At 65.8% G+C, this 54,446-nt stretch carries 54 protein-coding genes and 1 tRNA gene (1 of these 55 running past the window's edge); 24 read left to right on the top strand and 31 right to left on the bottom strand.

The genetic code is table 11. The features are described 5' to 3' along the window. A partial coding sequence (locus DY467_RS12860) for a pirin family protein (protein WP_164636481.1) occupies positions 1 to 633 on the bottom strand: 633 nt, incomplete at its 3' end. A 133-nt stretch (positions 634 to 766) separates the two neighbouring features. Between DY467_RS12860 and DY467_RS12865 the strand changes: the two genes are divergently transcribed. Beyond that, the gene (locus DY467_RS12865; protein WP_164636482.1) at positions 767 to 1,699 is read left to right on the top strand and encodes a LysR family transcriptional regulator; all 933 of its coding nucleotides are present in this window, start codon (positions 767 to 769) and stop codon (positions 1,697 to 1,699) included. Positions 1,700 to 1,713: 14 nt separating this feature from the next. On the opposite strand, the gene DY467_RS12870 is transcribed toward DY467_RS12865, so the two are convergent. Further along, positions 1,714 to 2,547 (bottom strand): protein-disulfide reductase DsbD domain-containing protein, encoded by an 834-nt coding sequence (locus DY467_RS12870; protein WP_164636484.1) that lies wholly within the window; start codon positions 2,545 to 2,547, stop codon positions 1,714 to 1,716. A gap of 134 nt (positions 2,548 to 2,681) precedes the next feature. Here DY467_RS12870 and DY467_RS12875 point away from each other — a divergent pair, with 134 nt between their 5' ends. Beyond that, positions 2,682 to 3,335, top strand: coding sequence for a YqgE/AlgH family protein (locus tag DY467_RS12875; RefSeq protein WP_164636486.1), 654 nt, complete (start codon positions 2,682 to 2,684; stop codon positions 3,333 to 3,335). A 202-nt stretch (positions 3,336 to 3,537) separates the two neighbouring features. Here the strand turns inward: DY467_RS12875 and DY467_RS12880 are convergent, their stop codons facing one another. Together DY467_RS12880 and DY467_RS12885 are read right to left on the bottom strand one after the other, a co-directional pair. Further along, positions 3,538 to 6,417 (bottom strand): EAL domain-containing protein, encoded by a 2,880-nt coding sequence (locus DY467_RS12880; RefSeq protein ID WP_107354345.1) that lies wholly within the window; start codon positions 6,415 to 6,417, stop codon positions 3,538 to 3,540. Positions 6,418 to 6,539: 122 nt separating this feature from the next. Beyond that, positions 6,540 to 7,538, bottom strand: coding sequence for an NAD(P)H-quinone oxidoreductase (locus DY467_RS12885; protein WP_164636488.1), 999 nt, complete (start codon positions 7,536 to 7,538; stop codon positions 6,540 to 6,542). Positions 7,539 to 7,650: 112 nt separating this feature from the next. Between DY467_RS12885 and DY467_RS12890 the strand changes: the two genes are divergently transcribed. Both DY467_RS12890 and rcdA read left to right on the top strand, forming a co-directional pair. Beyond that, entirely contained in the window at positions 7,651 to 7,842 is a 192-nt protein-coding gene (locus DY467_RS12890) for a DUF1192 domain-containing protein (RefSeq protein WP_107343074.1), read from the top strand. A gap of 420 nt (positions 7,843 to 8,262) precedes the next feature. Continuing rightward, positions 8,263 to 8,772 (top strand): protease adaptor protein RcdA, encoded by a 510-nt coding sequence (gene rcdA / locus DY467_RS12895; RefSeq protein WP_107343075.1) that lies wholly within the window; start codon positions 8,263 to 8,265, stop codon positions 8,770 to 8,772. Between the two features lie 205 nt (positions 8,773 to 8,977). Here rcdA and rpmE read toward each other — a convergent pair whose 3' ends face one another. After that, a complete protein-coding gene (gene rpmE / locus DY467_RS12900) occupies positions 8,978 to 9,205 on the bottom strand; it encodes a 50S ribosomal protein L31 (RefSeq protein ID WP_011156453.1) in 228 nt (75 codons plus the stop codon). 197 nt (positions 9,206 to 9,402) lie between these two features. Between rpmE and DY467_RS12905 the strand changes: the two genes are divergently transcribed. Further along, the gene (locus DY467_RS12905) at positions 9,403 to 11,307 is read left to right on the top strand and encodes an ABC transporter transmembrane domain-containing protein (protein ID WP_107343076.1); all 1,905 of its coding nucleotides are present in this window, start codon (positions 9,403 to 9,405) and stop codon (positions 11,305 to 11,307) included. Positions 11,308 to 11,314: 7 nt separating this feature from the next. On the opposite strand, the gene DY467_RS12910 is transcribed toward DY467_RS12905, so the two are convergent. From DY467_RS12910 to DY467_RS12930, 5 genes are all read right to left on the bottom strand, one after another. After that, a complete protein-coding gene (locus DY467_RS12910) occupies positions 11,315 to 11,626 on the bottom strand; it encodes a type II toxin-antitoxin system RelE/ParE family toxin (RefSeq protein WP_349627635.1) in 312 nt (103 codons plus the stop codon). Beyond that, a complete protein-coding gene (locus DY467_RS12915) occupies positions 11,605 to 11,832 on the bottom strand; it encodes a hypothetical protein (protein ID WP_164636492.1) in 228 nt (75 codons plus the stop codon). The genes DY467_RS12910 and DY467_RS12915 overlap by 22 nt, the downstream gene beginning before the upstream one ends. 37 nt (positions 11,833 to 11,869) lie before the next feature. After that, the gene (locus tag DY467_RS12920) at positions 11,870 to 12,319 is read right to left on the bottom strand and encodes a GNAT family N-acetyltransferase (RefSeq protein ID WP_164636494.1); all 450 of its coding nucleotides are present in this window, start codon (positions 12,317 to 12,319) and stop codon (positions 11,870 to 11,872) included. A 148-nt stretch (positions 12,320 to 12,467) separates the two neighbouring features. Beyond that, positions 12,468 to 13,493, bottom strand: a complete 1,026-nt coding sequence (locus tag DY467_RS12925) for a peptidoglycan -binding protein (RefSeq protein WP_164636496.1) — start codon at positions 13,491 to 13,493, stop codon at positions 12,468 to 12,470. Continuing rightward, positions 13,493 to 14,512 carry a flagellar motor protein MotA gene (locus DY467_RS12930; RefSeq protein ID WP_164636498.1) on the bottom strand — a complete coding sequence of 340 codons (1,020 nt, stop codon included), beginning with the start codon at positions 14,510 to 14,512 and terminating at the stop codon, positions 13,493 to 13,495. Before DY467_RS12930 ends, DY467_RS12925 begins: the two co-directional genes overlap by 1 nt. A gap of 181 nt (positions 14,513 to 14,693) precedes the next feature. Between DY467_RS12930 and DY467_RS12935 the strand changes: the two genes are divergently transcribed. The 4 genes from DY467_RS12935 (at position 14,694) to DY467_RS12950 (ending at position 17,303) form a co-directional block, all read left to right on the top strand. Continuing rightward, positions 14,694 to 15,521: a DUF1295 domain-containing protein gene (locus tag DY467_RS12935; protein WP_502706445.1), complete on the top strand. Its 828-nt coding sequence runs from the start codon at positions 14,694 to 14,696 to the stop codon at positions 15,519 to 15,521. Next, positions 15,518 to 16,543 carry an SAM-dependent methyltransferase gene (locus DY467_RS12940; protein WP_164636500.1) on the top strand — a complete coding sequence of 342 codons (1,026 nt, stop codon included), beginning with the start codon at positions 15,518 to 15,520 and terminating at the stop codon, positions 16,541 to 16,543. The genes DY467_RS12935 and DY467_RS12940 overlap by 4 nt, the downstream gene beginning before the upstream one ends. A 310-nt stretch (positions 16,544 to 16,853) precedes the next feature. Continuing rightward, positions 16,854 to 17,021, top strand: a complete 168-nt coding sequence (locus DY467_RS12945) for a hypothetical protein (protein ID WP_205502341.1) — start codon at positions 16,854 to 16,856, stop codon at positions 17,019 to 17,021. 87 nt (positions 17,022 to 17,108) lie between these two features. Beyond that, a complete protein-coding gene (locus DY467_RS12950; RefSeq protein ID WP_107343081.1) occupies positions 17,109 to 17,303 on the top strand; it encodes a hypothetical protein in 195 nt (64 codons plus the stop codon). Positions 17,304 to 17,400: 97 nt separating this feature from the next. On the opposite strand, the gene DY467_RS12955 is transcribed toward DY467_RS12950, so the two are convergent. Further along, the gene (locus DY467_RS12955; RefSeq protein ID WP_164572682.1) at positions 17,401 to 17,610 is read right to left on the bottom strand and encodes a helix-turn-helix domain-containing protein; all 210 of its coding nucleotides are present in this window, start codon (positions 17,608 to 17,610) and stop codon (positions 17,401 to 17,403) included. A gap of 3 nt (positions 17,611 to 17,613) precedes the next feature. Next, positions 17,614 to 18,189: a DUF2975 domain-containing protein gene (locus DY467_RS12960; RefSeq protein ID WP_164636502.1), complete on the bottom strand. Its 576-nt coding sequence runs from the start codon at positions 18,187 to 18,189 to the stop codon at positions 17,614 to 17,616. A 78-nt stretch (positions 18,190 to 18,267) separates the two neighbouring features. Here DY467_RS12960 and DY467_RS12965 point away from each other — a divergent pair, with 78 nt between their 5' ends. Next, entirely contained in the window at positions 18,268 to 18,846 is a 579-nt protein-coding gene (locus tag DY467_RS12965; RefSeq protein WP_164636505.1) for a hypothetical protein, read from the top strand. A gap of 66 nt (positions 18,847 to 18,912) precedes the next feature. On the opposite strand, the gene DY467_RS12970 is transcribed toward DY467_RS12965, so the two are convergent. Together DY467_RS12970 and DY467_RS12975 are read right to left on the bottom strand one after the other, a co-directional pair. Then, complete coding sequence (locus DY467_RS12970; protein ID WP_107343084.1) at positions 18,913 to 19,515, bottom strand: UbiX family flavin prenyltransferase; 603 nt, start codon at positions 19,513 to 19,515, stop codon at positions 18,913 to 18,915. Further along, the gene (locus DY467_RS12975) at positions 19,512 to 21,050 is read right to left on the bottom strand and encodes a UbiD family decarboxylase (protein WP_164636507.1); all 1,539 of its coding nucleotides are present in this window, start codon (positions 21,048 to 21,050) and stop codon (positions 19,512 to 19,514) included. Before DY467_RS12975 ends, DY467_RS12970 begins: the two co-directional genes overlap by 4 nt. Positions 21,051 to 21,165: 115 nt before the next feature. Here DY467_RS12975 and ubiT point away from each other — a divergent pair, with 115 nt between their 5' ends. The 3 genes from ubiT (at position 21,166) to DY467_RS12990 (ending at position 23,681) form a co-directional block, all read left to right on the top strand. Continuing rightward, positions 21,166 to 21,711, top strand: coding sequence for a ubiquinone anaerobic biosynthesis accessory factor UbiT (ubiT, locus tag DY467_RS12980; RefSeq protein WP_107343086.1), 546 nt, complete (start codon positions 21,166 to 21,168; stop codon positions 21,709 to 21,711). A 3-nt stretch (positions 21,712 to 21,714) separates the two neighbouring features. Then, positions 21,715 to 22,692 (top strand): ubiquinone anaerobic biosynthesis protein UbiU, encoded by a 978-nt coding sequence (ubiU, locus tag DY467_RS12985; protein WP_011156468.1) that lies wholly within the window; start codon positions 21,715 to 21,717, stop codon positions 22,690 to 22,692. Between the two features lie 68 nt (positions 22,693 to 22,760). Continuing rightward, positions 22,761 to 23,681 (top strand): U32 family peptidase, encoded by a 921-nt coding sequence (locus DY467_RS12990; protein WP_164636509.1) that lies wholly within the window; start codon positions 22,761 to 22,763, stop codon positions 23,679 to 23,681. Between the two features lie 369 nt (positions 23,682 to 24,050). Here DY467_RS12990 and DY467_RS12995 read toward each other — a convergent pair whose 3' ends face one another. The 7 genes from DY467_RS12995 to tkt form a co-directional block, all read right to left on the bottom strand. Continuing rightward, the gene (locus DY467_RS12995) at positions 24,051 to 24,839 is read right to left on the bottom strand and encodes an inositol monophosphatase family protein (RefSeq protein WP_164636511.1); all 789 of its coding nucleotides are present in this window, start codon (positions 24,837 to 24,839) and stop codon (positions 24,051 to 24,053) included. Between the two features lie 103 nt (positions 24,840 to 24,942). Beyond that, positions 24,943 to 26,037 carry a tetratricopeptide repeat protein gene (locus tag DY467_RS13000; protein ID WP_164636513.1) on the bottom strand — a complete coding sequence of 365 codons (1,095 nt, stop codon included), beginning with the start codon at positions 26,035 to 26,037 and terminating at the stop codon, positions 24,943 to 24,945. A 16-nt stretch (positions 26,038 to 26,053) separates the two neighbouring features. Continuing rightward, positions 26,054 to 26,713 (bottom strand): thiamine phosphate synthase, encoded by a 660-nt coding sequence (locus DY467_RS13005; protein ID WP_107354362.1) that lies wholly within the window; start codon positions 26,711 to 26,713, stop codon positions 26,054 to 26,056. Between the two features lie 5 nt (positions 26,714 to 26,718). Beyond that, complete coding sequence (locus DY467_RS13010) at positions 26,719 to 27,753, bottom strand: class I fructose-bisphosphate aldolase (protein ID WP_107343091.1); 1,035 nt, start codon at positions 27,751 to 27,753, stop codon at positions 26,719 to 26,721. A gap of 532 nt (positions 27,754 to 28,285) precedes the next feature. Beyond that, the gene (locus DY467_RS13015; protein WP_164636515.1) at positions 28,286 to 29,482 is read right to left on the bottom strand and encodes a phosphoglycerate kinase; all 1,197 of its coding nucleotides are present in this window, start codon (positions 29,480 to 29,482) and stop codon (positions 28,286 to 28,288) included. 221 nt (positions 29,483 to 29,703) lie between these two features. Further along, positions 29,704 to 30,711 (bottom strand): type I glyceraldehyde-3-phosphate dehydrogenase, encoded by a 1,008-nt coding sequence (gap, locus tag DY467_RS13020; RefSeq protein WP_107343094.1) that lies wholly within the window; start codon positions 30,709 to 30,711, stop codon positions 29,704 to 29,706. A gap of 215 nt (positions 30,712 to 30,926) precedes the next feature. Beyond that, positions 30,927 to 32,912, bottom strand: coding sequence for a transketolase (tkt, locus tag DY467_RS13025; protein WP_164636517.1), 1,986 nt, complete (start codon positions 32,910 to 32,912; stop codon positions 30,927 to 30,929). A gap of 328 nt (positions 32,913 to 33,240) precedes the next feature. On the opposite strand from tkt, the gene DY467_RS13030 reads away from it, so the two are divergent. Both DY467_RS13030 and DY467_RS13035 read left to right on the top strand, forming a co-directional pair. Beyond that, the gene (locus DY467_RS13030; protein ID WP_107343096.1) at positions 33,241 to 33,585 is read left to right on the top strand and encodes a DUF4164 domain-containing protein; all 345 of its coding nucleotides are present in this window, start codon (positions 33,241 to 33,243) and stop codon (positions 33,583 to 33,585) included. Then, positions 33,582 to 33,992 carry a cell division protein ZapA gene (locus DY467_RS13035; RefSeq protein WP_107343097.1) on the top strand — a complete coding sequence of 137 codons (411 nt, stop codon included), beginning with the start codon at positions 33,582 to 33,584 and terminating at the stop codon, positions 33,990 to 33,992. The genes DY467_RS13030 and DY467_RS13035 overlap by 4 nt, the downstream gene beginning before the upstream one ends. Positions 33,993 to 34,221: 229 nt before the next feature. On the opposite strand, the gene DY467_RS13040 is transcribed toward DY467_RS13035, so the two are convergent. The 8 genes from DY467_RS13040 to DY467_RS13075 all read right to left on the bottom strand — a co-directional run bounded on the left by DY467_RS13040 (position 34,222) and on the right by DY467_RS13075 (position 43,820). Further along, positions 34,222 to 35,460 carry a class I SAM-dependent RNA methyltransferase gene (locus tag DY467_RS13040; RefSeq protein ID WP_164636519.1) on the bottom strand — a complete coding sequence of 413 codons (1,239 nt, stop codon included), beginning with the start codon at positions 35,458 to 35,460 and terminating at the stop codon, positions 34,222 to 34,224. 46 nt (positions 35,461 to 35,506) lie between these two features. Next, positions 35,507 to 36,931 (bottom strand): MATE family efflux transporter, encoded by a 1,425-nt coding sequence (locus tag DY467_RS13045; protein ID WP_164636521.1) that lies wholly within the window; start codon positions 36,929 to 36,931, stop codon positions 35,507 to 35,509. A 62-nt stretch (positions 36,932 to 36,993) separates the two neighbouring features. After that, a complete protein-coding gene (locus DY467_RS13050) occupies positions 36,994 to 37,734 on the bottom strand; it encodes a TlyA family RNA methyltransferase (RefSeq protein ID WP_164636523.1) in 741 nt (246 codons plus the stop codon). A 2-nt stretch (positions 37,735 to 37,736) separates the two neighbouring features. After that, a complete protein-coding gene (locus tag DY467_RS13055) occupies positions 37,737 to 38,300 on the bottom strand; it encodes a nucleoside 2-deoxyribosyltransferase (protein ID WP_164636525.1) in 564 nt (187 codons plus the stop codon). A gap of 71 nt (positions 38,301 to 38,371) precedes the next feature. Then, positions 38,372 to 40,297 carry a 1-deoxy-D-xylulose-5-phosphate synthase gene (gene dxs / locus DY467_RS13060; RefSeq protein ID WP_107354374.1) on the bottom strand — a complete coding sequence of 642 codons (1,926 nt, stop codon included), beginning with the start codon at positions 40,295 to 40,297 and terminating at the stop codon, positions 38,372 to 38,374. Between the two features lie 413 nt (positions 40,298 to 40,710). Continuing rightward, positions 40,711 to 40,962 carry an exodeoxyribonuclease VII small subunit gene (locus DY467_RS13065; protein WP_164636527.1) on the bottom strand — a complete coding sequence of 84 codons (252 nt, stop codon included), beginning with the start codon at positions 40,960 to 40,962 and terminating at the stop codon, positions 40,711 to 40,713. An 82-nt stretch (positions 40,963 to 41,044) separates the two neighbouring features. Further along, the gene (locus tag DY467_RS13070) at positions 41,045 to 41,974 is read right to left on the bottom strand and encodes a histone deacetylase family protein (RefSeq protein ID WP_107354375.1); all 930 of its coding nucleotides are present in this window, start codon (positions 41,972 to 41,974) and stop codon (positions 41,045 to 41,047) included. A 163-nt stretch (positions 41,975 to 42,137) separates the two neighbouring features. Next, positions 42,138 to 43,820, bottom strand: coding sequence for a bifunctional metallophosphatase/5'-nucleotidase (locus tag DY467_RS13075; protein ID WP_164636529.1), 1,683 nt, complete (start codon positions 43,818 to 43,820; stop codon positions 42,138 to 42,140). Here DY467_RS13075 and DY467_RS13080 point away from each other — a divergent pair. Next, positions 43,813 to 44,040 (top strand): hypothetical protein, encoded by a 228-nt coding sequence (locus tag DY467_RS13080; protein WP_164636531.1) that lies wholly within the window; start codon positions 43,813 to 43,815, stop codon positions 44,038 to 44,040. The genes DY467_RS13075 and DY467_RS13080 overlap by 8 nt on opposite strands. Beyond that, a complete protein-coding gene (locus DY467_RS13085) occupies positions 44,037 to 44,513 on the top strand; it encodes a hypothetical protein (protein ID WP_107343105.1) in 477 nt (158 codons plus the stop codon). The genes DY467_RS13080 and DY467_RS13085 overlap by 4 nt, the downstream gene beginning before the upstream one ends. A 42-nt stretch (positions 44,514 to 44,555) precedes the next feature. Here the strand turns inward: DY467_RS13085 and DY467_RS13090 are convergent, their stop codons facing one another. Then, entirely contained in the window at positions 44,556 to 45,317 is a 762-nt protein-coding gene (locus DY467_RS13090) for an enoyl-CoA hydratase-related protein (RefSeq protein ID WP_164636533.1), read from the bottom strand. A 206-nt stretch (positions 45,318 to 45,523) separates the two neighbouring features. Further along, on the bottom strand, positions 45,524 to 47,305 hold the full coding sequence (locus DY467_RS13095) for an acyl-CoA dehydrogenase family protein (RefSeq protein WP_164636535.1): 1,782 nt from the start codon (positions 47,303 to 47,305) through the stop codon (positions 45,524 to 45,526). 216 nt (positions 47,306 to 47,521) lie between these two features. On the opposite strand from DY467_RS13095, the gene DY467_RS13100 reads away from it, so the two are divergent. The 7 genes from DY467_RS13100 to DY467_RS13130 all read left to right on the top strand — a co-directional run. Further along, positions 47,522 to 47,596, top strand: a tRNA-Gln gene (locus DY467_RS13100). A 130-nt stretch (positions 47,597 to 47,726) separates the two neighbouring features. Continuing rightward, positions 47,727 to 48,728 carry an NADH-quinone oxidoreductase subunit B family protein gene (locus tag DY467_RS13105; RefSeq protein ID WP_164636536.1) on the top strand — a complete coding sequence of 334 codons (1,002 nt, stop codon included), beginning with the start codon at positions 47,727 to 47,729 and terminating at the stop codon, positions 48,726 to 48,728. Continuing rightward, complete coding sequence (locus tag DY467_RS13110) at positions 48,725 to 50,170, top strand: nickel-dependent hydrogenase large subunit (protein WP_164636538.1); 1,446 nt, start codon at positions 48,725 to 48,727, stop codon at positions 50,168 to 50,170. Before DY467_RS13105 ends, DY467_RS13110 begins: the two co-directional genes overlap by 4 nt. A gap of 235 nt (positions 50,171 to 50,405) precedes the next feature. Next, positions 50,406 to 51,518 carry a hydrogenase small subunit gene (locus tag DY467_RS13115; RefSeq protein ID WP_164636540.1) on the top strand — a complete coding sequence of 371 codons (1,113 nt, stop codon included), beginning with the start codon at positions 50,406 to 50,408 and terminating at the stop codon, positions 51,516 to 51,518. Positions 51,519 to 51,536: 18 nt separating this feature from the next. After that, the gene (locus tag DY467_RS13120) at positions 51,537 to 53,330 is read left to right on the top strand and encodes a nickel-dependent hydrogenase large subunit (protein WP_011156496.1); all 1,794 of its coding nucleotides are present in this window, start codon (positions 51,537 to 51,539) and stop codon (positions 53,328 to 53,330) included. Positions 53,331 to 53,346: 16 nt separating this feature from the next. Next, on the top strand, positions 53,347 to 54,075 hold the full coding sequence (gene cybH / locus DY467_RS13125) for a Ni/Fe-hydrogenase, b-type cytochrome subunit (RefSeq protein ID WP_107343138.1): 729 nt from the start codon (positions 53,347 to 53,349) through the stop codon (positions 54,073 to 54,075). Positions 54,076 to 54,202: 127 nt separating this feature from the next. After that, positions 54,203 to 54,446, top strand: the beginning of a protein-coding gene (locus tag DY467_RS13130) for a HyaD/HybD family hydrogenase maturation endopeptidase (RefSeq protein ID WP_164636542.1). The gene runs 344 nt beyond the window's last position; the window shows 244 of its 588 coding nt (coding positions 1-244); the start codon lies at positions 54,203 to 54,205; its stop codon lies off the right edge, out of view.

Below are 54,446 nucleotides of genomic sequence, written 5' to 3' on the forward strand. Positions count from 1 at the left end.
GTGGATCGCGGCGCCGTCGCGGGCGTTGACGCGGACGCCGTTGACTTCGACGCTGCCGGCGGCCGGCACCAGGTAGAGATGCCGCGCTTTCTCGGCGTCGTAGGTCGCGGTCTCGCCGGCCTTCAGCGTCGTCGCCAGCACTCGGGCGTCGGCGCGGATCGGCAGCGCGTCGGTGTCGGTCGCAAAGCCCGACGCGATGGTGACGAGCTTGCCGGAGCGGTCGGCCTTCGGGAACGGCTTGGAGCCCCAGGTCGGTTGGCCGCCGCCTTGCGTCGGCTCGATCCATATCTGGAAGATCCGGGTTGTCTCCGGCTCGAGGTTGTACTCGGAGTGCCGGACGCCCGAACCCGCGCTCATCACCTGAACGTCGCCGGCTTGGGTGCGGCCCTTGTTGCCGAGCGAGTCCTGGTGGGTGATTGCGCCGTCGCGCACATAGGTGATGATCTCCATGTCGCGATGCGGATGCGGCGGAAAGCCGGTATCCGGGGCGATCTCGTCGTCGTTCCAGACCCGCAAGGCGCCGTGGCCCATGTTGTTGGGGTCGTAGTAGCTGGCGAACGAGAAGTGGTGCTTGGCCTTGAGCCAGCCATGGTCGGCGCCGCCGAGACGGTCGAAGGGACGGAGTTCAATCATTGAAGCCTCCTCATGTCGGGCGCCGGGGTTGGCGCCAGTGACTTGCGTTGGCTCTTGAATAAGGATGCCCAATCGTTTCATAAATAGAAATGATCGAAACTCATTGTTTCTGAAAATGAACCGTGGCGGTACCATGAGCAAGCTTCCGGACTTCGAAGCACTGGCAATCTTCGCCAAGGTGGTCGAGCTGCGCTCGTTCGCGGCGGTGGCGGCCGAGTTCGGGCTGTCGAAGGCGACGGTCTCCAAGGCGGTGACCCGGCTGGAGGCTCGGCTCGGCGCGCGGCTGTTCAACCGCACCTCACGGCGGCTGGCGTTGACCGATGCCGGCCACCGGCTCGCCGAGCGTGCCGCCCAGCTGCTTGCCGACGGGGAGGCCGCCGAGGCCGAAGCGCTGGCGCAATCCGCGGCACCGCGTGGCCTGGTGCGGCTGGCGGTGCCGATGACGTTCGGCGTCAAGGTGATCGCTCCGCTGCTGCCCGAGTTCTTCGCCGCCTATCCGGACGTCTCGATCGATCTGCATCTGTCCGACGCGATGGTCGATCTGATCGGCGACGGTTTCGATGCCGGGGTCCGCATCGCCACGCTGCCGGATTCCTCGCTGGTGGCGCGGCGGCTGTGCGCGATGCCGCGCTACACGGTGGCGTCGAAATCCTATCTGCAGGCGCACGGCCGGCCGACGCATCCGATGCATCTCGCCCAGCACCGCTGCCTCGGCTACGCCTATCTGTCGACGCCCAACACCTGGCACTACACCAACGACGCCGGCGATCAGGTCGCGGTGCGGCCGGGCGGGCCGCTGCGGGTCAACAACGGCGAGGCGCTGCTGCCGTCGGTGATCGCCGGGCTCGGCATCGCCGATCTGCCGGAGTTCATCGTCGGTGATGCGATCGCGGCCGGCGAAGTCGAAGTGATCTTGGATGGCTGGCATCAGCGCGAGAGCGCGGTGCATCTGGTGACGCCGCCCGGCGGGCCGCGGCCGGCGCGGGTCGAGGTGCTGTCGGAATTCCTCGCCGATCAGCTCGGCCGTCTCGGCCGTCTCGGCCGCAAGCGGCGGAGCGCGCGCTGATCCGCGCGTCCGCGTTATTCGAGCGTGACGTTGAACTCGTAGGCCTTGTCGGGGCCGACCAGGGTGAACTTCAGCGCGGCGCCGGCGGCCTGGGCGCCCGACGGCAATCCATCGAGCGCGAAGCTGAAGCGCCGCAGGCCGGCCGGCGCGCCCTTGATTTCCTTCGGCACCGGCAGCGCCCATTCGGCCGTCGGGCCTTCGACGAACAGGCTGACCTTGGCGCCGGTGGGCGCGACGACATCGACTTCGACGTCCTTGTCGCCCTTGCGGACGACGTCGCGGATCGTCACCGGATTGCTGTCGCCGACGCTGGCCGGCACCGGCACGGTGTCGAGTGCCGCGGCGAGCGCACCGTCCTGGGTCGAGGCGACACTGGCAAATTCCAGCTCAGGGCTCGCCACCACCGGAATGCACAGCTTCTCACACACCGCGTAGTCAACAGTGAGACGCAGTGTCACCGGCTTGTCGGCATGTTTGGTCACGATGCGCAGCGGCAGTACGACCTGCTCCTTGTAGCCGAGCGAGGTGCCACCGGCGCCATCGGGAAACGCTTGCGGTGCCGGCCACAGGATCGTCACCGCCTCGACGTTCTCCGATTTGGAGAAGTCGAACCGCGGCGGCACGCCGGAATCGCCCGGCGTGCGCCAGTAGGTTTTCCAGCCAGGCTGCAACTGGAAGGCAATCCCACCCAGCAGCACGCCGCCGCTGCGCGAGCCGGCCAGTAGCCGGACGGCGGAATGTTGCTCGGTAACCCATGGCGACACGTCGTCGGCGCGGGCGCCGCAGGCGGAGGCCGCGAGCACGGCGGCGGCGAACAGAACGGCACGAGACGGAACGATTGCGGTCATCTGGCGTATCTAGAGTTTGCGCGAGGCTGGGGCCACTGAAATGGCGGTGAAACCGCGACTATTCGGCGTCCCGAGATTGATTGACAGGATCGGCACCCGATATCAGGATGATGGTGCAACGCGAGGATCCCCTGATGGAGACTGCATCCAAAAGGCCGAAGTCCGGCGCAGCCAAGAAGCCCGCCGCCACCAAGGCGCGCGGCGATGGGCCGAGCTATCTCGACGGCCAGCTCCTGATCGCGATGCCGGTGATGGAAGACGAGCGCTTTGCGCGCTCGGTGATCTACATTTGCGCGCATTCATCGGAAGGCGCCATGGGGATCATCGTCAATCGCCCCGCGGGCAGCATCGATTTCCCCGAATTGCTGGTGCAGCTCGACATCGTCGAGAAGCCCGAGCAGATCAAGCTTCCTGATCACGCCGAGTCCATGAAGGTGCTGAGGGGCGGACCGGTCGAGACCGGCCGCGGATTCGTGCTGCATTCGAGCGACTTCTTTATCAAGGACGCCACATTGCCGATCGATGACGGCATTTGTCTGACCGCCACCGTGGACATCCTCAAGGCGATCGCCGGCGGCACCGGGCCGAAGCACGCCATCCTGGCGCTCGGCTATGCCGGCTGGGCGCCCGGCCAGCTCGAGAACGAAATCCAGGAAAACGGCTGGCTGCATTGCGACGCCGATGCCGACCTGATCTTCGGCGACGACATCGAAGACAAATACGACCGCGCCCTGCACAAGCTCGGCATCGAGCCGGGGATGCTGTCCGCCGAGGCAGGGCACGCTTAGGCCCCAGCCGTCGGCACGTCGGGTCGTGCGCAAGGCCGCCCCACGCACAAACGTCATCGCCCGCGAAGGCGGGCGACCCAGTATTCAAGGGCATCTGTTGTAAATTACGAACGCACAGCAGTACTGGATCCCCCGCATGCGCGGGGGATGACGGATTATTGGGGAGTGGCGCTGCTGCACAAGCGGCTGCAGGCTTGATCTCTCAGCTCGCCGCTTCCAGGCGCTGCTCTTCGGTCAGCAGCTTCATCGCCGCGTCGGCATCCATCGGTTCGCCGAAGGCGAAGCCCTGGGCGTATTCGCAGCCGAGCTGATACAGCTCGACCGCATCCGAATCCGTTTCGGCGCCTTCCGCCACCACGTCCATGCCGAGGTCGTGCGCCAGCGCAATGATCGACTTCAGGATCACCGGGCGGGTGCCGCGGCTGGTGGTGCGGACGAACGACTGATCGATCTTGATGGTGTCGAACGGGAAGCGCTGCAGGTAGCTCAGCGACGAATGTCCGGTGCCGAAATCGTCGAGCGACAGCCCGATGCCGAGCTCGCGGATCCGCTGCAGCATTTGGGCTGCGTGCTCCGGATTCTCCATCACCAGAGATTCGGTGAGTTCGAGCTTCAGCGTGCCGCGTGCCACCGACGAGCGCGACGTCACGGTGCGGATGTCGTGCAGCAGATCGTGGCGCAGCAGCTGCCGCGACGACACATTGACCGAGGCGAAGATCGGCTCGCGGGCGCGCATCGCGCGCTGCCAGATCGAGAGCTGCTTGGCGGTCTGGTCGAGCACGAAGGTGCCGAGCTCGACGATCAGCCCGATCTCTTCGGCGATCGAGATGAACTCGCTCGGCGACATCCGGCCGAGCTTGGGATGATCCCAGCGCGCCAGCGCCTCGAAACCGGCGATCGATCGATCCTCGAGCCGCACGATCGGCTGGTACAGGATGGTGATTTCCTTGCGCTCGATCGCCCGGCGCAGTTCGGATTCCAGCGTCAGCCGGTCCGACTTCCGCGCCCGCATCGCCGGCTTGTAGACGTCGATGCGATCGCCGCCGATCCGCTTGGAGTGATACATCGCCAGCTCGGCGTCCTTGATGATTTCGTCGGAGAGCTGGGTCTGCGGGTCGGAGAGCGCGAGGCCAATCGAGGCAGTGAGGAAGATCTCGCGATCGTTGAACGCGATCGGCGCCTTGATGGTCTTGCGGATGGTCTCGGCGAAGGCGGTGATCTTGGCCGGGTCCTGCTCGGACAGCAGGATCAGCCCGAACTGATCGCCAGCGATCCGTGCCAGCGTATCCTGCGGCTTGAGGATGCGGCTCAGCCGCCGCGCCAGCGTCAGCAGGATAGAGTCGCCGACCGCGATGCCGACCGAGTCGTTGACCTGCTTGAAGCGGTCGAGGTCGATCACCATCAGGGTCGGCCGCAACGCCGGCATGGTCTTGGCGAAGTTCGCCACCGCACCGAGGCGGTCGATGAACAGCTTGCGGTTGGGCAGGCCGGTGAGATTGTCGTGCACGCTGTCGTGCAGCATCCGCTCTTCGGCGATCTTGATCTCGGTGACGTCGGTCAGGGTGCCGACCACGCGGGTGACTTCACCGTCGGTGCCGACCACCGGGCGCGCCTTCAGCGAGAACCACATGAAGTGGCCGTCCGGAGTGCGCAGCCGGAAGTCCTGGGTCAGTCGGCCACGGCGCTGGTCGAGCACGCTGTCGAGCGCGGCGCGGAAACGGTCCTGGTCGAGCGGATGCAGCACTTCGAGCCAGCTTGCGGCGGAGCCTTCCAGCGCGCCGCGCTTCAGGCCGAGCAGCGCTTCGGTTTCGGGGCTGGTGAACACCTTGTCGGCCGAGACGTCCCAGTCCCAGATCAGGTCGCCGGAGCCGATCAGCGCCAGTGCGCGGCGCTCGACGTCGGAGATCACCCCGCCGGTGGCGCCACCGCCCGAGAACGCGTGCTGCATCACGGTGAAGCCAATCAGCATCACGATCAGCACCAGGCCGCCGAGCAGCGCCGGGCCGACGATATCGTTGGTGACGGTGCCGGCCACCGCCATGCCGGAAGCCACCACCCACACCACCAGCAGAAACCAGGTCGGGATCAGCAGCACCGCGCGGTCGAAGCCGTGGGTCGACAGATAAACGATCAGCGCGAAGCCCGCGAAGGCGATCAGCACCAGCGAGATGCGTGCGATGCCGGACGCGACCGCTGGATCAAACAGCGCCAGCGCCACCAGCGAGCCGAGGAAGGCGAGCCATCCCAGCGTGATGTGCGAATAGCGGACGTGCCAGCGACTGAGATTGAGATAGGCGAACAGGAAGACGAGCAGCGTTGCCGCGAGGATCGCTTCGCCCGAAGCGCGCCACACCCGCTCGGCGCCCGACGACATGTCGAGCACCTTGCCCCAGAAGCCGAAATCAATGCCGATATAGACCAGCACCGCCCAGGCCAGCGCCGCCGCGGCCGGAAACATGATGCTGCCTTTGACGACGAACAGGATGGTCAGCACCAGCGCCAGCAGGCCGGAGATGCCGATCACGATGCCTTGGTACAGCGTGAACGAGTTGACCTTGTCTTTGTAGGCTTCCGGCTCCCACAGATAGAGCTGCGGCAGCTTGTCGGTGCGCAGCTCGGCCACGAAGGTGATCACCGAGCCGGGATCGAGCGTGACGCGGAAGATATCGGCGGTCGCGCTGTCCTGCCGCTCGGGGCGGTCGCCGGTCGACGGCGTGATGGTGGCGATGCGCGACATGCCGAGGTCGGGCCACAGCAGCCCCGAGCCGACCATCCGATAGTGCGGCGCGACGATCAAACGATCGAGCTGGTCGTCGGAGTTGTTGGCGAGCGCGAACACCACCCAGTTCTGGCCGCCCTCGCGGGCGCGCACCTCGACGCGGCGGACGATGCCGTCATTGCCGGGCGCGGTGGAAATCTGAACGCGATCATTATCGCTGTGCAGATGCTCCAGCACACCGGTGAGGTCGATCGCCGGCGCGTCGCTGCGGACGCTGACGGCATCGAGGGCGTGTGCCTGCGGGACAGCCGCAACCATCATCACGCCCAGCGCCAGCAGCGCGAGGCATCTGATCAGACGCAAGTCGGTTCTCCGCGTTCACACCAGTCCAAATGGCGCGGCCCCGCGCGCCACGAGCCCCGGATAGATGCCATGAAAGCGAGTGAAAACATAGAGTCTCTCGCCGGCCCCCGGGGTAGCCCCACTCACACAGTCAACACAATTTTGCCAATATGTTGGCTGGTTTCCATCCGCCGGTGAGCATCGGCGGCGTCCCGCAGCGCGAAGGTGCCGTCGATCAACGGCTTGATCCGGCCCTGCTCGAGCAGAGGCAGCACCTTGGCTTCGATCGCCGCGACCATCGCGGCCTTGTCGGCGTTGGAGCGCGGCCGCAGCGTCGAGCCGGTGTGGTGCAGCCGCTTGGTCATCAGCTTGACGAAGTTGACGTTGGCCTTGGCACCGCCGAGGAACGCGATCTGCACGATGCGGCCGTCCATCGCGGCGGCGTCGTAGTTGCGCTCGATGTAATCGCCGCCGACCATGTCGAGGATCACTTCGACGCCCTTGCCGCCGGTGGCTTCCTTCACCGCCGCGACGAAGTCCTCGGTCTTGTAGTTGATGGCGCGGCTGGCACCGAGCTTGAGGCAGGCGTCGGCTTTGTCCTGCGAGCCGACGGTGGTGATCACTTTCGATCCGAGCGCGACCGCGAGCTGGATCGCCATCGTACCAATGCCGGACGAGCCGCCGTGCACCAGCAACGTTTCGCCGGGCTGCAGGCCGCCGCGCTCGAACACGTTGTGCCAAACCGTCATCAACGTCTCCGGCGTGGCGCCGGCTTCGATCATCGAATAGGCGGCCGGCACCTTCATCGCCTGCGCGTCCTGGGCGATGCAATATTCCGCGTAGCCGCCACCAGCTACCAGGGACATCACTTTGTCGCCGAGCTTGTGCCGGGAGGCGCCATCGCCGAGCCCCACCACTTCGCCGGCGATTTCCAGGCCCGGCAGGTCGCTGGCGCCGGGCGGCGGCGGGTAGCTGCCGGAGCGCTGTGCCACATCGGGACGGTTGACGCCGGCGGCCGCAACTTTGACCAGGATTTCCCCGGGGCCGGGCTTCGGCACGTCGCGCGTCTCGGGCAGCAGAACTTCGGGGCCGCCCGGTTTGCTGATCCCAACCACGGTCATTTGCGAAGGGATCGGTTCCATGATTTTTCCTTGGCTGGCGAGGCGGGTGGGTGTCATCTGGCGGAGTAGGTTGTGATTAGACAGCCGGAGGGCGGCTGGCAACCGCAGTGGATCACGAACGGGCGAGGACGACATGGCGCTTGAAGAAGATGACAAGCCGAGGACCAAGATCAGCCACGACATCGGTCAGGATTTGTCGCTGCTGTCGGTCGAAGAACTCAGCGGGCGGATCGCTCTGCTGCAAGCCGAGATCGCCCGGCTCGAAACTGCGCTGACGATGAAGCGCGCCACCCGCGAAGCAGCGGATCGCATCTTCAAATCTTGAACGAAAAGTTGATAGCAGGGCGCGCCGCTGTCTCATGCTGGGACATTTGCTAGCGGCCGCGGTATGGCAAATCGACCGTAAACAAATTCGCTCATTTACGCGCGATTAAGCTTTCCCGCCTATTACTGTGGATGTCCATCTTTGGACCGAGTGGCTCCTGTCCACTCTGTTTTGACGCCTCCCTGTTATCAACTTAAAAGCCGCCGGAAACGGCGGCTCTTTTTTGGCCTCGGTATCGTCCGCAGTGCCGGCGTCACGCTTTGGTCATTGACCGCCACAATGCTGTCTCTGAAGCTGCGTTAACCTTTGCGCGCGGGTCCGCTGGACTCCACGCATGGGCGGCGTAATGATTTGTTCATCATAAGCCGGTGCGCAGCTTCGCGAGCCGGTACAAGTATTCGGTAGTGTGAGGCGTTGACCATGTCTGATGTCGCGCAGGGCGAATCCGCCTTGGTGGTGCTCAGCGAACGGCTGACCAGTTCGGCAGCGTTCACGGCTCTATTTCGGGAGGGCATGGATTTGGTCGAAGAGACCGCCGCCTATCTCGACGGCTCCGGCCGCGCGGAGGCCAAGCTGCTCGACCGCGCCGTGAGCCTGACTTACGCCACCGAGAGCATGCGCCTGACCACCCGGCTGATGCAGCTCGCCTCCTGGCTGCTGCTGCACCGCGCCGTGAAGGAAGGCGAGATGACGCTGATCCAGGCCAACCGCGAAAAGACCAAGGTCAAGCTGTCGGCCGCCGATCCGGGCGCGCCCGATGTGCTGGAGCGCTTGCCGGAACAGCTGCAGTCGCTGATCGCGCGGTCGATGAGCCTGCAAAGCCGTATCCGCCGGCTCGACTCCACCATGCACACGCCGCCGGAGCCGCCGGCGCTCGGCAACCCGCTGGTGCCGCAGCTCAATATGCTCAAGGCCGCATTCGAGAATTGACGTCTCTCGCCGTCGATCAGATCTAAAGTCGCTGTGGCCGGGCTCGTCCCGGCCATTGGCATTTTTGGGGGACCGGCAGGTTATCCCCAGCGACCCAAGGCCCGCAGCGATTTGATCCGCCAACGCAAAACGCCCCGCGCGAGCGGGGCGTTTGTCGTTGGGTCTCAAAGAAGCGGCGAGCAGCCGGCGAAAAGCCGGCGCCGGCTCAATCCTTCTTGAGGAAGCCCGAGAACTTCTTCTGGAAGCGCGACACGCGGCCGCCGCGGTCCAGCACCTGCTGGGTGCCGCCGGTCCACGCCGGATGCGACTTCGGGTCGATGTCGAGGTTCAGCTTGTCGCCCTCTTTGCCCCAGGTCGACCGCGTCTGGTACTCGGTCCCGTCGGTCATGACGACGGTAATGGTATGATAGTCCGGGTGAATTTCGGTCTTCATGGGTGATCCCTTGCGCTCGCCGGCGCCTGCATCGCGATGATTTCGGGCGAATTTGCCGGGCTCTATATCCCAGGCGCGCCGCATGCACAAGGCACAGCACACGATCCGGTGACCGGGTTGTCCCGGATTTGCCAGCCGCGGGCATTGCGGCCTATGTGGTGCCGGCTAAAGCGTTTTCATCGATTTGGCAGTTCCGAATGACGGCACCGAATAAACCGCAGAGCTCCAACTCCGACGCGTCGGCGATCAGTTTGTCGCTGGACGCGATCGCGGCGACCGAGAATGTCGGGCCGCGCACCGGCACCCTGCGGGCCGATGCCGATCCGAGCCAGGTCGAGGAGGTCGCGGCCGTCGTCAAGCGCAGCCGGCTGAAGCCGCTGCTCTCGCTGATGCCGTATGTGGCCCGCTACCGCGGCCGCGCCACGCTGGCGCTGATCGCCCTGATCGTTGCGGCTGCCACGACCCTGGTGGTTCCCGTTGCGGTGCGTCGGCTGATCGATTTCGGCTTCAGCGCCGAAGGTGTCGAGCTGATCAACGGCTATTTCAGCGTCATGCTCGGTGTCGTGGTGGTGCTCGCGGCCGCCAGTGCGGCCCGGTATTACCTGGTGATGACGATCGGCGAGCGGATCGTCGCCGACGTCCGGCGCGACGTGTTCCGGCATCTCACCGCGCTGTCGCCGGCGTTCTTCGATTCCGCCCGCAGCGGCGAGCTGATCTCGCGGCTGACCGCCGACACCACCCAGATCAAATCCGCCGTCGGCGCCTCGGTGTCGATTGCGCTGCGTAACATGCTGCTGTTCGTCGGCGCGATCTCGATGATGGTGATCTCGAGCCCGCGGCTGTCCGGCTTCGTGCTGGCGGCGATTCCGCTGATCGTGATTCCGCTGGTGGCGTTCGGGCGCTGGGTGCGGCGGCTGTCGCGCAACGCGCAGGACACGCTGGCCGACGCTTCGGCCTATGCGGCCGAACTGGTCGGCGCGATCCGCACCGTGCAGGCCTACACCAACGAACGCGTCGCCAATGCCCGGTTCGGCGGCGCGGTCGAAGAGTCCTACGAGGCGGCGCGCAGCTCGACAGGGGCGCGGGCGCTGCTCACCGCGATCATCATTTTCATCGTGTTCGCCAGCGTGGTGGCGATCCTGTGGGTCGGCTCCCACGACGTTGCCATCGGCGCCATGTCGCCGGGCCGGCTCGGTCAGTTCATCCTGTACGCGGTGTTCGCAGCTTCCAGCCTCGGCCAGCTCAGCGAAGTCTGGGGCGAAGTTTCGGCGGCCTCCGGTGCAGCCGAACGGCTGTTCGAAATCCTGCGGGTGAAGCCGGAGATCGCGGCCCCGGCGCAGCCGAAGGCGCTGCCGATGCCGGTGCGCGGCGACGTGGTGTTCGACAATGTCAGCTTCTCCTATCCGACCCGGCCGGACTTCCTGGCGCTCGACGGCCTGTCGCTGAGCATTCGTGCGGGCGAGAAGGTTGCGATCGTCGGCCCCTCCGGCGCCGGCAAGAGCACGCTGTTTCACCTGTTGCTGCGGTTCTACGATCCGACCTCCGGCACGGTCTCGCTCGACGGCGTCGCTATCAACGCCGCCGATCCGCAGGCGGTGCGCGAGCGGATTGCGCTGGTGCCGCAGGACTCGGTGGTGTTCGCCGCGACCGCGCGCGACAACATCCGGTTCGGCCGCGACGACGCCAGCGAGCTCGACGTCGAGCGCGCCGCGCAGCAGGCCCATGCCACCGAATTCATCTCGCGCCTGCCGGAGGGCTTCGACACCCGGCTCGGCGAACGCGGCGTGACGCTGTCCGGCGGCCAGCGCCAGCGCATCGCCATCGCCCGCGCGATCCTGCGCGACGCACCGCTGCTGTTGCTCGACGAGGCGACCTCGTCACTCGACGCCGAAAGCGAAGTGCTGGTGCAGACCGCGCTGCAGCAGCTGATGCGCGACCGCACCACGCTGGTGATCGCCCATCGCCTCGCCACCGTGCTGTCGTGCGACCGCATCGTGGTGATGGAGCACGGCCGCATCGTCGAGCAGGGCACCCACGCCCAGCTCGTCGCCCGCGGCGGCCTCTACGCCCGTCTCGCCAAGCTGCAGTTCGAGGCGGCGTAGGTCGCCTCTACTTCGATCGGTCCGGTAGATTCGGATCTCGCGCCGCATGGCGGACGGCATGGATGACGATCTCCTCGGTGCCGACCTCGTAGAAGATCAGATACGGATAGGGCGTCGTGACCAAACGTCGGACCGTGGCATCGCTTGTTCGCGTCCCGACTCTCGGATGCGTTCGAAGGAGTTCGATTGCGGTTCGAATCCGCGCTTGGACACGCTTTGCGCCTTGCGGCGAGTATTCGGCAATATAAGCAAGGACGGCACTGAGATCGGCGAGGGCCGGCTCAGTGAAGCGGACCTTCACAGGTCGTACTTGGCCCACAGCGCGCGGACATCCTCGTCGGATGCGAAGGCTCCGCGCTTGGCCGCGTCTTTCGAGCGTTCGATGGCCGCCCGCTCATCGTCCGACAAACCGATGACGACGTCGTCATCGCCGGTGAGCTGCAGTACCACCCGCGCAATATCGTCCTGCAGTTCGGCAGGAAGACTGCGGGCCACTTCCAGCGCTTGATCGAGCAGCTTGGTCATCGCATGAGACTAGCAATTTCCGGCGGCTTGCGGAAGCTCAGGGTCGCCACAGCATGTTCAGCACCGGCCGGCCGGAGCTGTTGAGCTCCTCGCTGGTCACCGCGAAGCCGTTGCGGCGATAGAACTTGATGGCGCGGTAGTTGTCGGCATTGACCTTGAGGGTGACCCCGGTCGGCGAGCGGCGCTTGGCCTCGTCGACCAGTGCTTCGGCGACACCCCAGCCCCAGTGTTCGGGTTCGACCACCAGCTGGTCGAGATAACCGGCCGCGTCGATCGTGACGAAGCCGATCAGCGCGGTGCCCTGTTCGGCAACGATGATGGCGGCTTGCGGCACCAGCTCGGTGCGCCAGCGCTCGCGCCACCAGTCGACCCGCTTGGTGAAGTCGATCGCCGGGTAAGCGAGTTGCCAGGTCCGCAGCCATAGCGCGATCGCGGGGGCTTCGTCGGCTTCGGTATAGGGGCGGAGGGTGAAGGTCGGTGATGTCATCGCACGTACCATGAGCCGTCATCCCGGGGCGGGCGCAGCGCAGCTGCGCGCGAACCCGGAATCTGACACGCGCACCGATCGAGATTCCGGGTTCGCCGCTTCGCGGCGCCCCGGAATGACCAACGAGGGACCCACGACAACAACAACCTCACCGCTCCGTCAGCTTCAGTTCGATTCGGCGGTTGCGCTTATAGGCATCGTCGGTGTCAGCGGTGTCGAGCGGTTGGAATTCGGCGAAGCCGGCGGCGACCAGGCGCTGCGCCGGGACGCCGAGCGACATCAGGTATTGCACCACCGAGATGGCGCGGGCGCTCGACAGCTCCCAGTTCGACTTGAAGGCGCCAGTGATCGGCCGCTTGTCGGTGTGGCCGTCGACCCGCACCACCCAGGGCAGCTCGGCCGGGATCTTCTTGTCGAGCTCCTTCAGCGCCTCGGCGACCTTGTCGAGCTCGGCGCGGCCTTCCGGCAGCAGCAGCGCCTGGCCGGTATCGAAGAATACTTCGGACTGAAAGACGAAACGGTCGCCGACGATGCGGATGTCGGGCCGCTCGCCCAGGATGGCGCGCAGGCGGCCGAAGAACTCCGAGCGGTAGCGCGACAGCTCCTGCACCCGCTGCGCCAGCGCGACGTTCAGCCGCTGGCCGAGATCGGCGATCTTGTTCTGGGATTCCTTGCCGCGCTTTTCGGATGCGTCGAGCGCTTCTTCGAGCGCGGCGAGCTGGCGGCGCAGCGCCGCGATCTGCTGGTTCAGCACCTCGACCTGCGCCAGCGCGCGGGCCGAGATCTGCTTTTCCGAATCCAGCGCCTTGTTGAGTTCGGTGGCGCGGCCGGCAGCGTCGTTGCCGGCGCCGGCGAGGCCGTCATACAGGCCCTTGACCCGGTCGCGCTCGCTCTCGGCCGCCGACAGCCCGGCGCGCATCTGCGCGAGCTGCTCCTCCAGATTGAGCTTGCCGAGCTTTTCCAGCGACAGGATGTCGTTGAGTTGGGCGATCTTGGCGTTCAGCTCGGCCAGTGCCTTGTCCTTGCCGGTGACCTCCTGCGACAGGAAGAACTGCACCACCAGGAATACGGTGAGCAGGAACACGATGCCGAGGATCAGCGTCGACAGCGCATCGACGAAGCCGGGCCAGTAATTGAAACCGGATTCCTGCCGGCGGCCGCGGGCCAGCGCCATCAGCTCTTCTCCGGCTCGCGCAGGCTCTTCTCCGGCCGCTGCACCAGGGCAGACAACAGCTCCTTGATCTCGCGGTTCTGCTCGCCCTGGGCGTCGGCCCATTCGCGGATCATCTGCTGCTCGTTGCGCATGTGCGCGACCAGGCTTTGGATTGCGTTGGCGAGGTTGGCCATCGCGGCGGTGGTAGCGCGGTTGGCGCCGCCGTCCTCCAGCGTTAGCCGCAGCCGCTCCAGCGCGGCCTGCAGATCGGCGCTGCCGGCAAGCGCGCCGTCGCCGGCCGAGCTGCGCACCGTCGAGGCCAGCCAGTCTTCGAGGTCGGTGTAGAACCGGTTCTGTGCCTGGCTGGACTGCAGATCGAGGAAGCCGAGGATCAGCGAGCCGGCGAGACCGAACAGCGACGACGAGAAAGAAATCCCCATGCCGCCGAGCGGGGCGGCGAGGCCTTCCTTCAGGGTGTCGAACAGCGAGCCGGCGTCGCCGGTCACCTTCAGGCTGCCGATCACCGCGCCGATCGATCCGACGGTCTCGATCAGGCCCCAGAACGTGCCGAGCAGGCCGAGGAAGACCAAGAGGCCGGTCATGTAGCGCGAGATGTCGCGTGCTTCGTCGAGCCTTGTGGCGATCGAGTCGAGCAGGTGCCGCATTGTCTGCGGCGAGATCGCGATCCGCCCGGAGCGCTCGCCGCCGAGGATCGCCGCCATCGGCGCCAGCAGGCTCGGCCGCCGGTCGAGCGCCAGCCCCGGATCGTTGATGCGGAAGTTATTGACCCAGGCGACCTCGGGATACAGCCGGATCACCTGGCGGAAGGCCAGCACGATGCCGATCGCCAGCACCGCGCCGATCAGGCCGTTGAGGCCCGGATTGGCCATGAACGCGGCCAGCACCTGCTTGTACAGCACCACCACGATCAGCGCGCACAGCACCAGGAACACCAGCATCCGCACCAGGAAGATTCGCGGCGACGACAGCTTGTCGAGTTCGATCTCCATCGCGTGGCGCGGGGAAGGGCCTGAAGCCATCGTCGGTTTGGTCTCCGGTTTGCCGGAAGCGGCTGTTTCACCCAATATGGCACAGCACGGCGCGGAAGAAAGCCGTTGCGGCGGTTATCCGCCACCGCGTCGCGGGGGGAACTCGAATCGAAACTCCGACGTGGCGCAGAACGTATCTGCCGTCTCAGCATGGCAGTCGAACGACGGGTGGATGATGACGGGTGTGTATCTCGGAGCGCTGGCGGGAATCGCGGTGGCGCTTGCAGCGCTGATGGCAGGCGCCTGGGTGGTGCAGCAGCGGACCGGCAACTCGGGCTGGGTCGATACTATCTGGACGTTTTCGCTCGGGCTGACCGGCGCGGTGTCGTCGCTGTGGCCTATCGATGGCGCGGCGCCGGATGCGCGGCAATGGCTGGTGGCGGTGCTGGTCGCGGCGTGGTCGCTGCGGCTCGGCTCGCATATCGCCGCCCGCACCCAGCACATTTCCGACGATCCGCGCTACGCCGCCTACGCGGCGGAGTGGGGCGCCGATGCGCCGAAGAAGATGTTCTTCTTTCTGCAGAACCAGGCCTACGCCACCGTTCCGCTGGTGTTTGCGATCTTTGTCGCGGCGCATGCGCCGGCCGGAAGTTTGCGGCTGCAGGACTATCTCGGCGTACTGATCCTGATCGTCGGCATCGCCGGCGAAGGGCTGGCCGACTCCCAACTCAAGGCGTTCCGTGAAGATCCCGCCAACAAGGGCAAGGTGTGCGACGCCGGGCTGTGGCGGTGGTCGCGGCATCCGAACTACTTCTTCCAGTGGTTCGGCTGGCTGGCCTATCCGGTGATCGCGATCCCGTTCGCCGAGCCACTGTCTTACCTCTGGGGCTATGCGGCGGTGGCAGCGCCGCTGTTCATGTACTGGATCCTGGTGTACGTCACCGGCATTCCGCCGCTCGAGGAGCAGATGCTGAAATCGCGCGGTGACCGCTATCGCGATTACCAGGCCAGGACCTCGATGTTCTTCCCGCTGCCACCCCGGCGCTCCGCCACGCCATGAGCGGGCTCGCCTCGCTGATCGACATTGCCGAGCGGGTGCCGCTGCCGGATGCGGTGATCCGCGCCGGCATCCGTATGCTATGCGCCCGCACCGCCGCCAAGATGGCGCTCGGCAATGAGACCAGCGATGCGGCATTCGCCCACGCGATGGCGGCTCGCGAGGTCGCCGAGCATCCCGACGCGGCGAACGCACAGCACTACGAGGTCCCGGCGGCGTTCTTCGGCAAGGTGCTCGGGCCGCACCGCAAATACTCGTCCTGCTTCTATCGCGATGCCGAGACTACGCTCGCGCAGGCGGAAGCGGAGGCGCTGCGGCTGACGATAGAGCACGCCGACCTGCGCGACGGCCAGGCGATCCTCGAACTCGGCTGCGGCTGGGGCTCGCTGTCGCTGGCGATGGCCGAGCGGTTTCCCTATGCGCGGATCCTGTCGGTGTCGAACTCGGCGTCGCAGCGGCAGTACATCGAGGCTCAGGCCGCCGCGCGGCGGCTGATGAACCTGCGCGTCGTCACCTGCGACATGAATGCGTTCGAACCACACGATAAATTCGACCGCGTGGTCTCAGTCGAGATGTTCGAGCACATGATGAACTGGCGCAAGCTGATGACTTGGATCCGCGGCTGGCTGAAGCCGGGCGGGTTGTTCTTCATGCACGTCTTCAGTCACCGCCGCGGCACTTACTTGTTCGACCGCACCGACCCTGCCGACTGGATCGCGCAGCATTTCTTCACCGGCGGTGTGATGCCGAGCCACCGGCTGATCCGGCAATACGCCGATCTGTTCGAAATCGATGAGCAGTGGCGCTGGAGCGGTCGTCATTACCAGCGCACGGCCGAAGACTGGCTGGTCAATTTCGATCGTCACCGCGACGAGATCGAAACCATCCTGCGCCCGGTCTATGGTGACGACACCGCGTTGTGGATGCGTCGCTGGCGCTGGTTCTTCCTCGCAACCTCCGGCCTGTTCGGCTACTCCGACGGCGACGAATGGGGCGTGAGTCATTACCGCCTGAAGCCGGCCTGAGTGCTCGCGCACGGGGGGCGCGACGTGTTGTCGCTCTGCGTGTGCTGCAAAGCTCAACGATGCGCGCGCTCGTTGTGGCGCCGCTCTCGCGGCCAATTCACAACACAGTGAGCAGTAGTGTTTTCAAGCGGTTCTGGGCCCAAAAATCCCGCTTAATAAACAGCTAACTACATGGAACTAATCACTTCTTGGTTCCTGAACCGGGTCGGCAAAATTGATCCGGCGCAATGCGGGCAGCGGTACTTTCCCTAGTTTTGCCTTCGACGAAAGCAGGAGGTGTGACGTGTTTCTAGATTCTGTCGGATCGCTCGTGTTGTTCCTGACGTGCGCCGTCGGCCCTGCGTTGATTGCGTATCTCGTCGTCGACGATCTGTGGCGTAAGGCAACTCAGCGTGCGCAACCGCAGCCCCCGGCTCCGGTGGTGACCGCCAAGCAGGCACCCGAGCGGCGCTTCGGCTGGTTCGCGTGGGCGAACTGAGTTCGGTGAACTAAGCTACGAGTTCAAGACGGGCGCACCCGCCGTCGAGCTTCCAGGGTGCTCATCGCAAACAGTGAGGAAAGAGCCTTGACCATTGTTGCATTGATCGCAGCGATCTACGGGCTGGTCGGCCTGATCGGTCTGGTGGCCTTGATCATCGGCGGCCGTGAGGTCGTGGCGCAGAACGCGCACTGGAAGCGCTTCGACGACGCCCATTACTGGGACGAAGCGGCGGAAGACTGGCGGCCGCACGAACACGCCTCGCGGCCCGCGACGGCCTGATCGGACGTCGATCCGCCCGCGCCGATCGCGGCGCCAACTTGAAAATTTGAAGGCCGGCACCTGCGCCTCGCAGCTGCCGGCCTTTTCTTGTTCGGTGCTACTTGTCGTCGACGTATTCGAGAATGTCGCCGGGTTGACACTCCAGCACCGCGCAAATCCGTGACAGCGTCTCGAACCGAATGCCCTTCACCTTGCCGGATTTCAGCAGCGAGACGTTCTGCTCGGTGATGCCGATCTGCTCGGCTAGCTCCTTCGAGCGCATCTTGCGCCGCGCCAGCATCACGTCGAGATTGACCACGATCGCCATCGCCTAAACGAAGCTCGCATTCTCGTCCGCCAGCCGCGCCGCTTCGCGCATCACCGCCGCGACCGCCACCAGGACGCCGCCGACGATCACCGAAACATAGTCGTTGCTGGAGAATGTCAGCACCAGCAGACGTTGACCGGGGGGATTGCTGAGCGACAGCGCGAGCGCCAAAGCGGTCGCGGTGACGGGGCCAAGCAGACCCTGCGCCAGCACGGCGATGCCGAAGCGCTGCAGGTGGGTGGCTGCTGTGGTGGTGAAGACCTGGCCGCGCGCGAACTCGGCGAACAGCGCCCGCACATTGACCAGCCCCCACAGCATCACGGCAACCGGCACGCTGATAATCACCGCCGCCAACGCCTGATTGCCGGCGTCGAGCGGCAGCCGTGTGCCGATCTCGCCGAGCTTGGTCAGCAGCAGATTGCGGGTCCAGCTCGGGACCAAGAAGGCGGCGCCGATCAGCCCCACGATCAGCACGATCCCGATCGTGCTCATCCATTCCATCGCGCGCGACAGCCGCACCAGCTTGGTGGCCGCCGGACCGGTCAGTCCGATCGAGGTGCCGGATAGTCGTGCTTGCATTGAAGGGTTCCATCATCTATTTCGAGATGAAATTATCGTAAAACGATAATTTATCATCGTCAAGATAGGATGAGCGTCATGCGCTTCCCCGCCTCGTTCAGATTTGCTGCCGCCGCCATGGCGCTCGGTGCCCTGACTGCCTGCAGCTCCGTTCCGATCACCTCGATGGTCAAGCTGGTGCGTACCGATCTGGCAGCAACCGATCCGGCGGCGCTGCGCATTGCAGTGCGGTTGCCGCAAGGGCTGCGGCCGCGCCGGGTTACTCTGCGCGTCACCGTGGCGGTGGGCGCGGATAAACGCGAGCAGGCGTTTGTGCTGGCCGATCTCGATGATCCCGGCGAACTGTTGTCGCTGAAGGACGAAGTGACGAACGACACCATGATCTACGCCTTCCGGATCGCACCCGAGGATGTGCCGCGGCTGCTCGCGGTCCGCGACCAAATGGCGGCTCACAAGGCAAAGGGCGAGCGCGGCTCGCTGACGATCGGGGTCGGCGCCGAAGCCTGCCGTACCGGCACGCTGCCGGCCAAGACTCTGGTCACGACCTATCTGAAGACCGAGCGCACCGGCGACTTCTTCCCGCTGACGCGCGACGTCGACCTGCGCAAGGACGTGCCGAAAGAGGCCGTGCCCGAGCGCATTCCGCTGTGTAACTAAAGGGGGCAGTTCTTCACTTCTCCCCGCGCGGGGGAGAAGGAGCAGGCCGAGCAGCGAAGGAGCGGCTCAGGGCTTTGGACAGGTCGGCGGGGTGTCGTCGGACCATTCGGGAGCCGACAATTCCAGATCGTTCAGGCCGAGCAAGCCGATCGCGCGCAGCGCCATGTGGTCGACCATTTCCGAGATCGAGCGCGGCCGTTGATAGAACGCCGGCGACAGCGGCGCCACGATCGCGCCGATCTCGGTCGCCTGCGCCATGCTGCGGATATGGCCGAGATGCAGCGGCGTCTCGCGCAGCATCAGCACCAGCCGGCGCCGCTCCTTGAGCTGCACGTCGGCGGAGCGCACCAATAGATTGTCGAGATCGCCGTGGGCGATTGCCGACAGGGTGCGGATCGAACACGGCGCCACGATCATACCGGAGGTGCGGAACGAGCCCGAGGCGATACAGGCGCCGACGTCGTCGATCTTGTGAAAGCGATGCACCAGGTCGGCGGCGTGATCGAGTGCGTTCGGTCCGACCTCGTAGGCGATGGTCCGCCTTGCGGCTTTCGACACCACCAGATGCACTTCGCAATCGACCGAGGCCAGCAGTTCGACCACCCGCAGCCCCACCGCGGCGCCCGAGGCGCCGCTGATGCCGACCACGATGCGGTGCTGCGTGCTCATCGGATCAGTCGGCGTTGTCCGGCCGCCGGCTGATGTTCCGGCGACAGCCCGAGGCTCGTCCACATCGCATCGACCCGCGCGATCACGTCTTTGTCCATCTCCAGCACCTTGCCCCACTCGCGCTCGGTTTCGGTGCCGATCTTGTTGGTGGCGTCGATGCCGAGCTTACCGCCGAGTCCGGATTTCGGCGAGGCGAAGTCGAGATAATCGATCGGGGTGTCGCTGATCGACACCATGTCGCGCGAGGTGTCGCAGCGTGTCGACACCGCCCACATCACGTCGGCCCAGTCGCGGACGTCGACGTCGTCGTCGACGATGATGAGGAGCTTGGTGTAGCTGAACTGCGGCAGCATCGACCACAGCCCCATCATCAGCCGGCGCGCCTGGCCAGGATAGCGCTTCTTGATCGAGGCGACCGCGATCCGATAGGAGCACGCCTCCGGCGGCAGCCACAGGTCGACGATCTCGGGGAATTGACGGCGCGCGACCGGGAGAAACACGTCGTTGAACGCTTCGCCGAGCCGCGACGGTTCGTCCGGCGGCCGGCCCGTGTAGGTCGACAGATAAATCGGATGCCGGCGCATGGTGATGGCGGTGATCCGCATCACCGGGAATTCTTCGACCGCATTGTAATAGCCGGTGTGGTCGCCATACGGCCCCTCCGGCGCGGTCTCGGTCGGCGACACGAAGCCTTCGAGTACGATCTCGGCATCGGCCGGCACGCTGATCGGAATGGTCTGGCACGGCGTCAGGCTCGGCCGCTCGCCGCCAAGCAGGCCGGCGAATTTGATCTCGGAAACCGTCTCAGGCAGCGGCAGCACCGCGGAGAGAATCATCGCCGGATCGGCGCCGATCACGATCGCCACCGGCATCTCGCGCTTGTCGGCTTTCCACTGGTGGTGGTGCTTGGCGCCGCCACGATGCGCCAGCCAGCGCATGATGAGACGATCCTTGCCCAGCACCTGCATCCGATAAACGCCGACATTGTCGGTGCCGTGCGCGCCGGGCGGGGGCTTGGTGAAGACGAGGCCCCAGGTGATCAGCGGCGCCGGCTCTCCGGGCCAGGGGATCTGCACCGGCAGCCGGCCGAGGTCGACCGCATCGCCGGTCAGCACCACTTCCTGCACCGGCGCCGATTTCGCCATCTTCGGCCGCATCGCCAGTGCGGCCTTGGCCATTGGCAGTTTGCTCAAAGCGTCGGTCAGGCTCTGCGGCGGCGCCGGCTCGCGCATTTCGGCGAGCGCCTCGCCGAGCCGCGACAGGTTTTCCGGTAGGATGCCGAGGCCCCAGGCCACCCGTTCGACCGTGCCGAACAGATTGACCAGGATCGGCATCTCCGACGGCCTGCCGTCGGCTTTGATCGGGTTTTCGATCAGGAGTGCTGGGCCACCGGCATGCAACACGCGGCGATGGATTTCGGTGAGGTCGTGGACCACCGACACCGGCTTGCGGATGCGGTGCAATTGTCCGCGTGACTCGAGATAGCCAATAAATGCACGCAGATCAGGGAAGGGCGGTTTGACGCGGCTCAGCATGATGTCTCCCTGCGGACAACACTGGTCAGCACTTGCCATCGACGCTGTCTTTGATCAGGCGCAAAGAAGTACCGTCGGGGCCGGGCTACGCGGACTGTTCACGATAAGGTGGCCCATGTCGGTATCCAATTCGTCCGTCTCCAGGATGCCCGTGCCGCTTGCCCTCGCGACGCGGGTGTTGCCGCTGTTGCCACTGCAGGTGCTGCTCGGAATTTGCTTGCGCGAAATTCGCGCGCGCCATCCCCGGATCTTCGATCGCCTCGGTCCGCACACCGGCAAGCGTTACGGCCTCGCGCCGACCGACCTGCCGATTGCGTTCGTGCTCGAGCCGCGTCGGATGAGTCCGCGGGTCACGGTGGTGCGTAAGCTGCCCACCAACATCCACGCGCGGATCGCGGGTCCGCTGTCGGCGCTGATCGGCATGACCGACGGCTCCTATGACGGCGACGCGCTGTTCTTCTCGCGCGACATCGAAATCGACGGCGACATGGAAGCGGTGGTCGCGCTGCGCAATGCGATCGACGATTCCCGCGTCGACTTCCTGAAAGAGTCGGTGGCGTGGTTCGGCCCGCTGGCGGCGCCGATCGAACGGATCTTGCGCAGCCTGGTCGGCGCGCAGCCCGGCTATCGCGAAGAGCTGGGTGTCGGAGGCGGAGGTTAGAGCATGGAACTGATCTGTCCCGCTGGTACGCCGGCAGCGCTGCATGATGCCGTCGCCGCAGGCGCCGACGCGATCTATTGCGGCTTCAATGACGAAACCAACGCGCGCAACTTCCCGGGGCTGAACTTCAGCCGCGAGGAGATGCGGGAGTCGATCGCGCACGCGCATCGCTACGGCACCAAGGTGCTGGTGGCGATCAACACTTTCGCGCGCGCCGGCAATGTCGAACTGTGGCAGCGCGCGGTCGACGACGCCGTCGAAGCCGAAGCCGATGCGCTGATCCTCGCCGATGTCGGCGTGATGGATTACTGCGCCAAGACTCATCCGGAGCAGCGGCTGCACGTCTCGGTGCAGGCGGCCGCCGCCAATCCGGATTCGATCCGGTTCTATGTCGACAGCTTCAACGCCCAGCGCGTGGTGCTGCCGCGCGTCCTCAGCGTGCAGGAAATCGCCGCGATCACCAAAGAGGTGAAGGTCGAGACCGAGGTCTTCATCTTCGGCGGCCTGTGCGTGATGGAAGAAGGCCGCTGCTCGCTGTCGTCCTACGCCACCGGCAAGTCGCCCAATATGGACGGCGTGTGTTCGCCGGCAGCCTCGATCCAGTATCGCGAGCAGAACGGCTCGCTGGTGTCGCGGCTCGGTGAGTTCACTATCAACAAATTCGCCAAGGGCGAGGCTGCGGCGTATCCGACGCTGTGCAAGGGCCGCTACCAGACCGACGAAGGCTGCGGCTATTTGTTCGAAGATCCGGCCAGCCTCGATGCCACCACGATGCTGCCGGACCTCCGCGCCGCCGGCGTTGCGGCGCTCAAGATCGAAGGTCGCCAGCGCGGCCGCGCCTATATCGAGCGGGTGGTGAAGACCTTCAAGGACGTGCTCGCCGCGCTCGATGACGGACGGCCTCTGCCGGTCGATGCACTGCGCGGCCTGACCGAAGGCCAGTCGACCACCACCGGCGCCTACAAGAAGACCTGGCGCTGACAACGTGGCGCCGACGCCTGTCGGCGCCGAGTGATTTTTCGCGAACCACCTACAGCGAGGCTACTCCCATGCAACTCACGCTTGGACCGGTGCTGTTCAACTGGAAGCCGGAAGAGTGGCGCGACTTCTATTTCCGCATCGCCGACGAAGCGCCGGTCGATACCGTCGTGGTCGGCGAGGTGGTGTGCTCGAAGCGCCAGCCGTTCCTCGAGGAGCACATCCCGGCGGTGGTCGAGCGCCTCGCCGGCGCCGGCAAGAAAGTGCTGATGGGCTCGCTGGTGCTGATGTCGCTGCCGCGCGAGCGCAAGGCGATGGCCGAGCTCGCTGCCGACGACGGCTTCATGATGGAGGTCAACGACCTCTCCTGCCTCGGCATGCTCGGCGGCAAGGCCCACGCGATCGGTCCGTTCGTCAACATCTACAACGAGTCGACCGCGGCGTATTTCGCCTCGCGCGGCGCCAGCCGCATCTGCCTGCCGCCGGAGCTGCCGCTGTCGGCGATCCGCAGCATCGCCAAGTCGCTGCCCAACGTGTCGTTCGAGGTGTTCTCGTTCGGCCGGGTACCGCTGGCGATCTCGGCGCGCTGCTATCATGCCCGGCTCAACAAGCTGGCGAAGGACAATTGCAAGTTCGTCTGCGAGCAGGACCCGGACGGTCTCGCCGTGACGACGCTCGATGACGAGCCGTTCCTGGCGATGAACGGCGTGCAGACGCTGTCCTACACCTGCGCCAGCCTGCTCGGCGACATCGACAAGCTCAAGGACGCCGGCGTTTCCTCGATGCGCCTGTCGCCGCAGCAGTGCGACATGGTGGCGGTCGCCAAGCTGTATCGCGACGTGATCGACGGCAAGATCGCGGTGGCCGAAGGTGCACAGAAGCTCGACCAGCTTTATTCGCTGAAGAAGTCGAACGGCTTCCTGTTCTCCAAGCCGGGTGCTGCCTTCGTCACCGACTCGGGCGACGTCCGGCGGATCGTGCCGGCGGCGTAAGCACGCGGCGATTATTTGAAGTTCGGCGCCGTCTCCACACTACCAACCGTCATCCTCCGCGTATGCGGAGGATCCAGTACGGTGGTGCGCTGATTCTTGAAGCAAGCCTCTGGAATACTGGATCGCCCGCCTACGCGGGCGATGACGGCCGATGCTGTGGCACGGCGGACCAGCACTCGGTTCCGTCATGCGCGGGCTTGACCCGCCTGCGGGGCCGAAGCCTCTTCGGCGCGGCGAAGGCCCGCGCATCCATCCCGCGCGTGAGCGCGTGTTCAACAACATCAATTGAAGAAGATGGATCGCCGGGTCGAGCCCGGCGATGACGACTGTTTAGGGGGAGCCGTTTACGACCAGCGTCTGCTCAGCGCTTCAGGTCAGCGGCTTTAAGATCCGCGCCAGTTCGGCGTGGATGGTTTCGTTGCCGCAGACGATGTCGCCGGTTTTCAGCACGTCGCCGCCGTTGATGTCGCCGACGGTGCCGCCGGCTTCGCGGATCATCACGATGCCGGCCGCGATGTCCCACGGCGACAGATTGCGTTCCCAGAAGCCGTCGAAGCGGCCGGCCGCGACCGCGCCGAGGTCGAGCGAGGCGGTGCCGAACCGGCGCAGGCCGGCGACCTTGGGCTGCAGCGCGGCCATCTCGCGCTGGTTCTGCGCGAAGTCGCCGCGGCCGAGATGCGGCAGGCCGCAGCCGATGACGCAGTCGTGGAGTTCGCGGCGGTTGGCGACGCGCAGCCGGGTGTCGTTGAGAAACGCACCCTTGCCGCGCTCGGCGATGTACAGCTCTTCATTGGCCGGATTGTAGATCACGCCGGCGATCATCGTGCCTTCGCGTTCGAGGCCGATCGAGATCGCGAAATGCGGGATGCCGTGCAGGAAGTTGGTAGTGCCGTCGAGCGGATCGACGATCCAGCGATGGGTCTTGTCGGCGCCTTCGCGGCTGCCGCCTTCCTCGCCGAGGAAGCCGTAGCCCGGGCGCGCCTTCGACAGGTCCTCGTACAGCATCTCTTCGGCGCGCTTGTCGGCGCGGGACACGAAGTTGGCCGGGCCCTTCAGCGACACCTGGAGATTTTCAATCTCGCCGAAGTCGCGCTTGAGGCTGCGGCCGGCGCGGCGCGCCGCCTTGACCATGACGTTGATGAGAGCGGAATGGATCATGGTCTGGTCTCGTGACGACCTGCGAACGGTCTGGTCGGGAAGGGGATGTGTGGGGTTTGCGGCCGCAAGGGGTGCCCTGTGCGGCGGGCGGCGTCAACCCGGATCATTTGCCGCCGCCGATCCAGGTCCGCGCCGCCTCTTCGGCTTTGGCGCGATCCTCGGGCGACATCTGCGCCAGCGTCTGGTCGAGCTGCAGGTCGCCCTTGCCGGCGGTCTTGGCGACCAGGTGCCATTTCATGGCTTCGTTGATGTCACGCGGCGCCCCTTGGCCGGAGACCAGCACGTGGGCGAGGCGATTCTGGGCGATCGGGTTGTTGGCGCGCGCCGCCTTGCGCAGCAGCGCCACGGCGGCCGGCTCGTTTTTCGGCGTGCCGGTGCCGTTGTACAGCGCGATGGCGTATTCAACCTGGGCCGGGACGTTGCCGGCGAGCGCGGCGGCCTGCAGCAGCCGCACCGACTGCTCGATGTTCTTTGTTACCCCGGTACCTTCTTTGTAGAAGGTCGCCAGCGCATATTGGGCCTCCGGGTTGCCGGCGTCGGCCGCCATCCGCAGCAGTTCGGCCGCGCGCTTGACGTCCTGCGGGAAGGTCTGGCCGTCGAGGTAGAGCAGCGCCAGATTATAGGCCGCCTTCGGCTCGCCGAGCTTGGCGGCCTGCGCCAGCCATTTGGCGGCTTCCTCACGGTTCGGCGGGCCGCCGCGGCCGCCCATCCGGGCCATGGCGAGGGCAAACATCGCCTCGCGGTCGCCGAGGTCGGCCGCTTTCGAATACCACTCGACCGCCTTCTTATAGTCGCGCTTGACGCCGAGGGCGTTGGCGTAAAGCTCGCCCAGCATGGTCATGGCTTTGGCGTCGTTATCGGCGGCGCGCTTCTGGGCCAGCTCGAACGCCGTCTTGTAGAAGCCGCGCTGATAGGCGCCGTACACCAGGTCGACATTGGGATCTTCGGCCGCGGCCGCGCCGCCGCCCTCGGGGGCAGCCTTGGCGTCGGGTTTATCGGCCGGCTTCTTGGCCTTGTCCTTGGCCTCGGTGGCGGGGGCCTTGGCCGGGGCCGGCGGCCGGGGCTTCGGCTTTTCCGGCTCCAGCGGCTTCGGGAACGGGTTGGGGCCGGACGGCGGCGACAGCGAGACTTGCGCCGCTGCGCCGGTGGCAAGCAGCACCGAAGCCGCAACAATCGCGAACGCGCGCAGCGCCTTCATCTTGGAATCCAATGTGTTATTGCCGGGGGGCGGCAGCGAAGCCTTGGCGCAGCGCTTCGCCGGCGTCCGCCAGCGCGGCCGTGGGAACGTCGGCGCTCCAGATGAAGTCGCCCACCAGCACGAAATCGGCACCTGCTGTGGCGAATTGATGGACTTCGTCGCGGCTGGTCGCATAGCCGACGCATGGCGGCTCGAACAGCTCGGCCCACCAGTCCAAACGCTCGGCAATCGCCTCGGCCGACGGCCGGGTGCCGTCGGCGCCGGGCTCGCCGAACAGCACGTAATCAGCGCCGGCTTCGCCGGCGATCATCGAATCATGGCGGGTTTCGAGCCCGCCGACGCCGGCGATCCGGGACGGCTGCAATTGCGGCAGCCATTCCTGCATCGCCTTGAGGCCGGACAGATGCGCCCCGTCGGCGCCGCCGCGTGCCACCAGGTCGGCGTGGCCGTCGACCAGGAGAGCTGCGCCGCCTGCCTGCACCACCGGCGCCACCGCCTTGATCCGCGACGTCAGGGTCCGCGGATCGGACGGCTCCAGCCGCAGCAGCACCGCCGCGATATCGGCGGCGGCGAGCAGCTTCGGCAGGGCCGCGACCAGGGCGGCGGGATCGGCAGTCACCGGCGTCGCCAGATACAGGCGCGGCGCCGGACGCGATGGAGCAGGCTTGGCGTTCATACGGCTCAGGCGGCCTTCTTGGTTTCGAGCTCGGCGCTCCACTCGCCCTTGGCGGCGAGCGAGTTCATCCGGGCCCGGTGCGTGAACGCGGCCTGACCGGCCGCGACGTTTTCGGCCTTGCCCGACCACGCCTTCTGCGGCGCGGCCTGCAGGGCACGGCCGTACGAGAAGGTGAGGCCCCAGGGCAGGCCGCCGATCTTGTTCATGGCATCGAGATGCGCCGTCGCTTCTTCGTCCGACTGGCCGCCGGACAGGAAGGCGATGCCCGGAACCGCCGACGGCACGCAGGCCTTCAGCAGCTTCACGGTCTTTTCGGCGACTTCCTGCACCGACGCCTTCTTAGCCGATTTCTTGCCGGGGACCGCCATATTCGGCTTCAGGATCATGCCTTCGAGGGCGACGCCCTGGAAGTAGAGTTGCTGGAAGGTTTCCTTCAGCACCCATTCGGTGACGTTGTAGCAGGTGTCGATGTCGTGGGCGCCGTCCATCAGCACCTCGGGCTCGACGATCGGCACGATCTGGGCCTGCTGGCACAGCGCCGCGTAGCGCGCCAGCGCATGGGCGTTGGTCATGATCGCGGTGTGGGTCGGCACCCCGCGGGCGGTGTCGATGTCGATCACGGCGCGCCATTTCGCGAAGCGGGCGCCCTGCTTGTAGTACTTGGCGAGCCGCTCGGCGAGCTTGTCGAGGCCGACCGTGATGGTCTCGCCCGGGCAGTTCGGCAGCGGCTGGGTGCCCTCGTCGACCTTGATGCCGGGGATGCTGCCGGCCTGCTCGATCAGCTTCACCAGCGGAGTGCCGTCGGCGGCGTTCTGCCAGATCGTCTCGTCGTACAGGATCACGCCGGAGACGTAGTCGCTCATCGCTTCCTTGGAGCGGAACAGCATCTCGCGATAATCGCGGCGGTTGGTCTCGGTCGACTCCACCCCGATCACGTCGAACCGCTTCTTGATCGTTCCCGACGACTCGTCGGCAGCGAGAATGCCCTTGCCGGGCGCGACCATGGCGCGAGCGATCTGGTTCAAGTCAGCGAGGTTCATCGCGTCTCTCCTTTGGCTGTTCTTGTTGGTTTGGGAAGCCGTTCGGACAGGGTCTTAGACAATGCCGAGGAAGATGGCGAGGGCGCGATTGACCGCGGCCATGTCGCCAGTGGAGAGGCGGCTAGCGTCATTCCCCGCGAAGGCGGGGGAACCAGTGTTCCAGAGCGCTCGTGTTCGATCCGCCTTTCACTGCCATACTGGATCGCCCGCCTTCGCGGGCGATGACGAGAGAGAATGCGGTAAGGACGGGCGTGTCACTTCCCGTCGTCGCCCCAGACTTCGATCAGCATAACGGCGAGCTGCTCAAGGAGCTCTTGGTCTTCTGCACTCGCGTTGATGGCCGCACACGCCCGGCGAATTCTGCCTTGATCTCTGGATCATTCAAGTCAGGGAGCGGCGGATCGGTCGGCCGCAGCCCAGGCGCCGTCATCTCGGCCGTGCGATCCGCACCACACTCCTGCTCGGAGTGTAGGTGCGAAACGCTGTATCTACAACCTGGGCGTTCTTCGCGCCCGAGTGGGCTGAGCTGGGCCTACTTGACCCGGAGGACTTCCACGCCCGGCAGCGGCTTGCCTTCCATCCATTCCAGGAAGGCGCCACCGGCTGTCGAGATGTAGGTGAAGTCGTCGGCGACGCCGGCGTGGTTGAGCGCCGCGACGGTGTCGCCGCCGCCTGCCACCGACACCAGCTTGCCGGCCTTGGTGCGCTTGGCGGCATGCTTGGCGGCTTCGACGGTGCCCTTGTCGAACGGCGTCAGCTCGAACGCGCCGACCGGGCCGTTCCACACCAGGGTGGCGGCGTCGTCGATCGCGGCGTGGATGCGCTCGATCGAGCGCGGGCCTACGTCGAGGATCATGCTGTCCGGCGGGATCGCGTCGAGGCCGTAGGCGAACGACGGCGCGTTGGCCTCGAAGTGATAGGCCACGGTGGCGTCGACCGGGAGGATGATGGCGCAGTTGGCGGCTTCGGCCTTATCGATGATGCGCAGCGCGGTCGGGGCCAAGTCCTTCTCGCACAGCGACTTGCCGACCTTGACGCCCTGGGCGTGCAGGAAGGTGTTGGCCATGCCGCCGCCGATCACCAGCGCCTGCACCTTGGTGACGAGGTTTTCGAGCAGGTCGATCTTGGTCGATACCTTGGCGCCGCCGACGATCGCGATCACCGGCTTCACCGGCGCTTCCAGCGCCTTGTTCAGCGCCACCAGCTCGGCCTGCATGGTGCGGCCCGCATAGGCCGGCAGCTTGTGGCCGAGGCCTTCGGTGGTGGCGTGGGCGCGGTGCGCGGCCGAGAACGCGTCGTTGACCCAGATGTCGCCGAGCTCGGCGAGCTTGTCGACGAACGCCGGATCGTTCTTCTCTTCCTCGGGATGGAAGCGGGTGTTTTCCAGGCACAGGATGTCGCCGTCGTTCATTGCGGCGATCGCCTTGGCGGCGGGCTCGCCGATGCAGTCATCAGCGAAGCCGACCGGCTTCTTGATGACGTCGGCCAGCGCGGCGGCGACCGGCTTGAGCGAGTTCTTGTCGTCGCGGCCCTTCGGCCGGCCGAAATGCGCCAGCAGGATCACCTTGGCGCCCTTGCTCGACAGCTCGGTGATGGTCGGCATCACGCGCTCGAGCCGGGTGGTGTCGGTCACCTTGCCGGCGTCCATCGGCACGTTGAGATCGACGCGCAGCAGCACGCGCTTGCCCTTCACATCGACGTCGTCGAGGGTGCGGAATGTCTTTGTCATGATGAACCCGGTGCCTTGGGTGTCATCCTTCGAGACGCCTCGCTGCGCTCGGCTCCTCAGGATGAGGGAGGATGATGGGCGCACGAAGAACAGCTTCGGCGCGTCGAATGCGGCGCCTCATGGCAGAAGCGGGTGATAACCCGAGCTTGGTGCATGAGGCGCCGTGTCGTCGTCGACTTCGCCGCTGAGCGGCTTAGTCGATTAGATCGAGACTTGGTCGATTAGATCAGCTTGCCCATCGCGACGGCGGTGTCGGCCATGCGGTTGGAAAAGCCCCACTCGTTGTCGTACCACGACATCACGCGCACCAGCGTGCCGTTCTGCACCTTGGTCTGGTCCATGTGGAAGGTGGACGAGTGCGGATCGTGGTTGAAGTCGATCGAGACGTTCGGCGCGTTAGTGTAGCCGAGGATGCCCTTCAGCTCCTGCTCGGCGGCGCGCTTGATCGCTTCGTTGATCTCTTCCTTGGTGGTGGCCTTCTTGGCGATGATCTTGAGGTCGACCACCGAGACGTTCGGGGTCGGCACGCGGATCGCGACGCCGTCCAGCTTGCCCTTCAGCTCGGGCAGCACCAGGCCGATCGCCTTGGCGGCGCCGGTCGAGGTCGGGATCATCGACATCGCCGCGGCGCGGCCGCGGTAGAGATCCTTGTGCATGGTGTCCAGCGTCGGCTGGTCGCCGGTGTAGGCATGGATCGTGGTCATGAAGCCGGTTTCGATGCCGACGGTGTCGTTGAGCACCTTGGCGACCGGAGCCAGGCAGTTCGTGGTGCACGAGCCGTTCGAAACCACCATGTGGTCCTTCGACAGGGTGGCGTGGTTGACGCCATACACGATGGTCGCGTCAGCGCCGTCCGACGGAGCCGAAACCAGAACGCGCTTGGCGCCGGCGGTCAGCAGCGCGGCGGCCTTATCGCGCGCGGTGAAGATGCCGGTGCATTCCAGCGCGATGTCGACGCCGACTTCCTTGTACGGCAGCGCCGACGGATCCTTGATCGCCGTCACCTTGATCTTGCCGCGGCCGGCATCGATCGTGTCGCCGTCGACCTTGACCTCGTGCGGGAAGCGGCCGTGGACGGAGTCGAAGCGCAGCAGATGGGCATTGGTCTCGACCGGGCCGAGATCGTTGATCGCAACGACTTCGATATCCTTACGACCGGACTCGTAGATCGCCCGCATAACGTTGCGGCCGATGCGGCCAAACCCATTGATCGCGACCCGAACTGCCATCCAACTTCTCCTCGCTGCAGATGATTTTCAATTCTACGACGGGGCGCTCCCCGTACTCTTGCGCGGTTTCATGCCCAAAATACCGAGCGGTTGCAATCCGCTCGTTCATGATTCAGATCAAAGACTTACCGCAGGCGCGGCCCACCTGATGCGGTGAACTGCCGCGCCCGAAAAATTGCGCGATCCTTAATCGCCCACGTGCGGGCGCCGCGATATTAGGCGGCGAGCCGACGCTTAGCGGCGTCCGCCACGGCCTCGGCGGTAATGCCGAAGTGCTTGTAGAGGTCCTTGGCCGGCGCGCTGGCGCCGAAGCCGGTCATGCCGACGAAGCCGCCGTCCGGACCGATCACCGCGTCCCAGCCGAACCGCACCGCGGCTTCGACCGCGACCTTGACCGGCGCATCGCCGATGATCGCGGCGCGGGTGGCGTCGTCCTGCGCCAGCAGCAGATCGAGCGACGGCACCGAGACGACGCGGGCGGCGACGCCCTGCACCTCGAGCAGCTTCTGCGCCGCGACCGCGATCTCGACCTCGGAGCCGGTGGCGAAGATCGACACCTGCGCCTTGCCCGGCGCCGGGATCAGCTCGTAGCCGCCGGTGGCGCAGAGGTTGGCCTCGGAGGTTGCGGTGCGGACCTGAGCGAGGTTCTGCCGCGACAGCGCCAGCACGGTCGGCCCGTTGGTGTTCTCCAGCGCGAGCTGCCAGCATTCGGCGGTTTCCACCGCGTCGGCCGGGCGGAATACCCGCATGTTCGGCATCGCCCGCAGAGCGGCGAGGTGTTCGACCGGCTGATGCGTCGGGCCGTCTTCGCCGAGCCCGATCGAATCGTGGGTCATGATGTAGACGACTGGCACATGCGACAGTGCCGCGACCCGCATCGACGGCCGCGCATAGTCGGTGAAGCACAAGAAGGTGCCGCCCGCGGGCGCGAACCCGCCATGCAGCGCAAGGCCGTTCATCGCCGCCGCCATCCCCATCTCGCGGATGCCGTAATGGATGTAGCGGCCGGAGAAATCGTCCGGTGTCACGTCCTTGGCTTGCTTGACGCGGGTATTGTTGGAGGGCGTCAGGTCGGCGGAGCCGAGCAGCAGCTCGGGCACCACCGGCGTAAGTGCTTCCAGCGCCAGTTCGCTGGCCTTGCGGGTGGCGATGGTCTGCGGTTCGGCGACCAGTTTTTCCTTGAGCGCACGGATCGCATCCGCAATCGCCGCCGGCCGCTTACGGTCGATCACCCGGCGTTTGAAATCGTCGCGCTTGTCCGCCGGCAGCGCGTCGAACCGGGCCAGCCAGTCGGCGCGGGCGGAGGCGCCCTGTTTGCCGACATTGCGCCAGGCACCGAGCACGTCGTCCGGAATCTCGAACGGGCCGTAGTCCCAGCCGAGCGCCTTCTTGGCGCCCGCAAGCTCTTCGGCTCCGAGCGGTTCGCCATGCGCCTTCGAGGTGCCGGCCTTATGCGGCGCGCCGAAGCCGATGGTGGTCTTGCAGGCGATCATGGTCGGCCGGTCGGAGGCCTGGGCTTTGCGTATCGCGTCGGCGATCGCCTTGTGGTCGTGACCGTCGATCCGGAATGAATTCCAGCCATGCGCCTGGAAGCGCGCGACCTGGTCGACATTGTCGGTGAGCGACAGCGGGCCGTCGATCGAGATGCCGTTGTCGTCGTAAAGGAAGATCAGCTTCGACAGCTTGAGGTGCCCGGCGAGCGCGATCGCCTCGTGGCTGACGCCTTCCATCAGGTCGCCGTCCGAGCACAGCACGTAGGTGTAGTGATCGACGATGTCGCCAAACTCCGCCTGCAGCAGCCGCTCCGCCAGCGCCGTGCCGACCGACGAGGCGACGCCCTGGCCGAGCGGGCCGGTGGTAGTCTCGACCGACGAGGTGATGCAGTTCTCCGGATGGCCCGGCGTCTTGGAGTCGAGCTGGCGGAAATTCTTGATCTGATCGAGCGTCAGTTCTTCGTTGCCGGTCAGATACAGCAGCGCATAGAGCAGCATCGAGCCGTGGCCGGCCGACAGAATGAAACGGTCGCGGTCCGGCCAGTGCGGATCGGCGGCATCGAATTTCAGAAACTGCGACCACAGCACGGTCGCGACATCGGCGGCCCCCATCGGCAGCCCGGGATGGCCGGATTTGGCCTTCTCCACCGCATCCATCGCCAGCGCCCGGATTGCGTTTGCCATACGGGAATGATCGACCTGCGCCATGATGGATCTCGCCTGAAAATGAGGGTTGCGGTTGTTCCGGTAGAATCGGAACGTGCCCTGCCTCCATGGCAGGGCGATGAACAGAACAGATGGGGCTGGACAGCCGGGGAAGCCAGTTCGGCATAGCACCCGATACCGCTAGGGCCAACATTTTGGCCCGGAACCGGCGCTTTGGCGGGTGCTTTGCAGTGCATAGTGCAGCGGCAGCGTTGCGCTGGGCTTCTGCGCCACGTAAATTTCATGCTCTAAAGGCTTGTTCAATCGTGGCTTTTGTGGGGGTCCCCAGAGACCTCGGGTGTGGGAGCTTGCGAGGGGTCGCGCAACGAGCATGACGGATCGTCCTGCCCACGGTTCCATCGCTGCCGATCAGGCACCGGCCGAGATCGTTGCGGCGGCTCGCCGCCTTGCAGCGGCGCTTGAAGCGCTGGAAAGCGCGGTGGAACGGCGTGCCGAGGCCGACCGCGACGAGGACGAGCTGGCCTCGCGAATCCAGGCGCTCGGCGCCGATCGGTCGCGCCTCGCCGACGAACTCGACGGTGCGCTGGTGCGCAGCCGCAAACTCGAGCGGGTCAATCGCGAGATCGCGCAGCGGCTCGATTCCGCCATCGACACCATTCGCCACGTGCTCGATACGGAAGCGGGCGATCCACAGCCGGCCGAGGAGGAGTCATGAGCTCGAGCGACTCCGCTGGGTCCGCCAACCACGTCAGCGTCACCATCAACGGCCGGCAATACCGGATGGCCTGCGAGCCGGGCCAGGAGCCGCAGCTGCTCGGGCTCGCTGAAAATCTCGAGACACGGATTCAGAGCCTGCGCGGCCGGTTCGGCGAGATCGGCGACGCGCGGCTGACCGTGATGGCGGCGCTGATGATGGCGGACGAACTCCTCGATGCCCACGGCCGCATCGCCTCGCTGCAGCAGGAAGTCGATGCTTTGCGCAACGACCGCGCCGCTTCGCTCGATCGCACCGTATCGACCAACCGCGCCGTCGCCGCCGCGCTCAACAGCGCCGCCGAACGCATCGAGCGCACCACCCAGGTCCTCAACCGCACCATCGGCGGCGGCATCGCGATCGGGTAGTCTTGTTTCTTTCTTACAGCGCGCAATTGCCGGGGATACTACCGTTTGTCATTCCGGGATGCGCGCCCTTGCGCGCAGGCCCGGAATCCATATCCCCTGGAATCGCGGTGAAGCACTGCAGCGGAGATGCAGTACTCAACTGTGACGATAGGGGGTATGGATTCCGGGCTCGCGCTGCGCGCGCCCCGGAATGACGGGGAAAGGTTGTGATTGCAGCAAAGAGCTGTTGTTACTTCCTGAGCACCGCCACCAGCTCGACATGCGGTGTGTACTTGAACTGATCGACCGGGATCACGCGGTCGAGTTTGTAGCCGCCGTCGATCAGCAGCTTTGCGTCGCGGGCGAAGGTGGTGGCGTTGCAGGAGACGGCGAGTACCAGCGGCACCCGGCTGGCTGCGAGCTGCGCGGCCTGCGCCTGCGCGCCCTGGCGCGGGGGATCGAACAGCACGGCGTCGAAGTCGCGGAGTTCGGGCGGTGCGAGCGGGCGACGGAACAGATCGCGCGCTTCGGCCTTCACCGGCTTCAGCCCCGGCGTCGCCGGCGCGGCCTTCTGCAGCGCCGCGACGGCCGGCGCGTCGCTGTCACAGGCGAACACCCGGGCCTTCTCGGCGAGGCGCAGTGCGAACGGGCCGACGCCGCAGAACAGATCCGCGACCTGCTTGGCGCGGCCGAGATGAGCTATCGCCAGCTCTGCCAGCGTTTGTTCGCCGAGCGCCGTCGCCTGCAGGAATGCGCCCGGCGGCAGCGTCACCTTGGCCTTGCCGATCGCCACCACCGGCGGCCGGCGCAGCAGAACTAATTCACCGTGGCGCGTCAGCCGGGCGAGCTTGTGCTTATCGGCGAGCTGCGACAGCGAGGTGATCATCTTCGGCGGCAGCGGGCCCGAGCCGCGTACGTCGATATCGAGACCGTTTTCGGTGGCGGTGACTTGAATATCGAGGGGCTTGCCGACCGGCGTCAGCGCTTCGGCCAACGCCCAGGCCGCTTCCAGCGCGCCGCTCAGCGCCGGATCGAGGATCGGGCAGTGATCGATGGCGATGATGTCGTGGCTTGCGGTGGCGCTGAAGCCGACCTTGAGAATGTCGTGCGTGCCGCGGCGTCCATGCAGCGTGACGCGGCGGCGACCGGCGCCGTGGGCATCGATCAGCGGATCGACCGGAACGTCGATCCCCGCCTGCGCCAGCGTCTCGATTACCAGGTTGCGCTTCCACGTCCGATACGGCTCGTCGCGCAAATGCTGGATCGCGCAGCCGCCGCACATGCCGAAATGCGGACAGAACGGTGCCACCCGGTCGGGGCTGGGGACCTCGACGCGCAGCAGTTTGCGGCGGTCGGGATGGCCCTGCACCGGTTCGGCCTCGACGGTTTCGCCGGGCAGCGCAAACGGCACGTAAGTCGCGCCGCCTGGCGACAGGCTGACGCCGTCGCCGCGGTGGCCGAGCTGATCGATCGTCAGGGTCTGGATCATGGCGATGCGATAGTCCCCGGCCGGCAGGCCGTAAAGCCGGAAGTGATCAGGCGGCGACGGCCGCTGCCATTGCGTCGCGCGTCAGCCGGTGAAACCGCCACACCAGCAGCGCCGCATAGACGGTCAGGCCGATCGCCAGCCCGATCCAGACACCGAACGGGCCGAGGTCGGTGTGGAAGCCGAGCACCCAGCAGAACGGAAAGCCGATCAGCCAGAACCCGAGCACCGCAAACAGCAGCGGCACCTTGGTGTCGTTGCGGCCGCGCAGCGCGCCGTTGGCGACGACCTGCAGGCCGTCGGCAATGAAGAAGCTCGCGCCGACGATCAGCAGCGCCGCGGTCAGCGTCGCGGTTTCGATCGAGGTGTCTGAATCGCCGAGGAACAGCTGCGGAATCTGATGCCGTGTCAGCGCGACCAGCAGCGTCATCGCGGCCATGAAGATGAAGCCGAGGCCGATCGCCGCAAAGCCGGCGCGTCGCGCCGACGGCGGATCGCCGCGGCCGACCGCATGACCGACCCGCACCGTGGCGGCGACCGAGATCCCCATCGGCACCATGAACATGATTGCGGCGACCTGCAGGGCGATTTGATGCGCGGCGAGCGCGGTGGTGCCGAACTTGCCCATCAGGAGCGCCGCGGCACCGAACACGCCGTATTCCAGCACGGAAGCGCCGGAGATCGGCAGGCCGAGCTGCAGCAGCCGGCGCATCAGCTCGCCGTCGAACCGGAACAACTCGCCGAATACCTGGTACTTCCGGAACGGGCGCATCGTCACGCACACCAATGCGGCGGCGATGCACATCGCCCACGACACGATGCTGGTGGCAAGGCCGGCGCCGAAGATTTCCAGCCGCGGCAGGCCGAACGAGCCGTGGATCAGCACGTAAGCGAGGCCGAGATTGATCGGGATCGCGGTCAGCATGATCCACAGCGCCGGCTCGGGCCGGTTCACCGCGCCCATCAAGCCGCGCAGCGCGATGAACAGCCAGCCGGGCACCAGCGACCATGCCAGTCCGTCGAGATAATCGCCGGCGAGGCGCGAGGTCTCAGGATTCTGGCCGAGCGCAACCAGCAGCTCTTCGCCATAGAGCTGGCCAAGCGTGAGCGGCACGCCGGCGATCACGCCCGCCCACAGCCCGACGCGCAGCGACGCACGCACCTGCCGCGGCGCGCGCGCGCCGAACGCCTGCGCCGCCAGCGGCGTTACCGCGGAGACGAGCCCAAGGCCCATCGTGAAGGTCGAGAACAGCACGATATGCGCGAGCGCAGCCGCGGCCACGGCGGCATCGCCGAGCCGGCCGATCAGCGCCAGATCGGTGGTCATCATCGCGATCTGGCCGAGCTGCGTCAGCGCCATCGGCCATGCGAGCCACAGCGTTTCGATCAGCTCTGTCCGCCACGCAGACGATTTCGCCGGCGCAAGCGCGCCGGCGGCGATGTTGGAACCAGGTACGGTCATGGCGCGCACCATAGCCGAAGTTGCGGCCGGAGTAAGACTTTGGTTCCGGCCAAGACGTCGCGCCTTGAAAGCCCTTATCCGCGCTTTGCACCGAGGAAGAATTCGACATTGCCGTCACCACCGGCGATCGAGGACGCAAAGACCTCGATGTCGCGGCAGCCGAGCGAGGCGGCGAGGGCGATGGCGTCGTCGCACACCGCGCGATGCACCTTGGCGTCGCGCACGATGCCGCGCTTCGAGGGCGCCTCGAACTGCGGCTTGATCAGCGCCAGCAGACTCATCGGCGATGCGGCAAGCGACAGCGCCGCGGGCAGCACCTGCTTCAGCGAGATGAAGCTGGCGTCGATCACCACGATGTCCGGCCGCTGCGGCAGCCGCGTGCCCTCGAGCTTGCGGATGTCGGTCTCTTCCATCGACACGATCTTGGGATGGCCGCGCAGTGAAGCGTGGAGCTGATCGCGGCCGACATCGACGGCGAACACCAGCGCGGCGCCGTGCGCCAGCAGCACCTCGGTGAAGCCGCCGGTGGAGGAGCCGACGTCGAGGCAGACGTGATCCTCGATCTCGATCGGATAATGCTCCAGCGCGCCGGCGAGCTTGACGCCGCCGCGCGATACCCAGGGATGCGCCGGCTGCGCTTCAAGCTGTGCGTCGAGCGCGATCGGTTCGGAGACCTTGGCGACCGGCTTGCCGTCCGCAATTACGAGCCCGGCCTCGATCGCCGCCTGCGCCCGCGCGCGGCTGTCGAACAGGCCGCGCTCGACCAGCACGACATCGGCGCGTTTGCGTGGCGCGGATTCAGGTGGCTTCGCCATGGTCAGCGCGCCTGATGCGGCCGCAGCCGCTCCGCCGCGATCCGGACGCAGGCGGTGAAGCTGTCGAGGTCGTGCCATGGATCGGCCGGCATCTGGCGCGGCGTCACCAGCGGCGCGCCGTGCAGATCGAGGCAATGGATCAGCATCAGATTGTCGGCGAGGCCGAAGTCTTCGACCGCAAGGCCGTCGGCACCGATCAGCAGGCCGTCGCGGCTCTCGACGGTTTCGAACTGCTTGACCCGCGCGACGTAGTTCGCCGGGTCGTTCGAATAGCCGAGCACCAGCTTGCCGCGTCCGGCCATGTAGCCGAGTTCGTACACCGTGCCGGCGTCGGCACTGGGACCGCGGAACGGCGTCAGATTGGCGATGATGGCGTCGGCTTCATTCATCATCGCTTCGTTGCCGCGAAAGATCTGCAGCGACGCGTCGTGCGCGGCGAGCGCGACCGCATTGTCGAGCGGAAACAGCCCGGCAAAGCCGTGATCCGCGCACAGCTCGGCCTTGCGCCGGCCGATCTGCAGCGCATCGGGCAGAAACACGTCGGGGCCGGCGAGGTAGATCTTCATGGGCGCCTAAAACAAAACGGCGACACGGTCGCCCGTGCCGCCGTCCTGATGAATTAGCGAAAGCAGCCGGATCAGGCCAGCTTCACGGTGTCGGCCTTGGCGTCCTTGCCGAGCACGTCGAACACCTTCTTGACGATCGCCTTGGCGTCGAGGCCGGCGCGGGCGTACATCGCGGTCGGGTTGTCGTGATCCAGGAACACGTCGGGCAGCACCAGCGCGCGCATCTTCACTTCGCCGTCGAGCATGCCGTGCTCGGCCAGCGTCTGCATCACGTGGCTGCCGAAGCCGCCGATCGAACCTTCTTCGATGGTGAGCAGCACTTCGTGATCGCGGGCGAGCTTCAGCACCAGCTCGACGTCGAGCGGCTTCATGAAGCGCGCGTCGGCGACGGTGGTGGAGAGGCCGAGGGTGGCGAGTTCGTCGGCGGCCTTCTCGGCTTCCGCGAGGCGGGTGCCGAACGACAGCAGCGCGACCTTGTTGCCCTGGCGGATGACGCGGCCCTTACCGATTTCCAGCGGAACGCCGACTTCCGGCATCTCGACGCCGCGGCCTTCGCCGCGCGGATAGCGCACCGCGCTCGGACGGTCGTCGATCGCCACCTGGGTGGCGACCATGTGCACCAGCTCGGCTTCGTCCGCTGCAGCCATGATCACCATGTTGGGCAGGCAGCCGAGATAGGCGTTGTCGAACGAACCGGCGTGGGTGGCGCCGTCGGCACCGACCAGTCCGGCGCGGTCGATCGCAAAGCGCACCGGCAGCTTCTGGATCGCGACGTCGTGGACGATTTGATCGTAAGCGCGCTGCAGGAAGGTCGAGTAGATCGCACAGAACGGCTTGTAGCCCTCGGTGGCGAGGCCGGCCGCGAAGGTCACGGCATGCTGTTCGGCGATGCCGACATCGAAGGTGCGCTTCGGGAAGGCCTTCTCGAAGATGTCGATGCCGGTGCCCGACGGCATCGCCGCGGTGATGCCGACGATCTTGTCGTCCTTCTGGGCTTCCTTGACCAGGCTCTGGCCGAACACGTTCTGGTAGGACGGCGCGTTCGACTTGGCCTTGGCCTGGGCGCCGGTGGCGATGTCGAACTTGACCACCGCGTGATACTTGTCGGCCGCCGCTTCGGCCGGGCCGTAACCCTTGCCCTTCTGGGTGACGACGTGGATCAGGAACGGGCCGGTGTCGGCATCGCGGACGTTCTGCAGGATCGGCAGCAGGTGGTCGAGATTGTGACCGTCGACCGGGCCGACATAGTAGAAGCCGAGTTCTTCGAACAGGGTGCCGCCGCCCATCATGAAGCCGCGGGAATATTCCTCGGCGCGGGCGGCGCGGTCGGCGATCAGCTTGGGCAGGTGCTTGCCGATCTGCTTGCCGGCTTCGCGCAGCGACCGGTAGGTCTTGCCCGAATACAGCCGCGACAGATACGACGACATCGCGCCGACCGGCGGAGCGATCGACATGTTGTTGTCATTGAGGATCACGATCAGCCGCGAGTTCATCGCGCCGGCGTTGTTCATCGCCTCATAGGCCATGCCGGCCGAGATCGAGCCGTCGCCGATCACCGCGATGACGTTGTTTTTCACGCCCGACAGCTCGCTGGCCACCGCCATACCGAGGCCGGCCGAGATCGAGGTCGAGGAATGGCCGGCGCCGAACGGGTCGTGATCGCTCTCGGTGCGCTTGGTGAAGCCGGACAGGCCGCCCGGCGTCCGCAGCGTGCGGATGCGGTCGCGGCGGCCGGTCAGGATCTTGTGCGGGTAGGCCTGGTGGCCGACGTCCCAGATCAGGCGGTCGCGCGGGGTATCGAACACATAGTGCAGTGCGGTGGTCAGCTCGACCACGCCGAGACCGGCGCCGAAATGCCCGCCGGTGACCGATACCGCGTCAATCGTCTCCAATCGCAATTCGTCGGCGACCTGCCGAACCTGATCGACCCGCAGCTTGCGCAGATCTTCCGGTGTACGAATGGTGTCGAGAAGCGGCGTTTTGCTAAATTCGGTCACGGCGATATTCCAGTCTTATAACTATAGGGTGGTGAGTCCCTCGACGAATGGTCCGAGTGTCCAGTCTGCGTGAGCCTCACCCGGCTCCCGCACTCCTACTTCAGGAGAAATCAACGATCGAAGCGTAGTGTGCGCTCCCGATCATCGAAGTGACCTCGATCACTTATTGCGGCTGCACACGTCCACCGAACTTGACAGTGCCATCCCGGCGAGTGTCAAGCGCGGCGCATAAGCTCATACCTTTACACAAACCCGTCATTAAATCCAACCATCGGCCGCCCAAGGCTTGGTCAGGCTGCGTAAACTTTCGGCCAACAGGGTTGATGGGGGTAGTTTCGGAACTCCAGTGTTGCGCCGCAAACACGGTCGTGGCCGGACGGCGGCGCAAGCAATTACCTTTGCGGAGGTCGGGGTTATTGCACGTCCAGCGGCTCGGTGCCGGTCGGAGCGCCCTGCGCGTCGGTGGTAATCTTGTCTACGCGGGCTTCGGCCTGCCGCAGCAGATCCTCGCAGCGGCGCTTCAAAGCTTCACCGCGTTCATAAATCGTGACCGACTCCTCGAGCGGCACCTTGCCGTCTTCGAGCCGCTTGACGATGGTCTCGAGTTCCTCGAGGGCGCGCTCGAAGCTGAGCTTCTTCACATCGGCGGTTGCGGCGTCGGCCATTTCGCATTCCCGGCTGCACCGCGCGGGGGCGCGGCAGCATTGTTTTGGTTGTTATTCTTGGTCGCCTGGCGGGGCGGCTGGTTCAAGCGCCCATCAGGGCGCCCACATGCGCAGCCACCGATTCACTCAGGCCCTGGAGGTCATATCCCCCCTCGAGCACTGAGACAATGCGGCCTCCGGCGGTGTGGGCTGCGACCTCCATCAGCCGTTCGGTGACCCAGCCGAAATCTTCGGCGCGCAGGTTCAGGCTGGCCAGCGGATCGCGGTAATGGGCGTCGAAACCGGCCGAAATCACGATCAATTCCGGCGAAAACCGCTTGAGTTGGGGCAAGATCAGCTGCTCGAACGCGAACCGGAACTCAGTCCCCCCATCTTCGGAGGCCAGCGGCGCGTTGACGATATTGTCATATTCGCCGCGCTCGCCCTGCGAGCCGGTACCCGGGAACAGCGGCATCTGGTGGGTCGAGCAGTACATCACGGTGCGGTCGCCCCAGAAGATGTCCTGGGTGCCGTTACCGTGGTGGACGTCGAAATCCACCACCGCGGCGCGCTCGATGCCGTATTGGCGCTGGGCGTAGCGTGCGGCGATCGCGGCATTGCCGAAAAAGCAGAACCCCATCGGCTTGGTGATTTCGGCGTGGTGACCCGGCGGCCGGGTGGCGACGAAGGCGTTGGCGGCCTCGCCCTTCATCACCGCATCCACCGCGGCGACCGAACCGCCGACGCCGCGTAGCGCGGCTTCGAATGTGCCCGGCGACATCGAGGTGTCGCCGTCGACATAGACGATGCCGGTGGACGGCGACATGTGGCGCAGCTCGACGATGTGGTGATCGGTGTGGCACAGCGCGATGTGCTCGAGCGAGCCGATCGGCGACTCCGCGCGCGCCAGTGGTGCAAAGCGTTCTTCGCCCAGCGTCTTGTTGATGGCGGCGAGGCGCGCAGCGCGCTCAGGATGTCCTTCCGGCGTGTGATGGTCGAGGCACGCGGAATGGGTCAGAAAAAGCGTGGTCATTCAGAAGTGCCCGGGCGCCGATCTGTGTCTGTATTATATTCGAATGAATGTAGTTACTCGCTGCGGCGAGCGAAAGGGCCGCTTAAGGCTTAGAGCGTTTCCGAGCGACATGGAAACTGCTCCGCTCGAAGAAAACGCATCAAAACAAACAACTAGAGCTCGCTCAATTCAAGCGCGTCACCCTGTCGGTCGGCGGCGGCACCACCGGACTGTGGGTCTTGAAATAGGCGAACAGCGCGTCGACGTCGTACACGCCGGTTTGCAGTGCAGCACCGTCCTTGAACACGGTGAAGCCATCGCCCCCCGCCGCCAGATAGGCGTTCAGCGTGACCCGATAGGCGCGGTTCGGATTGATCGGCGCTCCGTTCAACGTCATCCTATCCGGCGGAATTCTCGCACCCGAGGCGCCCGCCGCATCCCAGGCGAAGTGAAAGCCCTTCGACACCTGCAGAATTCGCGGCCGCGCCGGCTCCGCCCATTGCTGTTCGAGCGCCGCCTTGAGCTGGGCGCCGGTCAGTGTCATCGTCACCAGCTGATTGCGGAACGGCTGCGCGGCAAACACCTGGCCGAACGTAACTGCGCCGCCTTCGCCGCCGAGAATATCGGAGCGGACGCCGCCCGGGTTGGTCAGCGCGATCTCGGCGCCGCCTTTGTCTTTATCCGATGTCGCGGCGAGCTGGGCATCGGCCACCACGTCGCCGAGCACGCTCTCGCCCGCCGCGTTCGGCATCCTCGACAGCGCCGATGTCACCGAACCCGCCGGCCGCGCCGCGATCGGACCGGCCAATTTGTCGTAGGCGGCGATCAGTGCGGTCTGCGCCGGATCCTTGGCCAGCGTCTCGGTCCGGACGATCGTGTTATTGGCCGCGGCGCTGATCACGTCGCGGGTCGTCGGATCGAGCTTGAGGTCGGTCGCAGTGACGATGGTGCCGTATTTGTCGCCGCTGGTGACAAGGCGGCCGTCGATCCGGCAAGTGTAGGCGCGGTGAGTATGACCGCTGATCACCACGTCGACGGCGCGATCAAGCTTGTTGACGATCTCGACGATCGGGCCGGAGATCCCCGGGCATTCGTTGTAGTCGCCGGTCGGAAAACCACCTTCATGGATTAGCACCACGATCGCCTCGACGCCCTTGGCTTTCAGCTCAGGGATCAGGGCGTTGACGGTCTCGGCCTCGTCCCTGAACGACAGTCCGGCGACACCCGGCGGTGACACCATGTTGGGCGTGTTCTTCAGCGTCAGCCCGATGAACGCCACCGGCACACCGCCGAACTTGCGGACTGCGTAGGGAGGAAACACCGTCTTGCCGGTCGCGGTCTCGACCGTGGAGGCGGCCAGATAGTTAAACGCCGCGCCCTTGAAAGGATGCGGCCCCTGGCAGCCGTCGACCGGATGACAGCCGCCGTTCTGCATCCGGAGCAGTTCGGTCTTGCCCTCGTCGAATTCGTGATTGCCGACCGAGGACAGCGCCAGCCCCATCAGCGACAGCGACTCGATGGTCGGCTCGTCGTGAAACATGGCGGACAGAAACGGGCTGGCGCCGATCAGGTCGCCTGCCGCAACGAAGATCGCGTTGGGATGATCTTTGCGCAGCGCTTTGACCAGCGTCGCCATATGTTCGGCGCCGCCGGCGGGGACGTGAATCTTCTTGGTCCGATCGGCCGGGTCGTCGATCGCGATGCCGCCGGGCGGCGGCTGTAGATTGCCGTGGAAATCGTTGATCGCCAGAATCCGCAGATCGACCGGCGGCGGGAGCAATTCGGCCGCGCGCGGGGCGGAAACGGATGCGACAGTGAGCGCGGCGGCGGTGGCGAGCAGGGGCAGGCGAGAGCGGAGCTTGATCATCGGTGATCCGAGCAGAGCTGTTTCACGCTTCGCATCGCCTGCCGCGCGCGCGAATGCAAGTGGCGTCGGTTTGCCGCAGGACGACGCGAATGCGCCGCAGAATACCAACCTTGCCGACGTGCCGATTGAACTCCACGGCGGCGCGGCGTTACTGATGGCACTCAATCGCGCGACGGACCGCGAGTCGCGATGCTCGTACAAGACCGGGGATGACGCATGAAGAGGTTTTCGTTCGCTGGGCCCGCCGCCGTTGTTATCGGTGCGATGGCGTTTGCCGGCACGATGTCGTTCGCCGTCGCGCAGCAGCCGCGGGGAGGCGAACGGCCTCAGCCGCGCCTTTCCGATCTGATGCAGGGCGCGCAGGTCGCGCACATCAAGCTGTGGTACGCCGGCAAGGCGGGCAATTGGGGGCTTGCGACTTACGAGACCAAGCAGCTCAAGGCGAGGCTCGAAGATGCCGCCCAGCTCTATCAGAGCCTGCCGGTCAACGACGTCACCACCATGGCCAAGCCGCTCGACGCAGTGTCGGCGGCGATCGCCGCCAAGGACGCCCGCGAATTCGCCCGGGCCTATGATGACCTCACCGCCGGCTGCAATTCGTGCCACCGCGAGCTCAAGCTCGGCTTCGTCCATCTGCGGACGCCGGCGTCGAACCCGTTCAGCGATCAGAATTTCGCGCCCGGGAAAAAGTAATCGGTCCGGCTGCGGCGTCCGCCGGGTGCCGCAGCCGTCATCTCAGCTCTTCTTCCGCTGGAAGAAGCGCATGAAGGCGTTGACGGCTTCGGGCGACTTCATCCGCTCGCCGAACAGATGCGTTTCCTGATCGATCCGCCGGGTGATCTCATCGGGCGCCAGCCGCAACAGCTTGCGCGAGATCGCCACCGCTTCGGCCGGCAGTGCGCAGATTTCCCGCGCGGCTTTCTTGGCTTCCATCTCAGTCTGGCCGGGCGCCACCACGACGTTGACGAAGCCGGCGACGCGGGCGTTTTCGGCCGTCATGGTGTGGCCCATCACCAGCGTGGCGAACGCGCGCTGATAGCCCATGGTGCGCGGCATCAGCAGGCTGGACGCGCCTTCGGGCACCAGGCCGAGCTGGATGAACGGCGTCGAGAACGTCGCCGTGGTCGAGGCCAGCACGTAGTCACAGTGAAACAGCATCGTGGTGCCGATGCCGATCGCGATGCCGTCGACGGCCGCAATGATCGGCTTCACGTTGTGAGCCAGCGAATACAGAAACTTGGTGGCGTTGGTGACACGCGCCGCACCGCTGGTATCGGTGCCGGCTTTGAGGAAATCGTCGAGATCGTTGCCGGCGGTGAACACGCCGGAGCCGCCGGTGATGATCAGGCAACGGATGCTGGGATTGTTCTGCGCGGTGTCGATCGCGTGGCTCATCTCGCGATACATGTCCTGCGTCAGAGCGTTCTTCTTTTCCGGCCGGCGCATGGTGATCACGCGCGTGCCGTCCTCATCCGTGACGATCAGATGCTCCGTCATGGCATTTCCCCCGTAAGACCCGGCGTCCCCGCCTCAAGCGGAGCGCTTCTCGGCACGCACAGTATCACGTTCGTCCGTGACGTCAGCTGACGGCCCGCCGTCCGCGATGAATTTCTGTCGGAGCTCACGCCCAACGCTATGCGCACAAAATAAAGGGTGGCTGCAATGCAGCCACCCCGGAGTTCTTCGTAAGCCGAAGGATCAACTTAGGCGGTCAGCACCGCCTCGGCACCGGCCACCGACGCGGCGCTGTCGACCACGCTGCGCTCCAGCGCAGGCGCCTGCACCGCGACGGTCTCGGCGAAGAATCGCGCCAGCGCGACGTAGCGCGACGGATCGTTGATGCCTTCGAGATCGCGCGCCGCGAGCGCTTCGGCCGCCAGCGCGCAGCCGCCCAGCGTGGCGCCGAACAGTCGCAGATAGGGCGTGGCGCCGGCGAGCGCATCGTTGGTGGCGCTGCCGAGTTTGTCGAGCAGATAGCGGCTGGTGCGATCGAGCGCTTCCAGCGCTTCGCGGAGTCGCAGGCCGGTGAGGCCGAAGCCCGGATCGTTCGACGCTTCGACATCCTTGACGATCAGCGTCAGCTCGTCGAGCAATGTGAACACCGAGGCACCGCCGTTCGCGCCGAGCTTGCGGGTGACGAGGTCGATCGCCTGGATGCCGTTGGTGCCTTCGTAGATCGGCGCAATCCGCGCGTCGCGATAGTGCTGCGCGGCGCCGGTCTCTTCGATGAAGCCCATGCCGCCATGGATCTGCACGCCGAGCGAGGCAACTTCGATGCCGATGTCGGTGGAGAACGCCTTGGCGATCGGCGTCAGCAGCGCGCCGCGCGCAGCGGCGGAGGCCTTGATCTTCGGATCCGTGCTGCGCGCCGCGATGTCGAGCGCAACCGCGGTCGAGTAGCAAATCGTACGCGCGGCGCCGATCAGCGCGCGCATCGTCAGCAGCGTGCGCTTGACGTCGGGGTGCTTGATGATCGGATCCGAACCCGGGCCGGCGCTGCCGACCGCGCGGCCTTGCTTGCGCTCCTGCGCATAGGCCAGCGCCTGCTGATAGGCGCGGTCTGCAATGCCGACGCCTTCGAGGCCGACCGCGAGACGGGCCTGGTTCATCATCGTGAACATGCACTGCATGCCGCGGTTTTCTTCGCCGATCAGATAGCCGATTGCGCCACCGTGATCGCCCATCGTCATGGTGCAGGTCGGCGAGGCATGGATGCCGAGCTTGTGCTCGACGCCGCTCGGATAAATGTCGTTGCGGGCACCCAGCGAGCCGTCGGTGTTGACCAGGAATTTCGGCACCAGGAACAGCGAGATGCCTTTGGTGCCGGCCGGTGCATCCGGCAGACGCGCGAGCACGAAATGCACGATGTTATCGGTCATGTCGTGGTCGCCGTAGGTGATGAAGATCTTGCTGCCGAAGATCTTGTAGCTGCCGTCGGCAGCGCGCTCGGCGCGGGTGCGCAGCGCGCCGACGTCGGAGCCGGCTTGCGGCTCGGTGAGCTGCATCGTGCCGGTCCACTCACCGGAGATCAGCTTGCCGAGATAGACCTGCTTCAGCGCGTCGCTGCCGTGCGTATGCAGGGCGTCGATCGCCGACAGGGTCAGCAGCGGGCACAGCCCGAACGCCATGTTGGAAGACGCCCAGATCTCGGTGCAGGCGGCGTTGACCGCCATCGGCAGCCCCTGGCCGCCGAAATCCTCCGGTCCCGACACCGCATTCCAGCCGGCGGCGATCCAGCGCTGATAGGCGTCCGGCCAGCCCGGCGCGGTGGTGACCTTGCCATGCTCCAGCTTGATGCCGTGCTTGTCGCCGACCCGGTTCAGCGGCGCCAGGATGTCGCTGGCGAACTTGCCCGCCTCGTCCAGGACTTGCGCAGTGATCTCGCTGTCGTAGTCGCCAAAATGGCCGGCGGCGACGGCGGCCTGCAGTCCTGCACCGTGGTTCAGGGAAAGAAGGATGTCGTCGATCGGAGCGCGATAGGTCATGTTGAAGTCCCGGCTGACGGAAGGAATGCCGGCCTTTTTCCACGAAAACCCATTCCCCTCAACCGTCCGTCGCGTCGCGCCGGCTCTGCAGCCGGGCCGCCCACACCCCGCGCACGACGCTTTCGGCGGTTGAAATGCCGCTTGGGTGTCGATAGACCGGCGGAGCCGAAGCGAATCCGCCATCCGGCCGCCCCAGCGCGGTCCGGAACCGGCTGTTGGGGCGTAGCCAAGCGGTAAGGCAGGGGATTTTGATTCCCCCATGCGGAGGTTCGATCCCTCCCGCCCCAGCCAATCATTTCAGCAGCTTAGCTCAGATATGCCGGCGCGTCTCGATGCGCGCGCGTCGGACATCCGCCTTGCGGCGGTCGCGCGAACTCCCGCATAGTCGCTGGCCACAGAGCTGGTTGGGAGGCCGGCGGCGATGGACTCCTTCGACATCCTTTGGCTGCAAGGAGCCAGTTGCGGCGGCTGCACCATGGCGGCGCTGGAGGGCGGGCATTCCGGCTGGTTTGCCGAGCTGAAGCGGTTCGGGATCAATCTGCTGTGGCATCCGTCGGTCAGCGAGGCGACCGCCGACGAGGCGGTGGCGATCTTTGAACGCATTGCGTCCGGCGAGCAGCGGCTCGGCGCGCTGGTGCTGGAAGGCGCGGTGCTGCGTGGGCCGAATGGCAGTGGCCGGTTCAACATGCTCGGCGGCACCGGTCGTTCGATGCTGCATTGGGTGACGGCCCTGGCGCCGCGCGCCGATTATGTGGTTGCGGCTGGAAGCTGCGCGGCGTTCGGCGGCGTGCCGATGGCCGGCGGCAATCCGACTGATGCCAGCGGCCTGCAGTATGCGGCGGCCGAGGCCGGCGGCGTGCTCGGCGCCGGCTTTCGCTCTCGCGCCGGGCTGCCGGTCATCAACATCGCCGGCTGTGCGCCGCATCCGGGCTGGATTTCCGAGACACTGGCGGCGCTGGCGCTCGGCGGTGTCGACAGCGCTGCGCTCGATGCGTTCGGCCGGCCGCGGTTCTTTGCCGATCATCTGGCGCATCACGGCTGCGCCCGTAACGAGTACTACGAGTTCAAAGCCAGCGCCGAGGAGCTGTCGCAGCAGGGCTGCCTGATGGAGCATCTCGGCTGCAAGGCGACCCAGGCGGTCGGCGACTGCAATCAGCGCGGCTGGAACGGCAGTGGCTCCTGCACCAGCGGCGGCTATGCCTGCATTGCCTGCACCTCGCCGGGCTTCGAGACCTCGCAGGGCTTCATGGAAACCGCCAAGCTCGCCGGCATCCCGGTCGGCCTGCCGCTCGACATGCCGAAAGCCTGGTTCGTCGCATTGGCGGCGCTGTCGAAATCGGCGACGCCGAAGCGGGTCCGCGCCAACGCGGCGGCGGATCACATCGTGGTGCCGCCGCGCAGCGATCCCGGCCGGCGGCCATGACGCGGCGGATCACGGTCGGCCCGTTCAACCGCGTCGAGGGCGATCTGGAGGTGCGGCTCGATCTCGACGGCGGCGTCGTTCGCTCGGCCGAAGTCACCGCGCCTTTGTATCGCGGCTTTGAGCAGATCCTGCGCGGGCGATCGGCGATGGATGCGCTGACTTTGGTGCCGCGGATCTGCGGCATCTGCTCGGTGTCGCAGTCGATGGCCGCGGTGGCGGCGCTGCGGGCCGCCGGCGGGGTGCGGCCGGCGCGCAACGGCGTGCTCGCCGCAAATCTGGCACATGCCGCCGAGAACGCAGCCGATCACCTGACCCACTTTTATCTGTTCTTCATGCCGGACTTCGCCCGCGACGCTTATGCGGCGCGGCCCTGGCATCCTGAGATCGCGGCCCGGTTCAAGGCGGTGCAGGGCAGTGCGGCGCAGGCGATGCTGCCGGCGCGGGCGCGGTTGTTGCAGATCATGGGCCTGCTCGCCGGCAAATGGCCGCACAGTCTGGCGTTTCAGCCGGGCGGTACCACCTGCGCGATCGATCTCGGCGAGCGAGTGCAGCTGCTGTCGATCATCGGCGACTTCCGCGACTTTCTCGAACGCACCGTGTTCGGCGACAGTCTCGACAACGTGCTGGCGATCGACAGCGTGGCGGGCCTCGAGGCATGGCGGGACGGCCGCGGCAGTGATTTCGTCGGCTTTCTCGGCATTGCCGATGATCTTGCGCTTCACCAGCTCGGCCGGATCGCGCTGCCGCTGATGAGCTTCGGCGCCTATCAGGGCGAGGATGCAGCTCTGTTTGCAGCCGGCGTGCTCGATCCTTCCAGTGCGGAGCGGACGTCGTTCGATCCCGACGCGATCACCGAGGATGTGGCTCACGCCTGGATGCGCGAGACTTCATTGTCGCCGCTAGAGGCCGACACCGATCCTGATGCCGACAAGCCGGCTGGCTACAGCTGGTGCAAGGCACCCCGGCTCGCCGGTGGCCCGGCCGAAGTCGGGGCCCTGGCGCGGCAGGCGGTCGACGGCGATCCGCTGATCCGGGATTGTCTCGTCCGTTTCGGTCCCTGCGTCACGACCCGCGTTATTGCGCGATTGCGCGAGACGGCCCGGCTGGCGCTGGCGATGCACCAGTGGGCGCGGCAGCTCGATCTTGCCGAACCGTTTCTGGAGCGGGGCGAGCGTGGCCGCGACGGGACCGGCATCGGCCTCGTCGAAGCTGCCCGCGGCAGCCTCGGCCATTGGATCGAATTGCGCGGCGACAGCATCCGCCGCTATCAGATCATCGCGCCGACCAGCTGGAATTTCTCGCCGCGTGATCGCGACGGCGTTCCCGGCCCGCTCGAACAAGCGCTGGTCGGTACGCCGGTCGGTGACGCCGGCGCGCGCGCGGTCACCATCCAGCACGTCGTGCGTTCGTTCGATCCCTGCATGGTGTGCACTGCACACTAACAGCTTGGCTGATCGCACCTGCGGTCACTCGGTTGTCAGCGCCGCAACCGGCTTATCACCTCGTCGTTTCCCGAAGCTCACGGGCCTCACCCAAGCGCGCCGCGCTTTACCGCTCGTATCAAGCACTTGATGCACCGCATCATTCCTTCGCGTCGCTGGCATGGTTCTTGCGATCTCTCGTGAAGTTGCGAAGTCCGGAACGAGACTTCGAGAGGGCGGGACACCGGGAGCCATCATGGGTGCAGTGACGGAAACCTTTTACGAGGTGATCAGGCGGCAGGGGATCACGCGGCGCAGCTTCGTGAAGTTCTGCAGTCTCACGGCCACCAGTCTCGGCCTCGGGCCGATCGGCGCCACCCAGATCGCGCACGCGCTGGAGACCAAGCCGCGCGTGCCGGTGATCTGGATGCACGGGCTGGAATGCACCTGCTGCTCTGAAAGCTTCATCCGCTCGGCGCATCCTCTGGTGAAGGATGCGGTGCTGTCGATGATCTCGCTCGATTACGACGACACCATCATGGCGGCGGCCGGCCATCAGGCCGATGCGATCCTCGAAGAGACTCGCAAGAAGTACAAAGGCCAGTACGTGCTGGCGGTGGAAGGCAATCCGCCACTGAACGAAGACGGCATGTTCTGCATCGACGGCGGCCGCCCGTTCGTCGAGAAGCTGAAGGAGATGGCCGAGGACTCGATGGCGGTGATCGCCTGGGGCAGCTGCGCTTCGTGGGGCTGCGTGCAGGCCGCCAAGCCGAACCCGACCAACGCGACCCCGATCGACAAGGTGATCCGCGACAAGCCGGTGATCAAAGTGCCGGGCTGCCCGCCGATCGCCGAGGTGATGACCGGCGTCGTGTCCTACATCATCACCTTCGGACGGCTGCCCGAACTCGACCGCCAGGGCCGGCCGAAGATGTTCTACTCCCAGCGCATCCACGACAAATGCTATCGCCGGCCGCATTTCGACGCCGGTCAGTTCGTCGAGGAATGGGACGACGACGGCGCGCGTAAGGGCTACTGCCTCTACAAGATGGGCTGCAAAGGCCCGACCACCTACAACGCCTGTTCGACGGTGCGCTGGAACGGCGGTGTGTCGTTCCCGATCCAGTCGGGCCATGGCTGCATCGGCTGCTCGGAAGACGCGTTCTGGGACAAGGGCTCGTTCTACGACCGGCTCACCACCATCAATCAGTTCGGTATCGAGGCCAACGCCGACAAGATCGGCGCCACGGTCGCCGGCGTCGTCGGCACGGCGATCGCCGCCCACGCCGCGGTGACCACCGTGCGCAATCTGTCGCGCCGCAAGGAAGTCCCGAACGGCAACGGCACCTCCAACGGCAAGTCGGCTTAAGGCCCAGGACGCAGCATCATGACCAACGTCACGACTCCCAACGGCTTCAAGCTCGACAATGCCGGCCGCCGCGTCGTCGTCGATCCGGTAACCCGGATCGAGGGGCACCTGCGCGTCGAGGTCAATGTCGACAGCAACAACGTCATCCGCAATGCGGTGTCGACCGGCACGATGTGGCGCGGCATCGAGGTGATCCTCAAGGGCCGCGATCCACGCGACGCCTGGGCGTTCACCCAGCGGATCTGCGGCGTCTGCACCGGCACTCACGCGCTCACGTCGGTGCGCGCGGTCGAGAACGCGCTGAAGATCAACGTGCCGGAGAACGCCAACACCATCCGCAACATCATGCAGCTCGCGCTGTATGTGCACGACCATCTGGTCCACTTCTATCATCTGCACGCGCTCGACTGGGTCGACGTGGTGTCGGCCTTGAAGGCCGATCCGAAAGCCACCTCTGCGCTGGCGCAGTCGATTTCGCCGTGGCCGATGTCGTCGCCGGGCTACTTCAAGGATCTGCAGATCCGCCTGACCAAGTTCGTCGAGAGCGGCCAGCTCGGCCCGTTCAAGAACGGTTATTGGGGCCATCCCGCCTACAAGCTGCCGCCGGAAGCCAATCTGATGGCGGTGGCGCACTATCTCGAAGCGCTCGATTTCCAGAAGGAGATCGTCAAGATCCACACCATCTACGGCGGCAAGAACCCGCATCCGAACTGGCTGGTCGGCGGCGTGCCGTGCTCAATCAACGTCGATGGCACCGGCGCGGTCGGCGCGATCAACATCGAGCGGCTCAATCTGGTGTCGTCGATCATCGACCAGACCGTCGCCTTCGTCGAGCAGGTCTACGTGCCCGATCTGGTGGCGATTGCCGGGTTCTATAAGGACTGGCTGTATGGCGGCGGGCTGTCGTCGAAGTCGGTGATGTCCTACGGCGATCTGCCAGAATACGCCAACGACTATTCCGACAAGAGCCTGATGCTGCCGCGCGGCGTGATCATCAACGGCAATCTGAACGAGGTGCTGCCGGTCGATCTGAGCGCGCCGGACCAGATCCAGGAATTCGTCACGCACTCGTGGTACAAGTACGCCGACGAGGGCAAGGGCCTGCATCCGTATGACGGCGTCACCGAGCCGAACTTCGTGCTCGGCCCCAACGCCAAGGGGACCCGCACCAACATCGAGGCGCTGGACGAGTCCGCCAAATACTCGTTCCTGAAGGCGCCGCGCTGGAAGGGCCACGCGGTCGAGGTCGGTCCGCTGGCGCGTTACATCATCGGCTACGCCCAGGGCAAGCCGGAGTTCAAGGAGCCGACCGAAAAGCTCCTGAAGACGCTCGACGTGCCGGTCACCGCGCTATTCTCGACGCTCGGCCGCACCGCGGCGCGCGGCCTCGAATGCCAGTGGGCGGCGCGCAAGCTGCGCGCGGCGCAGGACAAGCTGATGGCCAGCATCAAGGCCGGCGATCTGTCCACCGCCAACACCGACAAATGGCACCCGTCGAGCTGGCCGAAAGACGTCAAGGGCGTCGGCTTCACCGAGGCGCCGCGCGGCGCGCTGGCGCACTGGGTCAAGATCAAGGACACCCGGATCGACAACTATCAATGCGTGGTGCCGACCACCTGGAACGGCAGCCCGCGCGATCCGCAAGGCAACATCGGTGCGTTCGAGGCGGCGCTGCTCGACACTCCGATGGCCGATCCGAACCAACCGCTGGAAATCATCCGCACGCTGCATTCGTTCGATCCGTGCCTGGCCTGCTCGACCCACGTGATGAGCGAGGACGGTCAGGAAATGGCACAGGTCAAGGTCAGCTGACGCAGGGGAGGCGACGATGACCACGGAAATCGCACGGGTCCAGGGCGCCATCGACTCGGCCGGGGAACGCGCCCGGTCGTTGCAGACGGTCTATGTCTATCAGGCGCCGGTGCGGCTGTGGCACTGGGTCAACGCGCTGTTGATCGTGGCGCTGTGCGTCACCGGCTATCTGATCGGATCGCCGCCGCCTTCGGTGCCCGGTGAGGCAAGCGCCAGCTTCCAGATGGGCTACATCCGCTTCATCCACTTCGCGTCGGGCCAGACGCTGATCGTGTTCTTCATCCTGCGCGCCTACTGGGCGATCGTCGGCAACAAATACTCCAAGCAGCTGTTCTACATGCCGATCACCAGCCGGACCTGGTGGTGGGGTATGATCTACGAATTCAAATGGTACGCCTTCCTGGTGAAGGATCCGAAGAAGTACATCGGCCACAATCCGCTGGCGCACGTGGCGATGTTCACTTTCATGCTGTTCATGATCTTCATGATGTGCAGCGGCATGGCGCTGTATGCCGAAGGCCAGGGCATCGATAGCTGGCAGTACAAGATGTTCGGCTTCATGTTCTCGATCTTCCCGAACAGCCAGGATCTTCACACCGTGCATCATCTCGGAATGTGGGCGATCGTGGTATTCGTGATCGTGCACATCTACGCCGCGGTGCGCGAGGACATCCTCAGCCGCCAGAGCATGATCTCGTCGATCGTCTCCGGCGAACGCTTGTTCCGCGACGATCTGCCGGATTGAGGTTGGCTGAAGTGGGTTTCTCCCCATCATTGCGAGCGCAGCGAAGCAATCCAGACGTGCGATGCACCGAGCTGGATTGTTTCGTCGCTTCGCTTCTCGCATTGACGCATTGACCCGTGAGAACTCCATGACAGATGCGCCCCGCGTCCTGATCCTCGGTATCGGCAACATTCTGTGGGCCGACGAAGGCTTCGGCGTGCGTGCGGTCGAAGCGTTTCACCGCGCCTATGATGTGCCGGCCAACGTCACCGTGCTGGATGGCGGCACCCAGGGGCTGTACCTCGTCAACTTCCTGCAGGACCATGACCACCTGCTGGTGTTCGACGCCATCGATTACGGGCTCGAGCCCGGCACGCTGAAGCTGGTGCGCG

Origin of the sequence: Rhodopseudomonas sp. BR0G17 (assembly GCF_010907025.1) — a bacterium.
Taxonomy (GTDB): Bacteria; Pseudomonadota; Alphaproteobacteria; order Rhizobiales; family Xanthobacteraceae; genus Rhodopseudomonas; species Rhodopseudomonas palustris_H.

What these genes read in the sequence shown, in the direction of transcription:
- DY467_RS12865 (WP_164636482.1), top strand. Translation starts at nt 767, where the DNA reads ATGAGCAAGCTTCCGGACTTCGAAGCACTGGCAATCTTCGCCAAGGTG.
- DY467_RS12870 (WP_164636484.1), bottom strand. Translation starts at nt 2,547, where the DNA reads ATGACCGCAATCGTTCCGTCTCGTGCCGTTCTGTTCGCCGCCGCCGTG.
- DY467_RS12875 (WP_164636486.1), top strand. Translation starts at nt 2,682, where the DNA reads ATGGAGACTGCATCCAAAAGGCCGAAGTCCGGCGCAGCCAAGAAGCCC.
- DY467_RS12885 (WP_164636488.1), bottom strand. Translation starts at nt 7,538, where the DNA reads ATGGAACCGATCCCTTCGCAAATGACCGTGGTTGGGATCAGCAAACCG.
- DY467_RS12890 (WP_107343074.1), top strand. Translation starts at nt 7,651, where the DNA reads ATGGCGCTTGAAGAAGATGACAAGCCGAGGACCAAGATCAGCCACGAC.
- rcdA (WP_107343075.1), top strand. Translation starts at nt 8,263, where the DNA reads ATGTCTGATGTCGCGCAGGGCGAATCCGCCTTGGTGGTGCTCAGCGAA.
- rpmE (WP_011156453.1), bottom strand. Translation starts at nt 9,205, where the DNA reads ATGAAGACCGAAATTCACCCGGACTATCATACCATTACCGTCGTCATG.
- DY467_RS12905 (WP_107343076.1), top strand. Translation starts at nt 9,403, where the DNA reads ATGACGGCACCGAATAAACCGCAGAGCTCCAACTCCGACGCGTCGGCG.
- DY467_RS12915 (WP_164636492.1), bottom strand. Translation starts at nt 11,832, where the DNA reads ATGACCAAGCTGCTCGATCAAGCGCTGGAAGTGGCCCGCAGTCTTCCT.
- DY467_RS12920 (WP_164636494.1), bottom strand. Translation starts at nt 12,319, where the DNA reads ATGACATCACCGACCTTCACCCTCCGCCCCTATACCGAAGCCGACGAA.
- DY467_RS12925 (WP_164636496.1), bottom strand. Translation starts at nt 13,493, where the DNA reads ATGGCGCTGGCCCGCGGCCGCCGGCAGGAATCCGGTTTCAATTACTGG.
- DY467_RS12930 (WP_164636498.1), bottom strand. Translation starts at nt 14,512, where the DNA reads ATGGCTTCAGGCCCTTCCCCGCGCCACGCGATGGAGATCGAACTCGAC.
- DY467_RS12935 (WP_502706445.1), top strand. Translation starts at nt 14,694, where the DNA reads ATGATGACGGGTGTGTATCTCGGAGCGCTGGCGGGAATCGCGGTGGCG.
- DY467_RS12940 (WP_164636500.1), top strand. Translation starts at nt 15,518, where the DNA reads ATGAGCGGGCTCGCCTCGCTGATCGACATTGCCGAGCGGGTGCCGCTG.
- DY467_RS12955 (WP_164572682.1), bottom strand. Translation starts at nt 17,610, where the DNA reads ATGGCGATCGTGGTCAATCTCGACGTGATGCTGGCGCGGCGCAAGATG.
- DY467_RS12960 (WP_164636502.1), bottom strand. Translation starts at nt 18,189, where the DNA reads ATGCAAGCACGACTATCCGGCACCTCGATCGGACTGACCGGTCCGGCG.
- DY467_RS12965 (WP_164636505.1), top strand. Translation starts at nt 18,268, where the DNA reads ATGCGCTTCCCCGCCTCGTTCAGATTTGCTGCCGCCGCCATGGCGCTC.
- DY467_RS12970 (WP_107343084.1), bottom strand. Translation starts at nt 19,515, where the DNA reads ATGAGCACGCAGCACCGCATCGTGGTCGGCATCAGCGGCGCCTCGGGC.
- DY467_RS12975 (WP_164636507.1), bottom strand. Translation starts at nt 21,050, where the DNA reads ATGCTGAGCCGCGTCAAACCGCCCTTCCCTGATCTGCGTGCATTTATT.
- ubiT (WP_107343086.1), top strand. Translation starts at nt 21,166, where the DNA reads ATGTCGGTATCCAATTCGTCCGTCTCCAGGATGCCCGTGCCGCTTGCC.
- ubiU (WP_011156468.1), top strand. Translation starts at nt 21,715, where the DNA reads ATGGAACTGATCTGTCCCGCTGGTACGCCGGCAGCGCTGCATGATGCC.
- DY467_RS12990 (WP_164636509.1), top strand. Translation starts at nt 22,761, where the DNA reads ATGCAACTCACGCTTGGACCGGTGCTGTTCAACTGGAAGCCGGAAGAG.
- DY467_RS12995 (WP_164636511.1), bottom strand. Translation starts at nt 24,839, where the DNA reads ATGATCCATTCCGCTCTCATCAACGTCATGGTCAAGGCGGCGCGCCGC.
- DY467_RS13000 (WP_164636513.1), bottom strand. Translation starts at nt 26,037, where the DNA reads ATGAAGGCGCTGCGCGCGTTCGCGATTGTTGCGGCTTCGGTGCTGCTT.
- DY467_RS13005 (WP_107354362.1), bottom strand. Translation starts at nt 26,713, where the DNA reads ATGAACGCCAAGCCTGCTCCATCGCGTCCGGCGCCGCGCCTGTATCTG.
- DY467_RS13010 (WP_107343091.1), bottom strand. Translation starts at nt 27,753, where the DNA reads ATGAACCTCGCTGACTTGAACCAGATCGCTCGCGCCATGGTCGCGCCC.
- DY467_RS13015 (WP_164636515.1), bottom strand. Translation starts at nt 29,482, where the DNA reads ATGACAAAGACATTCCGCACCCTCGACGACGTCGATGTGAAGGGCAAG.
- gap (WP_107343094.1), bottom strand. Translation starts at nt 30,711, where the DNA reads ATGGCAGTTCGGGTCGCGATCAATGGGTTTGGCCGCATCGGCCGCAAC.
- tkt (WP_164636517.1), bottom strand. Translation starts at nt 32,912, where the DNA reads ATGGCGCAGGTCGATCATTCCCGTATGGCAAACGCAATCCGGGCGCTG.
- DY467_RS13030 (WP_107343096.1), top strand. Translation starts at nt 33,241, where the DNA reads ATGACGGATCGTCCTGCCCACGGTTCCATCGCTGCCGATCAGGCACCG.
- DY467_RS13035 (WP_107343097.1), top strand. Translation starts at nt 33,582, where the DNA reads ATGAGCTCGAGCGACTCCGCTGGGTCCGCCAACCACGTCAGCGTCACC.
- DY467_RS13040 (WP_164636519.1), bottom strand. Translation starts at nt 35,460, where the DNA reads ATGATCCAGACCCTGACGATCGATCAGCTCGGCCACCGCGGCGACGGC.
- DY467_RS13045 (WP_164636521.1), bottom strand. Translation starts at nt 36,931, where the DNA reads ATGGTGCGCGCCATGACCGTACCTGGTTCCAACATCGCCGCCGGCGCG.
- DY467_RS13050 (WP_164636523.1), bottom strand. Translation starts at nt 37,734, where the DNA reads ATGGCGAAGCCACCTGAATCCGCGCCACGCAAACGCGCCGATGTCGTG.
- DY467_RS13055 (WP_164636525.1), bottom strand. Translation starts at nt 38,300, where the DNA reads ATGAAGATCTACCTCGCCGGCCCCGACGTGTTTCTGCCCGATGCGCTG.
- DY467_RS13065 (WP_164636527.1), bottom strand. Translation starts at nt 40,962, where the DNA reads ATGGCCGACGCCGCAACCGCCGATGTGAAGAAGCTCAGCTTCGAGCGC.
- DY467_RS13070 (WP_107354375.1), bottom strand. Translation starts at nt 41,974, where the DNA reads ATGACCACGCTTTTTCTGACCCATTCCGCGTGCCTCGACCATCACACG.
- DY467_RS13075 (WP_164636529.1), bottom strand. Translation starts at nt 43,820, where the DNA reads ATGATCAAGCTCCGCTCTCGCCTGCCCCTGCTCGCCACCGCCGCCGCG.
- DY467_RS13085 (WP_107343105.1), top strand. Translation starts at nt 44,037, where the DNA reads ATGAAGAGGTTTTCGTTCGCTGGGCCCGCCGCCGTTGTTATCGGTGCG.
- DY467_RS13090 (WP_164636533.1), bottom strand. Translation starts at nt 45,317, where the DNA reads ATGACGGAGCATCTGATCGTCACGGATGAGGACGGCACGCGCGTGATC.
- DY467_RS13095 (WP_164636535.1), bottom strand. Translation starts at nt 47,305, where the DNA reads ATGACCTATCGCGCTCCGATCGACGACATCCTTCTTTCCCTGAACCAC.
- DY467_RS13105 (WP_164636536.1), top strand. Translation starts at nt 47,727, where the DNA reads ATGGACTCCTTCGACATCCTTTGGCTGCAAGGAGCCAGTTGCGGCGGC.
- DY467_RS13110 (WP_164636538.1), top strand. Translation starts at nt 48,725, where the DNA reads ATGACGCGGCGGATCACGGTCGGCCCGTTCAACCGCGTCGAGGGCGAT.
- DY467_RS13115 (WP_164636540.1), top strand. Translation starts at nt 50,406, where the DNA reads ATGGGTGCAGTGACGGAAACCTTTTACGAGGTGATCAGGCGGCAGGGG.
- DY467_RS13120 (WP_011156496.1), top strand. Translation starts at nt 51,537, where the DNA reads ATGACCAACGTCACGACTCCCAACGGCTTCAAGCTCGACAATGCCGGC.
- cybH (WP_107343138.1), top strand. Translation starts at nt 53,347, where the DNA reads ATGACCACGGAAATCGCACGGGTCCAGGGCGCCATCGACTCGGCCGGG.